Origin of the sequence: Bradyrhizobium sp. BRP19, from assembly GCF_020194195.1 — a bacterium.
Classification (GTDB): Bacteria; Pseudomonadota; Alphaproteobacteria; order Rhizobiales; family Xanthobacteraceae; genus Bradyrhizobium; species Bradyrhizobium yuanmingense.
The window spans coordinates 736,746-792,834 of record NZ_JADYVZ010000001.1 but is presented as its reverse complement, the minus strand read 5'-3'; the positions used below and the strand labels follow the sequence as shown (position 1 = coordinate 792,834).

Annotated in this window: 59 protein-coding genes (2 of these 59 only partly in view); 47 read left to right on the top strand and 12 right to left on the bottom strand. The window is 63.8% G+C overall.

All coding sequences use genetic code 11. The features are described from left to right. The 9 genes from I6F36_RS03825 to I6F36_RS03785 form a co-directional block, all read right to left on the bottom strand. Positions 1-868 carry the 5' portion of a DegT/DnrJ/EryC1/StrS aminotransferase family protein gene (locus I6F36_RS03825; protein WP_225132604.1) on the bottom strand. 251 nt of this gene lie to the left of the window's left edge, so 868 of the gene's 1,119 nt are visible here — the first part of the coding sequence; the start codon lies at positions 866-868; its stop codon lies off the left edge, out of view. Further along, entirely contained in the window at positions 858-1,964 is a 1,107-nt protein-coding gene (locus I6F36_RS03820) for a DegT/DnrJ/EryC1/StrS aminotransferase family protein (RefSeq protein WP_036041517.1), read from the bottom strand. The genes I6F36_RS03825 and I6F36_RS03820 overlap by 11 nt, the downstream gene beginning before the upstream one ends. Before the next feature lie 8 nt (positions 1,965-1,972). Continuing rightward, positions 1,973-2,932: a transketolase family protein gene (locus tag I6F36_RS03815; protein ID WP_036010951.1), complete on the bottom strand. Its 960-nt coding sequence runs from the start codon at positions 2,930-2,932 to the stop codon at positions 1,973-1,975. A 10-nt stretch (positions 2,933-2,942) separates the two neighbouring features. Continuing rightward, a complete protein-coding gene (locus I6F36_RS03810) occupies positions 2,943-3,791 on the bottom strand; it encodes a transketolase (RefSeq protein ID WP_081493800.1) in 849 nt (282 codons plus the stop codon). Continuing rightward, entirely contained in the window at positions 3,766-4,803 is a 1,038-nt protein-coding gene (locus I6F36_RS03805) for an aminoglycoside phosphotransferase family protein (protein ID WP_225171036.1), read from the bottom strand. Before I6F36_RS03805 ends, I6F36_RS03810 begins: the two co-directional genes overlap by 26 nt. Continuing rightward, positions 4,800-5,411 carry a hypothetical protein gene (locus I6F36_RS03800; protein ID WP_225113233.1) on the bottom strand — a complete coding sequence of 204 codons (612 nt, stop codon included), beginning with the start codon at positions 5,409-5,411 and terminating at the stop codon, positions 4,800-4,802. The genes I6F36_RS03805 and I6F36_RS03800 overlap by 4 nt, the downstream gene beginning before the upstream one ends. A 5-nt stretch (positions 5,412-5,416) precedes the next feature. After that, positions 5,417-6,418, bottom strand: coding sequence for an NAD(P)-dependent oxidoreductase (locus I6F36_RS03795; RefSeq protein ID WP_036010979.1), 1,002 nt, complete (start codon positions 6,416-6,418; stop codon positions 5,417-5,419). Between the two features lie 27 nt (positions 6,419-6,445). After that, positions 6,446-8,011 (bottom strand): PfkB family carbohydrate kinase, encoded by a 1,566-nt coding sequence (locus I6F36_RS03790; protein WP_225171035.1) that lies wholly within the window; start codon positions 8,009-8,011, stop codon positions 6,446-6,448. 87 nt (positions 8,012-8,098) lie between these two features. Beyond that, entirely contained in the window at positions 8,099-9,115 is a 1,017-nt protein-coding gene (locus I6F36_RS03785; protein ID WP_036041505.1) for an SDR family oxidoreductase, read from the bottom strand. Between the two features lie 166 nt (positions 9,116-9,281). Between I6F36_RS03785 and I6F36_RS03780 the strand changes: the two genes are divergently transcribed. From I6F36_RS03780 to I6F36_RS03550, 47 genes are all read left to right on the top strand, one after another. After that, the gene (locus I6F36_RS03780) at positions 9,282-9,869 is read left to right on the top strand and encodes an SIS domain-containing protein (protein ID WP_225113231.1); all 588 of its coding nucleotides are present in this window, start codon (positions 9,282-9,284) and stop codon (positions 9,867-9,869) included. A 12-nt stretch (positions 9,870-9,881) separates the two neighbouring features. Next, entirely contained in the window at positions 9,882-10,898 is a 1,017-nt protein-coding gene (locus tag I6F36_RS03775; RefSeq protein ID WP_057029628.1) for a lysylphosphatidylglycerol synthase transmembrane domain-containing protein, read from the top strand. Positions 10,899-10,980: 82 nt separating this feature from the next. Continuing rightward, complete coding sequence (locus tag I6F36_RS03770) at positions 10,981-12,249, top strand: class I SAM-dependent methyltransferase (protein ID WP_036010990.1); 1,269 nt, start codon at positions 10,981-10,983, stop codon at positions 12,247-12,249. A gap of 327 nt (positions 12,250-12,576) precedes the next feature. After that, a complete protein-coding gene (gene secE, locus I6F36_RS03765; protein WP_036010992.1) occupies positions 12,577-12,768 on the top strand; it encodes a preprotein translocase subunit SecE in 192 nt (63 codons plus the stop codon). Next, positions 12,768-13,322 (top strand): transcription termination/antitermination protein NusG, encoded by a 555-nt coding sequence (nusG, locus tag I6F36_RS03760; protein WP_018647229.1) that lies wholly within the window; start codon positions 12,768-12,770, stop codon positions 13,320-13,322. Before secE ends, nusG begins: the two co-directional genes overlap by 1 nt. Positions 13,323-13,451: 129 nt before the next feature. Then, entirely contained in the window at positions 13,452-13,880 is a 429-nt protein-coding gene (gene rplK / locus I6F36_RS03755) for a 50S ribosomal protein L11 (protein WP_011088164.1), read from the top strand. A 6-nt stretch (positions 13,881-13,886) separates the two neighbouring features. After that, positions 13,887-14,579: a 50S ribosomal protein L1 gene (gene rplA, locus I6F36_RS03750; protein ID WP_025037003.1), complete on the top strand. Its 693-nt coding sequence runs from the start codon at positions 13,887-13,889 to the stop codon at positions 14,577-14,579. A 90-nt stretch (positions 14,580-14,669) separates the two neighbouring features. Continuing rightward, a complete protein-coding gene (locus I6F36_RS03745) occupies positions 14,670-15,623 on the top strand; it encodes a 2-hydroxyacid dehydrogenase (RefSeq protein WP_225171034.1) in 954 nt (317 codons plus the stop codon). 582 nt (positions 15,624-16,205) lie between these two features. Continuing rightward, positions 16,206-16,724, top strand: coding sequence for a 50S ribosomal protein L10 (gene rplJ, locus I6F36_RS03740; RefSeq protein WP_036010998.1), 519 nt, complete (start codon positions 16,206-16,208; stop codon positions 16,722-16,724). A 54-nt stretch (positions 16,725-16,778) separates the two neighbouring features. After that, positions 16,779-17,159, top strand: coding sequence for a 50S ribosomal protein L7/L12 (rplL, locus tag I6F36_RS03735; RefSeq protein ID WP_036027614.1), 381 nt, complete (start codon positions 16,779-16,781; stop codon positions 17,157-17,159). A gap of 483 nt (positions 17,160-17,642) precedes the next feature. Next, a complete protein-coding gene (rpoB, locus tag I6F36_RS03730) occupies positions 17,643-21,767 on the top strand; it encodes a DNA-directed RNA polymerase subunit beta (protein WP_036027612.1) in 4,125 nt (1,374 codons plus the stop codon). Between the two features lie 129 nt (positions 21,768-21,896). After that, positions 21,897-26,093 carry a DNA-directed RNA polymerase subunit beta' gene (rpoC, locus tag I6F36_RS03725; RefSeq protein WP_036011015.1) on the top strand — a complete coding sequence of 1,399 codons (4,197 nt, stop codon included), beginning with the start codon at positions 21,897-21,899 and terminating at the stop codon, positions 26,091-26,093. Between the two features lie 185 nt (positions 26,094-26,278). Next, positions 26,279-28,333, top strand: a complete 2,055-nt coding sequence (locus tag I6F36_RS03720) for an FAD-dependent oxidoreductase (protein ID WP_225171033.1) — start codon at positions 26,279-26,281, stop codon at positions 28,331-28,333. A gap of 134 nt (positions 28,334-28,467) precedes the next feature. After that, a complete protein-coding gene (locus I6F36_RS03715; RefSeq protein WP_225171032.1) occupies positions 28,468-30,513 on the top strand; it encodes an ABC transporter ATP-binding protein in 2,046 nt (681 codons plus the stop codon). 898 nt (positions 30,514-31,411) lie between these two features. Further along, entirely contained in the window at positions 31,412-31,783 is a 372-nt protein-coding gene (gene rpsL / locus I6F36_RS03710; protein WP_007603006.1) for a 30S ribosomal protein S12, read from the top strand. A 15-nt stretch (positions 31,784-31,798) separates the two neighbouring features. Then, the gene (gene rpsG / locus I6F36_RS03705; RefSeq protein ID WP_018647239.1) at positions 31,799-32,269 is read left to right on the top strand and encodes a 30S ribosomal protein S7; all 471 of its coding nucleotides are present in this window, start codon (positions 31,799-31,801) and stop codon (positions 32,267-32,269) included. 33 nt (positions 32,270-32,302) lie between these two features. Next, on the top strand, positions 32,303-34,375 hold the full coding sequence (gene fusA / locus I6F36_RS03700; RefSeq protein ID WP_036027596.1) for an elongation factor G: 2,073 nt from the start codon (positions 32,303-32,305) through the stop codon (positions 34,373-34,375). A gap of 40 nt (positions 34,376-34,415) precedes the next feature. After that, the gene (tuf, locus tag I6F36_RS03695; RefSeq protein WP_025036994.1) at positions 34,416-35,606 is read left to right on the top strand and encodes an elongation factor Tu; all 1,191 of its coding nucleotides are present in this window, start codon (positions 34,416-34,418) and stop codon (positions 35,604-35,606) included. Between the two features lie 81 nt (positions 35,607-35,687). Beyond that, entirely contained in the window at positions 35,688-35,996 is a 309-nt protein-coding gene (gene rpsJ / locus I6F36_RS03690) for a 30S ribosomal protein S10 (protein WP_002712302.1), read from the top strand. 52 nt (positions 35,997-36,048) lie between these two features. Then, complete coding sequence (rplC, locus tag I6F36_RS03685) at positions 36,049-36,762, top strand: 50S ribosomal protein L3 (RefSeq protein ID WP_025036993.1); 714 nt, start codon at positions 36,049-36,051, stop codon at positions 36,760-36,762. 1 nt (position 36,763) lies between these two features. After that, entirely contained in the window at positions 36,764-37,384 is a 621-nt protein-coding gene (gene rplD / locus I6F36_RS03680; RefSeq protein WP_018647243.1) for a 50S ribosomal protein L4, read from the top strand. Further along, positions 37,381-37,683 (top strand): 50S ribosomal protein L23, encoded by a 303-nt coding sequence (locus I6F36_RS03675; RefSeq protein WP_025036992.1) that lies wholly within the window; start codon positions 37,381-37,383, stop codon positions 37,681-37,683. The genes rplD and I6F36_RS03675 overlap by 4 nt, the downstream gene beginning before the upstream one ends. A 12-nt stretch (positions 37,684-37,695) precedes the next feature. After that, on the top strand, positions 37,696-38,529 hold the full coding sequence (gene rplB / locus I6F36_RS03670; RefSeq protein ID WP_024342450.1) for a 50S ribosomal protein L2: 834 nt from the start codon (positions 37,696-37,698) through the stop codon (positions 38,527-38,529). Positions 38,530-38,541: 12 nt separating this feature from the next. Then, complete coding sequence (gene rpsS / locus I6F36_RS03665) at positions 38,542-38,820, top strand: 30S ribosomal protein S19 (protein WP_008136357.1); 279 nt, start codon at positions 38,542-38,544, stop codon at positions 38,818-38,820. A gap of 10 nt (positions 38,821-38,830) precedes the next feature. Continuing rightward, positions 38,831-39,217 carry a 50S ribosomal protein L22 gene (rplV, locus tag I6F36_RS03660; RefSeq protein ID WP_008549264.1) on the top strand — a complete coding sequence of 129 codons (387 nt, stop codon included), beginning with the start codon at positions 38,831-38,833 and terminating at the stop codon, positions 39,215-39,217. Between the two features lie 17 nt (positions 39,218-39,234). Continuing rightward, complete coding sequence (gene rpsC, locus I6F36_RS03655) at positions 39,235-39,960, top strand: 30S ribosomal protein S3 (protein WP_036011029.1); 726 nt, start codon at positions 39,235-39,237, stop codon at positions 39,958-39,960. 30 nt (positions 39,961-39,990) lie between these two features. Beyond that, complete coding sequence (gene rplP, locus I6F36_RS03650) at positions 39,991-40,404, top strand: 50S ribosomal protein L16 (RefSeq protein ID WP_008136349.1); 414 nt, start codon at positions 39,991-39,993, stop codon at positions 40,402-40,404. Positions 40,405-40,409: 5 nt separating this feature from the next. Next, entirely contained in the window at positions 40,410-40,616 is a 207-nt protein-coding gene (gene rpmC, locus I6F36_RS03645) for a 50S ribosomal protein L29 (protein WP_025036989.1), read from the top strand. A 13-nt stretch (positions 40,617-40,629) separates the two neighbouring features. After that, positions 40,630-40,878 carry a 30S ribosomal protein S17 gene (rpsQ, locus tag I6F36_RS03640; protein ID WP_024342452.1) on the top strand — a complete coding sequence of 83 codons (249 nt, stop codon included), beginning with the start codon at positions 40,630-40,632 and terminating at the stop codon, positions 40,876-40,878. An 84-nt stretch (positions 40,879-40,962) separates the two neighbouring features. Next, on the top strand, positions 40,963-41,331 hold the full coding sequence (rplN, locus tag I6F36_RS03635) for a 50S ribosomal protein L14 (RefSeq protein WP_007603030.1): 369 nt from the start codon (positions 40,963-40,965) through the stop codon (positions 41,329-41,331). Next, positions 41,331-41,645 carry a 50S ribosomal protein L24 gene (gene rplX / locus I6F36_RS03630; protein WP_011088142.1) on the top strand — a complete coding sequence of 105 codons (315 nt, stop codon included), beginning with the start codon at positions 41,331-41,333 and terminating at the stop codon, positions 41,643-41,645. Before rplN ends, rplX begins: the two co-directional genes overlap by 1 nt. Then, on the top strand, positions 41,638-42,195 hold the full coding sequence (rplE, locus tag I6F36_RS03625; protein WP_025036988.1) for a 50S ribosomal protein L5: 558 nt from the start codon (positions 41,638-41,640) through the stop codon (positions 42,193-42,195). Before rplX ends, rplE begins: the two co-directional genes overlap by 8 nt. 46 nt (positions 42,196-42,241) lie before the next feature. Next, positions 42,242-42,547, top strand: a complete 306-nt coding sequence (rpsN, locus tag I6F36_RS03620; RefSeq protein ID WP_028137018.1) for a 30S ribosomal protein S14 — start codon at positions 42,242-42,244, stop codon at positions 42,545-42,547. Between the two features lie 14 nt (positions 42,548-42,561). Beyond that, on the top strand, positions 42,562-42,960 hold the full coding sequence (gene rpsH, locus I6F36_RS03615; protein WP_024342456.1) for a 30S ribosomal protein S8: 399 nt from the start codon (positions 42,562-42,564) through the stop codon (positions 42,958-42,960). Positions 42,961-42,976: 16 nt separating this feature from the next. Continuing rightward, on the top strand, positions 42,977-43,510 hold the full coding sequence (rplF, locus tag I6F36_RS03610) for a 50S ribosomal protein L6 (protein WP_036011036.1): 534 nt from the start codon (positions 42,977-42,979) through the stop codon (positions 43,508-43,510). An 11-nt stretch (positions 43,511-43,521) separates the two neighbouring features. Then, positions 43,522-43,884 carry a 50S ribosomal protein L18 gene (gene rplR / locus I6F36_RS03605; protein WP_024342458.1) on the top strand — a complete coding sequence of 121 codons (363 nt, stop codon included), beginning with the start codon at positions 43,522-43,524 and terminating at the stop codon, positions 43,882-43,884. Between the two features lie 44 nt (positions 43,885-43,928). Next, positions 43,929-44,522, top strand: a complete 594-nt coding sequence (rpsE, locus tag I6F36_RS03600) for a 30S ribosomal protein S5 (RefSeq protein ID WP_025036985.1) — start codon at positions 43,929-43,931, stop codon at positions 44,520-44,522. Between the two features lie 25 nt (positions 44,523-44,547). Further along, entirely contained in the window at positions 44,548-44,742 is a 195-nt protein-coding gene (gene rpmD, locus I6F36_RS03595; RefSeq protein WP_025036984.1) for a 50S ribosomal protein L30, read from the top strand. A gap of 75 nt (positions 44,743-44,817) precedes the next feature. Then, complete coding sequence (gene rplO / locus I6F36_RS03590) at positions 44,818-45,303, top strand: 50S ribosomal protein L15 (RefSeq protein ID WP_036011044.1); 486 nt, start codon at positions 44,818-44,820, stop codon at positions 45,301-45,303. A gap of 149 nt (positions 45,304-45,452) precedes the next feature. Further along, a complete protein-coding gene (secY, locus tag I6F36_RS03585) occupies positions 45,453-46,784 on the top strand; it encodes a preprotein translocase subunit SecY (RefSeq protein WP_036011045.1) in 1,332 nt (443 codons plus the stop codon). Next, positions 46,781-47,992 (top strand): preprotein translocase subunit SecY, encoded by a 1,212-nt coding sequence (locus I6F36_RS03580; protein ID WP_225171031.1) that lies wholly within the window; start codon positions 46,781-46,783, stop codon positions 47,990-47,992. The genes secY and I6F36_RS03580 overlap by 4 nt, the downstream gene beginning before the upstream one ends. After that, a complete protein-coding gene (locus tag I6F36_RS03575; protein ID WP_225132595.1) occupies positions 47,989-48,858 on the top strand; it encodes an adenylate kinase in 870 nt (289 codons plus the stop codon). Before I6F36_RS03580 ends, I6F36_RS03575 begins: the two co-directional genes overlap by 4 nt. A 186-nt stretch (positions 48,859-49,044) precedes the next feature. Continuing rightward, positions 49,045-49,413 carry a 30S ribosomal protein S13 gene (gene rpsM / locus I6F36_RS03570; RefSeq protein WP_008549231.1) on the top strand — a complete coding sequence of 123 codons (369 nt, stop codon included), beginning with the start codon at positions 49,045-49,047 and terminating at the stop codon, positions 49,411-49,413. A gap of 131 nt (positions 49,414-49,544) precedes the next feature. Continuing rightward, positions 49,545-49,934, top strand: coding sequence for a 30S ribosomal protein S11 (gene rpsK / locus I6F36_RS03565; protein ID WP_007603045.1), 390 nt, complete (start codon positions 49,545-49,547; stop codon positions 49,932-49,934). Between the two features lie 114 nt (positions 49,935-50,048). Beyond that, a complete protein-coding gene (locus I6F36_RS03560) occupies positions 50,049-51,080 on the top strand; it encodes a DNA-directed RNA polymerase subunit alpha (protein WP_036011050.1) in 1,032 nt (343 codons plus the stop codon). Positions 51,081-51,228: 148 nt separating this feature from the next. Further along, positions 51,229-51,645, top strand: coding sequence for a 50S ribosomal protein L17 (rplQ, locus tag I6F36_RS03555; RefSeq protein ID WP_025036979.1), 417 nt, complete (start codon positions 51,229-51,231; stop codon positions 51,643-51,645). A 189-nt stretch (positions 51,646-51,834) separates the two neighbouring features. Then, positions 51,835-52,623: an SDR family NAD(P)-dependent oxidoreductase gene (locus I6F36_RS03550; RefSeq protein ID WP_225132594.1), complete on the top strand. Its 789-nt coding sequence runs from the start codon at positions 51,835-51,837 to the stop codon at positions 52,621-52,623. 14 nt (positions 52,624-52,637) lie between these two features. Here I6F36_RS03550 and I6F36_RS03545 read toward each other — a convergent pair whose 3' ends face one another. The 3 genes from I6F36_RS03545 to I6F36_RS03535 form a co-directional block, all read right to left on the bottom strand. Continuing rightward, a complete protein-coding gene (locus tag I6F36_RS03545; RefSeq protein ID WP_225132593.1) occupies positions 52,638-53,615 on the bottom strand; it encodes a tripartite tricarboxylate transporter substrate binding protein in 978 nt (325 codons plus the stop codon). Between the two features lie 26 nt (positions 53,616-53,641). After that, positions 53,642-55,135, bottom strand: coding sequence for an amidase (locus tag I6F36_RS03540; RefSeq protein ID WP_225132791.1), 1,494 nt, complete (start codon positions 55,133-55,135; stop codon positions 53,642-53,644). Positions 55,136-55,225: 90 nt separating this feature from the next. Further along, on the bottom strand, positions 55,226-56,089 hold the 3' portion of the coding sequence (locus I6F36_RS03535; RefSeq protein ID WP_225132592.1) for a zinc-binding alcohol dehydrogenase family protein. It continues 150 nt past the right edge of the window; only the last 864 of its 1,014 coding nucleotides appear in the window; its start codon lies off the right edge, out of view; the stop codon is at positions 55,226-55,228.

Below are 56,089 nucleotides of genomic sequence, written 5' to 3'. Positions count from 1 at the left end.
TGTGGAAGGTGTTGAACTCGATGTTCCGGCAGGGCGGAATGAACAACGGCAGGCCGGCGAGCTCGGCGCGGTATTGCGCGGCGTTGCTCCGCCGGCGTTCGATCACGGAAGGAAGGTGGCGCAGGCGGATGCGCAGCACCTCGGCCTGGAGCGTGTCGAGCCGCGACACGATCCCCCATTCCTGTACGTCGCTGCGGTTGATCAGGCCGTGATTGCGCAGCCGTCGGATTCTTGCGGCAAGCTCGGCGTCGGCAGTGACGAGGAAGCCGGCATCTCCGGCGGCATTGAGATTCTTCAAGGGGTGGGCGGAGAAGCAGCCGAAGGTGCCGATCGTGCCGCTCATCCGGCCGTCATAGGTCGAGCCGACCGCCTGGGCGCTGTCCTCGATCACGGCGAGCGCGTGCTTCGCAGCGATCGCCATCAGCGGAGCCATGTCGGCCATGCGTCCGGTCAGATGCACCGGCATGATCGCCTTGGTCCGCGGCGTGACGGCGGCCTCGACCGCGGCCGGATCGATGTTCTGGTCCGGCAGCACGTCCGCAAACACCGGCGTGGCGCCGACCGCGATGATCGCGGCGGTCGATGCTACGAACGAATTCGGCGGCGTGATCACCTCGTCGCCGGGACCGATGTCGAGCGCCCGCATGGCGAGGATCAGCGCGTCGGTGCCCGAATTCAGCGTCACCACATGCGGCGAGCCGAGATAGGCGGACAATTCCTCCTCGAGCCTTCCGACCGCCGCCCCGCCGATGAAGTCGCCGCGCTGGAACACGCCCTCGACCGCCTGCATGATCTCGGCGCGCTCTTCCTCGAACTGCGCAGGAAGATTGACGTAGCCGATGCGCCGGCGGCCGGTGTCAGCGTCCATGGCAGAACTTCCTGACGGTCTCGATGACGCGGTCCTGCTGGGCGCGCGTCAGGTGCTGGTCGACCGGGAAGCTGATGACTTCCTTGGCATGGCGGTCGGTGACCGGGAACGTGCCCGGCGCGTAGCCGAGATGCTTCAGGCCTTCCTGCTGGTACAGCGGGATCGGATAGTGGATCTTGGCCTCGATGCCGTTGTCCAGGCAATATTTGTAGAGCTCGTCGCGACGTTCGGCGAACACCATGTAGAGATGGTAGACGTGCTTCACGTTGGGACGGCGCGGCGGGACGCGCAGGCCGGGCAGGCCGGCGAGACCCGCATCGTAGTAGGCCGCATTTTCGATTCTGCGGCGCGTGATCTCGCTGGTCTGGCCGATCAGCCAGTTGCCGACCACGGCCTGCAAGGAATCGAGCCGCGAGTTGCAGCCGAGGATCGCGATCTCGTCGCGGTTCTTCATGCCGTGGTTGCGGATCAGGCGGAGCTTTTCGTTCATGCCGTCGTCATTGGTGACGACGACGCCGGCATCGCCCCAGACGTTGAGGTTCTTGAGCGGATGCAGCGAGAAGCCGGCCGCGATGCCGTGGGTGCCGGAGCGTTTTCCCGCGAACTCCGACAGGATGCCCTGGCAGGCGTCCTCGACCACAGGCAGGTTGTGGCGCTGCGCGATCGGCATCAGCTTGCCCATGTCGGTGACCTCGCCGGTCAACTGGACCGGCATGATCGCCTTGGTCTTCCCGGTGATGGCAGCTTCGACCTGGTCCACGTTCATGCAGAAGGAATCGTCGCAATCGACAAGAACCGGCGTCGCGCCGGTTTCCGCGATCGCGCCGACCGTGGCGATGAAGGTGTTCGCGGCGGTGATGACCTCGTCGCCATGACCGATGCCGAGCGCCTTGAGCGGCAGCTTGAGCGCGTCGGTGCCGGATCCGACGCCGATGGCGTGCCGGACGCCGATCAATTCGGCGAAGCGCTTCTCGAACTCGGCGACGGGCTTGCCAAGGGTGAAGTCACCGGTCGCAACCAGCCGGCCGATCTCGGCGAGGATCGGTGCGGGATCCGCGAATTGCTCGAGCAGATAGGAATATCGAACGTCGTACATGTGACCCGTCAGGTGGAATGAAGTTGAGGTGAGGGGGTGTGCGACGCCGCGAGCGCATGCTCGATCGAGGTCGCAATGGCGCCGGCGGAGAGTCCGTGCTTCTTCAGCAGCGAGTCCTGAGAGCCGTAATTGTGCATGAAGCGGTCGGGCAGCGACAGCCGCAGCATCGCAGGGAAACCGGAGCCGAGCTTGTCGATCAGCGCCTCCGCGACCGCGCTGCCGAGGCCGCCGGAGGGCACGTGCTCCTCCAGCGTGGCCACGAGCCTGGTGCCGCGGATCGCCTGCAGCAGCGCTGCGGTATCGAGCGGCTTCACGGTATGCATGTGCAGGATGCCGGCGCGAATGCCTTGCGCGGCCAGCAGGTCGGCTGCGGCGAGGGCGCGCTGGAGCATGATGCCGGTGGTCACCATGAGGACGTCGCCGGGCGGCCGCATCAGGATGGCTTTGCCGATCTCGAAGCCGTGCTCGGCCTTGGACACGATGGCATCGCCGCCCTTGCCGAGCCGGATGTAGATCGGGCCCTTCCAATCCAGCGTCTGCTCCATCATGCGCGCAGCCTCGTCGGCGTCGCACGGGCAGATCACCGTCATGTTGGGCAGCGCCCGCATGATGGCGATGTCCTCGATCGCCTGGTGCGTGGGACCGAGCGGCGCATAGACGAGGCCGCCGCCATTGGCGATCAGCCGTACCGGCAGATTGTGCAGGCAGAGATCGACCGCGACCTGCTCGTAGCAGCGGCGGGTGAGGAAGGTCGCGATGGTGTTGACGTAAGGCACGAAGCCCTCCATCGCGAGACCGGCCGACATGCCGATGATATGCGCTTCCGAGATGCCCTCGATCAGGTGGCGCTTGGGAAACTCCTTGCTCATCGCGCGCAGCGTGCCGGCACCCGGATCGGAGCCGATGTAAAGCACACGCTCGTCGCGCGCGGCGAGCTTGTGGACCATGTTCATCGCGGTGTTGCGCATGGGGAGCCGATCAAAAATCGCCGACGGCGACGCGAATGGCGTCGAGCTCGCTGTCGGTCAGCTTGTTCTTGTGATGCCAATCGGCATTGGATTCCGCAGCCGGAAGACCCTTGCCCTTGACGGTATGGCAGATGATGGCGGTGGGCTTGCCGGCAACGGCCGGGAGCTGCTTCAAGACCGTGCGCAGTGCGCCGACGTCGTGGCCGTTGACCTCCTGCACGGCGAAGCCGAAGCTGCGCCATTTGTCCGCGAGCGGCTCCAGCGGCAGCACGTAGTCGGTTGGGCCGTAGCTCTGCAGCTTGTTGTAATCGATCAGCGCGACGAGGTTGTCGAGGCCGTGCTTGGTTGCGCCCATCGCCGCTTCCCACACGGATCCCTCGTTGATCTCGCCGTCGCCGAGCAGCACGAAGGTGCGGTAGCTGCGCTCGCGCATGCGGGCGGCGAGCGCAAGGCCGACGCCGATCGAGAGGCCATGTCCGAGCGCGCCGGTCGAGGCCTCGACGCCGGGCACCATGCCGTATTCGGGATGTCCGCCCAGAATGCTGTCGGGACCGCAAAAGCCGTCCAGCTCCGACAGCGGGAAGAAGCCGCGGTCGGCCAATAGCGCATAGAGCGCCAGACATCCGTGTCCCTTGCTGAGGATGGCGCGGTCGCGATCGGGATCGCCCGGGTTCTTCGGGTCGATCCGCAGTACGTCGTCGTAGAGCACGCGGACCATCTCGATCAGCGACAGGGCAGGCCCGACATGGCCGCGTCCCGCGGAGCGGACAGAACCGAGGACCAGGCGGCGCAAATAGAGGCTCCGCTCGTCCAGCGTGCAGGTGAGAGCAGCTTCAGCGTGGGGTGAGATCTGGATCACGTTGGCAAATCGTTTGGTGGAGCCGACGGGCTTTGTCGAGCTGGCGGGCAAGGCGGACCGTCAGATCGCCACCTTGCGCAGCCAGGGCACGCCGGGAGCGGCTTTCCGGCAAATAGGCATTCAGGACAATCAGGCACCAAATCGCCCCGAACACAGGATACAGTACGTCAAGGCGGACCGCAAACGCGTCATCCCCAGCCGCGAAAGCGCGCGAGAGCCGCTCGATCAATCGGTTCGCATCGGCCACGGGCAGACCGCTGCCGGGGTGAATCGCGGTGTCGGACACGAGCTTGACCGGGTCGTCCCAGCCGAAATACTCGAAGTCGATGAAGCGCAATTTGCCGTCGTCGGTGCGCAGTGCGTTGTGTAGTCCGCAATCCGACGGGCTCAATGCACGTTGGGCGGGCGCAAGGTCCGCGGCGGGATCCAGGCCCCGTTCCGCATAGCGCCGACGGAGTTGCCGGATCGCGACGGCAGCGGTGGGAACCAGGCTGCCGTCCATGAACGCGCGCAGATCCGGATGATCATCCGAAGTCCGCCTCAGGTCGTCGAGGCGTTGCTCGTACTGGGCGATGGCCGCCTCGGCCGAGAAGATGCTGGCCGACGCATTCCGCAGAGTCTGCGCGCCTTCAGCGTCGTGCAGCTTTTGCAGCTCGATCAGGAAATCGGCCAACTGGTCGGCGTCGTCGGGCTGCGGATGCAGGACCGCGGGTTCACCGTCTAACCATTGATACAGCGCACAGAACGCGGCCGGATCCTTCGCGATCGGCCGCGGCGTCGCATTGATACCGTGGCGCGAGAGAAACGAGAGCGCGTCATATTCCTGTCCCAGCCGATCGCGCCCGTCGGACGGATAGTGCTTAAGGGCGATCGGCGGGCCTTCCGCCATCTCCAGCCGAAACACCCGGTTGTTGCCGCCGGCCCGCGCCGGTTGCGCCGCCGCGACCCGCGCCCCGGAGAGGCGGCTGCCGATCGAGACCGCATCCTGTGCGCTGAGGTCCGACTGGCTCATGCTCCGAACACTCCGCGGTGGATATCGGCCCAGGTCGCGAGCGGCTCGCAATGCGCGGGATGCGGCGGCCGCGACTGCGTGAACAGGATCGATCGCGTCGCCTTCGGAAAATGCGGCTGCTCGAAGACGTCGACGAGATCGTCAATGAAGATGTCGAGCTGCAGGCTTGCCAACCGCTCGACCTTGGCCGCCAGCGTGTCCTCGAAATAGACATTGCCCGCCGAGATCGCCGCGTCGGCGGTGTCGATGAGGCCCGCGCTCTTCAGCCAGCCACGCGCAGCCTCGCGCAAGTCGACCCGATCGGGATCCTGATGGCCGAACTGCGTCTTGTGGCTGACGATATGGACGCTCGCGCCGGCCTTGCGGCACGCGGCAAGGAACTCGCGGACGCCAGGGTTGATCTCGGCGCCGCCGATTCCCTTGCCGTAGACGAAGCCCTGCAGCCCCTGCCAGGCAAGCTCGCCGCCGGCGCGGGATCGCAAGAAATCCCGCACGTCGGTCTTCAGCCCGTCCCAGCCCTCCGGCACCAGCCCGCGCTGGCGCGCGGCCGCGGCAAAGACCTTGTCGTAGCAGATGATCGTGTTGTCGAAATCGATGCCGATCCGCACGCCGCTCACTTCAGGCTGATGTTCTGCATCATCTTGATGTTGAAATACCTGGGATCGTTGAGTGAGTTCGGCAGGCGGCCCGCCCTGAAGGCGTCCACGAGCCCTGACACGGCCTGCTCGATCGTGTGCGTCGGCGCAAAGCCGAGCTCGCGGCGGATCTTCTCCGACGAGACGTGGTAGGAGCGGAGATCGTCGGTCGGCTCGACGGCCACGTCGACATTGTTGCCGACCACCGATTTGACGATGTCGGCGATCTTCATCAGCGAGTGGTTTTCGTAGCCGATGTTGTAGGTCTTGCCGTCGATCTTCGCATCATCCTGCTGCAGCAGGAACAGATAGGCCGCCGTCATGTCCTGGATGTGCAGATTGGGCCGCTTCTGCGTTCCGCCGAACACGCGGATGCGGCCGGTGTTGACGGCCAGATTGGTCAGGATGTTGACGACGACGTCGAGCCGCTGCCGCGGAGCGTAGCCGCAGACGGTGGCGGGGCGAACCGTGCAGGTGACGAAGCCGGACGCGGCCTCGTCGGCAAGATCGGTCTCGCACATCGCCTTGAACTTGGAGTAGTCGGTGAGCGGCTCGCAGGACAGCTCCTCGGTCACCTCGGCCTCATCCTTGATGCCGTAGACGCTCGAGGAGGAGGCGTAGATGAAGCGCTTGATACCCGCCTTCTTCGCGGCGCGTACCATCGGACGGAAGCAGTCGTAGTTGATGGACTTGCCGAGTGCCGGGTCCAGCTCGAACGAGGGATCGTTGGAGATGCAGGCGAGGTGGATCACCGCGTTGTTGCCGCGCAGGGCCTCGTTGACCGCGGCCTCATCGCGGATGTCGCCCTTGATCAGGCGGAGGTTCGGATTGTCACGAACGGCGTCGAAGACGTCCTCGCCATACATGAACAAGTCGAGCACGGTGACCTTGTGGCCCGCGGCAAGCAATTGCGGAACCAGCACGCTGCCGACATAGCCGGCGCCACCGGTGACCATCACATTCCATTTCCGATCAATCACTGTCGTTCTCCGGATTCTTCGATCGCGCTACTTCAACAACGCGGTGACGAACTTGACCAACGGCGCTTTCTCGACCGAGTTGCGGTGGCCAACGATGCCGACCTTGATCGCGCCCGCCGCATTGCCGATGAAGGCGACGTCCTCGATGTTGCCGCCGGCCGCCACCAGCGGCGCCGTGATTGTCAGGAAGGCATCGCCCGCACCGACGGTGTCGACGACGGTCTTGGTGAAAGCAGGGACGCGCGCAACGCCGGTCTTCGACGAGAAGGGGTAGCAGCCGAAGGAGCCGTGCGTGATGATCATGTTGTCGCAATCGATCTTGCGATGCAGGCCGCCCTCGATCACCGATGCGATGTCGTTGAACTTGTCGGTGGCGGCCAGGCGCGCTTCCGGTGCGTCGATGCAGATGTAATCGGCCCGCGGATACTTCGTGATCAGGTTGTAGCCGTGGTTGCCGCTGTTGCTCTGGGCGTTGACGGCCAGGAACTTGGAATTCGCGATCAAGGCGTCGATCGTGCTGGATGCGATCATGCCGTGTCCGAAATCGGTGACGATGACGACGTCGGCCCCGCGGACGCGCTCGGCGGTGACGCGATCGATCTCCGTGCGCGCGGCCTCGTCGAGCGGCGTGTCGTCCATCGTATAGACTTCGAACAGCTTGTGCAGATAGCCCATCTCGACGTACCGCAGCTTGCGGGTGGTCGGACGGCCCTGAACGCGGATCGGCGTGAGCTTTACGTTCGGGCGGGCATGCGCCCGAATGAACTCTTCGGGGTAGTCGTTGCCACCGAGCGTCGTGACGATCTCGACCGACTTGCAGAAGCTCGCGACGTGATTTGCCGCGGCAATGACGCCGCCGGCAAACTGCTCGCCGTTCTTGAGCAGGGTCGCGACGATGTTCTCCTTGGAGGCCTTCCCGAGCGCCGTGACGTATTGGTATTCGTCGATGATGGTGTCGCCGACCAGCACGACGTGCATGTCCTGGATCTTGTCGATCAGCTTCAGCAGGCGTTCGGCGCCGCCGCCATCGCGCACCTTCTGGAGGTAGTCGCGCAGCGGCGGATCGTAGATGTCGAAATAACGGTTCAGCAGCGACGACGAGCTGAACGTCACGTCCCGCGTGAAGACGATGCGCCCGCCGTGACGCTCGACCGCCTCGCGCTCCACTGCGATCTTGCCGGTCACGTCATCCTCGGGATTCTCGTAGTCCGAGCCCTTCACGTAGATGTCAGGGCGCACGGTATCGAGGACCGGCTCGGCGCTGGAGGTCTGATTGATGCCGACCCAGTCGACCGTGCCGAGCGCGGCCAGCATCTCGGCGCGCATGTTCTCCGGAAAGATCGGCCGTCCCGGGCCCTTGTTGACGTAACGGTCCGCGGTGATGGTCACCACGACGACGTCGGCCTCGTTGCGGGCTGCCAGGATGTGCCGGACGTGACCGAGATGCACCAGATCGAACACGCCGTGGCAGAGCGCAACGGTCAGGCCCTCAGCCTGCGCGGCGCGCGCAATCTCGCCGAGCTCCTCGATCGTCTTGATCTTCTCGTGCGGTGCCGGATGGCCGGCCGGCCTGTCTGTCGCAGCATTACCCATGTGAATGACCCAAGGCGCCGGTCGGTCTCAGTTGGCCGGCCCGGACGTGATCGGCTGGCGGCAAAATTGGGGGGTGAACGAATCTGCTCAACGGCTTGCCTTCTGCGGGGTGACCTTGTCGTCACCGAGATATTTGAACCAGTCCTTGGTGGCGTCGGCGATCTTGTCCACCGTCCAGAGCGGAGCGTCCTTGTACTGGTCCATCGACCTCAACATCGTCGCAACGCCGTCCTCGAACTTCACCTTCGGCGCCCATTTCAGGACCCGCTTGATCTTGCTGATGTCGGCGTAGGTGCAATCGGGCTCGCCCGGGCGCTTGGGAATGTGGACCTTGTCGCCGCCGAGGAGCTCGACCAGGCGGTTCACGCTGTAGGTGTTGTCCGAGCCGACATTGAAGATCTCGTGCGAGACGTCGGAGCGCGCGGCGGTCACGAAGGCATCGGCGACGTCGCTGACGAAGGTGAAGTCGCGCGTCTGCTCGCCGTCGCCGACCACCGTGAAGGGCTTGCCCGCCAGCTTCTGTGCCATGAACACGCCGAACACGGCGCCGTAGGTGCCGGTGGTGCGATGGCGCGGTCCGAACACGTTGAACAGGCGCAGCGCCACGGCGGGCAGCTTGTAGACCTGGCACCAGTGCATGACGCATTGCTCACCGAGATTCTTGGTGAGCGCGTAAGGATACATCGGCCGGATCTCGGAACTCTCCGGCGTGGGATAGACATCCGGAATGCCGTAGCAGGAGGAGGAAGCCGCATAGATGAAGCGGCTGGCGCCCGCGTGCCGCGCCGCTTCGAGAACGTTGACCGTGCCGTCGACATTGGCGCGATGATAGGGGATCGGCGATTCGATCGAGGGTACGATGTCCGCCAGCGCGGCGAGATGGAAGACCCAATCCACCCCGTGGAAATACGGTTTGATCGCGTCCAGATCAGTGACGTCCGCCCGCACGACCTTCAACTGGCTCGAACCGGCGCGTGCGGCGAGGTTTTCAGCGCGTCCGATCACGAAATTATCGAGCGCAATGACCTCATGGCCGTCATCGAGCAGGCGATCGACGAGGTGACTTCCAATGAACCCGGCGCCGCCAGTAACAATGCATTTCATAGGGAACATCCGTGACGCGAATGCCCAGCGAAATAGGCTCGCCAATGTTGAGTGAAACCCGAAAAGCCGACTATCAGCCGCCCGCAAACTTTGCAAGTATTATACCTTTGCAATCCTTGGTAATAGCCGGTATCACCCGGTAATGTTGCAATCGAGCCGTCAGCCCATGCCTGCCGAATCCGTCGATCCCGACCACAAGGCTTTCCTCGACGATTACGTGGGGCGCCTGCATCGCGCGACGGCGGTCGACGACGGTATTTTTGCGAGGATCTCCGCGACGCGCGCGTCCTGGTTACGCACGCGCGAGCAGGGCGGTCGCGTCATCTTCATCGGCAACGGCGGGTCAGCCGGCATCGCTTCGCATTTGGCGATCGATCTGGCGAAGAATGCGTCGGTGCCCGCTCTCTGCTTCAGCGATGCGAGCATGATGTCGTGCCTTGCCAACGATTACGGGTTCGAGGACTGGATCGCGCACGCCGTGCGGCTGAATGCGCGCGCCGGCGATTGCCTCGTCGCGATCAGCTCGTCGGGGCGTTCGAAGAACATCCTCAACGCGGTCACGCAGGCGCGCAAGATGAAGCTCGACGTGATCACGTTGTCGGGCATGAACGCGGACAATCCGCTGCGCAATCTCGGCGACGTCAATTTCTGGGTCGACAGCCGCAGCTACAACATTGTCGAGACCACGCACCAGTTCTGGATGATGGCCGCAATCGACCTCGTCATCGGTCGTGCGGAATATCCGGCGTCCTGAGGCGGGCATCCGATGCAGTCGCGATTCAAGCATGCGGCCCTGTTTTCGGTGAAGCTGCTGCTGTCGATCGCCGTGCTGGTCTACATCGCGCGCGGTCTCGACCTGCGCCAGCTGCGCGACCATCTCGTCTCGGTCGATCCGGTCCTGTTCGTCGTCGCGCTTGCGCTGATCTTCGTCCAGACCTTCGTGCTCAACGGCCGGTGGGAGCTGATCATGCGCGCGCTCGGCGTGTCGCTGGATTGGCTCGCCGGCTGGCGGATACTGATGACCAGCCTCTGGTTCAATCAGGTGTTGCCGTCATCGGTCGGCGGTGACGCGGTGCGGATCTGGCTGCTGCGTCAACGCAGCGTGCAGTGGCCGGAGGCGGTCAAGGGCGTTGCAGCCGACCGCTTCACGGCATTGATCGGACTGGTCGTGCTGATGGTGGCCGGATTGCCGTTTCTGTTGTCGCGCGTGTCGAATCACGCTGCGATCCTGGCGATCGGCGGACTGACGGTGGCCGGCGTCGCCGGCACGCTGGTCCTGTTGACGCTCGACCGTCTGCCGAAACGCTTCATTGCGCTTCCCGCGATCGCGAGCTTCGTGCGGTTCGGAACGCTGGTCAGGTTTTTGCTCCTGCAGTCCGAGCGCCGTGCGCTGCTGTTCGGATCGGCGCTCCTCATCCATCTCGTCACCGCCGCGGCCTGCTACACCTTGGCGCGCGGCGTCGGAGCGCAGCTCTCTGTCCTCGACGCCGGCATTCTGATTCCGCCGGTGGTGCTGTTGACGGCGGTCCCCATCTCGATCAGCGGCTGGGGCGTTCGCGAGGGAGCGATGGTCGCCTGCCTGGGTCTGGCGGGTGTGTCGTCCGAGCAGGCGCTGTCGGTATCGCTCCTGCTGGGCGCCATTAGCGTGATCATCGGGCTCGTCGGTGGCGTAATCTGGCTGGCAAGTCCGGAGCGCGGCTCGTATTCGGCCGACAAGGTGGCCAAGGCAGCGGAGGACGCGCCCGGCTACGGGCTGGGCAACGAGGCCTCTAGCCACCCATGACCCGCTTGAGCCCGTTGCCGATCTGGTCTTCACAGGGTGGGATTATCCCACTCGCGCGCGTATCTCATTCTTCGGTTGCACGATGAAAAACCTGTTCTACGTCCGCAATACTTGCCGCCTCTGTCATTCCGACAAGCAAGAGCTGGTCGTTCCGATGGCAGGCATGCCGATCGGCACGCCGAACTTCCAGGTGCCAAACGCCAGCGTCGACGATCCCGTGTTCCGCGCTGCGGTGCCGATGGCGCTGCATCTGTGCCGGGACTGCGGCCACCTCCAGATCCTCCATGTCGGCAATCCGGAGATCCAGTACCGAAACTATGTCTATACCACCTCGCTCTCGCTCGGCCTGCGCGAGCATTTCGCTACCTATGCCGACGACGTCGTCAGCCGTTTCGGCATTGCGCCGGGTTCGCTGGTGGTCGAGCTCGGCAGCAATGACGGATCGCTGCTCGGCTTCTTCAAGGAGCGGGGGATGCGGGTGCTGGGTGTTGATCCCGCCGTCGACATCGCGCGGCGCGCCACGGAGGCGGGCATCGAGACCATCGGCGATTTCTTCACCGATGCCGTCGGTCGCCGCATCCTGCAGAGCCATGGCGCGGCGAGCGTCGTGATCGCCAACAACATGATCGCCAATGTCGACAATCTGGATCCGCTGGTGATCGGGGTTCGCGACGTGCTCGCACCGGACGGATTGTTCGTCTTCGAAACGCAATACGGCGTCGACGTCACCGAGAAGAACCTGCTCGATACCGTCTATCACGAGCATCTGTCGTATTTTAACATCAAGCCGCTGATCCGTTTCTTCGCCCGGCTGGGCATGGAGCTGATCGACGTCCAGCACATCTGGACCAAGGGCGGTTCGATCCGCGTGACCGTGCAGCGCGCCGGCGGCGCCAAGAAACCGTCGGCCGAGGTCGCGCGTTTCGTTGCCGAGGAAGACCGGCTCGGCGTCGATCAGCCGGCCTATTATGTGCCGTACGTGAAGAGGATCGCCGCCATCCGTGACGAATTGGTCGCGATGGCAGATGCCGCCCATGCGCGCGGTGAGCTGGTCGCCGGCTATGGCGTCTCGGTGGGCACCACGACGCTGCTGCCGCAGTTCGGCCTGGAGAACAAGATCGACTTCCTGGTGGACGACGATCCCAACAAGGGGAAGGTGATGGCGGGCCCCGGCTATGACATCCCGATCCTGCCGCCTGCCGCTCTCTACGAGCGCAAACCCGCGTTCGTCGTGGTCTTCGCCTGGCGCTATGTCGACCCGATCCGGGCCAAGCACGCCCGCTATTTCGCCGAAGGCGGGAAGTTCGTGGTGCCGCTGCCGGGGATTTCCATGGTCGACCGGGCCGACTGACGGCTCCCGATAGCCTTGCCGGGGATGGGATGGCGCGTTCCGGGCGGTCGACAAGTCCTTGATCCACATGGCCTCTGCACGACCCTCGGGGGGAGGGCGGCCTGCCCGGGCGAACTCTCTCTACCTTGACCTTTGGCCGCATCCGCAGTAGATACCCGGCACTCGCAGCCGGCCCGTTAGACGCGGATTTCCGGCGCGGCCTTGAAATCCCCGAACAATCGAGCCCGGTTTCCGGCTCATCCTTCGAGACAGAGGGCTGGGCCAACGGCGGCTGTTCGGATCCCTGAAATTCATTTGCGTCTGTCGACGGACGCTGGACCTCAAGCGATGGCAGTCAGCCCGTTCAAGTTCTTGCAGGAAGTGCGCTCGGAGACTGCCAAGGTCACCTGGCCGACCCGCCGTGAGACCACGATCACCACCATCATGGTGTTCGTCATGGTCGCGGTGGCTTCGATCTTCTTCTTCGCCGCCGACCTGATCATTCGCTACCTCGTCACCTTCCTCCTGGGCATTCAATGATGGCAACAGCAACCGCTCAAGTGTCCGACAAGCGCTGGTACATCGTCCACGCCTATTCGAACTTCGAGAAGAAGGTCGCCGAATCGATCCGCGAGCAGGCCAAGCAGCGCGGGCTCGAGGAGCTGTTCGAGCTGGTGCTGGTTCCAACCGAGAAGGTCACGGAAGTGCGCCGCGGCCGCAAGATCGACGCCGAGCGCAAGTTCTTCCCCGGCTACGTGCTGGTGAAGATGAAGCTGACCGACGAGGCGTTCCATCTGATCAAGAACACGCCGAAGGTCACGGGCTTCCTCGGCGCCGAGAACAAGCCGATGCCGATCTCGGAAGCCGAGGCCATGCGCATCCTGCACCAGGTGCAGGAGGGCGTGGAACGGCCGAAGGCGTCGGTGTCGTTCGAGATCGGCGAGAACGTGCGCGTGGCCGACGGCCCGTTCGCCTCGTTCTCGGGTGTGGTCGAGGAGATCGATGAGGCGCGCTCGCGCGTGAAGGTCGCCGTGTCGATCTTCGGCCGTGCGACGCCGGTCGAGCTGGAATTCGGTCAGGTCGAGAAGGTCTGATCGGGTAACGCGGGAGGCTTCGGTCTCGCGCAACAAGAGGCCGTGGGAGGGAGGGGCGGTTGCCAGCCGCATCCGACCCAGACCACGAACCTGAAACCGCCGGTCCTGCCGGCACAACAGGAGTGATACATGGCAAAGAAAGTGACCGGATACCTGAAGCTTCAGGTCCCGGCCGGCGCGGCGAATCCCTCGCCCCCGATCGGTCCCGCGCTCGGTCAGCGCGGTCTCAACATCATGGAGTTCTGCAAGGCGTTCAACGCCCAGACCCAGAAGGAAGAGAAGAACACCCCGATCCCGGTGATCATCACCATCTATGCGGACCGTTCCTTCACCTTCGAGATGAAGACGCCGCCGATGTCCTACTTCCTCAAGCAGGCTGCAAAAATCCAGTCCGGCTCGAAGGCGCCGGGCCGCGACAAGGCCGGCAAGGTGACCAAGGCGCAGGTGCGCGAGATCGCCGAGAAGAAGATGAAGGACTTGAATTGCGACACCATCGAATCGGCCATGAAGATGGTCGAGGGCTCGGCCCGTTCGATGGGTCTGGAAGTTGCGGGGTAAGCGGCCATGGCAATCGGAAAGCGTTTGAACAAAGCCCGCGAAGGCATTGACCGCGAAAAGCTTTACCCGCTCGCGGACGCCATCAAGATGGTCAAGGAACGCGCGAAAGCGAAGTTCGACGAGACCATCGAGGTCGCGATCAATCTCGGCGTCGATCCGCGCCACGCCGACCAGATGGTCCGCGGTGTCGTGACCCTGCCAAACGGCACCGGCCGTACGCTCCGCGTCGGCGTGTTCGCCCGCGGCGCCAAGGCCGATGAAGCCAAGGCCGCCGGTGCCGACGTGGTCGGCGCCGAGGACCTGGTCGAGAAGGTGCAGAACGGCACGATCGATTTCGACCGCTGTATCGCCACCCCCGACATGATGCCGCTGGTCGGCCGCCTCGGTAAGGTGCTCGGCCCGCGCGGCCTGATGCCGAACCCGAAGATCGGTACCGTGACCATGGACGTCACCGGTGCGGTGAAGGGCGCCAAGGGCGGCTCGGTCGAGTTCCGCGTCGAGAAGGCCGGCATCCTGCAGGCCGGCGTCGGCAAGGCCTCGTTCTCCGAGGAGAAGCTGGTCGAGAACATCAAGGCTCTGGCTGACGCGGTCTCCAAGGCGAAGCCGGCCGGTTCCAAGGGCACCTACATCCAGCGCGTTGCGGTGTCCTCGACGATGGGCCCCGGCGTGAAGGTCGAGCCGGGCACCATTCTCGGCTGAGGTTTGGAAATTGCATGAGGCGAGGGGCGGGATCGGGCGACCGATTCCGCCCCTCGTCGTTTGTGGCGGCGCTCTTCGGAAACAACAACAATGGCTGACAAGGTCCTGATCTACTCGCGCTTTCCCAAGTCGATGATGGCGCGCTTCGCCGAGCGGTTCGAGCTGCTCGACACCGGCGGCAAGCCCGTGCGGGAGGTGTTTCCGGCGGAGGAGCTGGGCGGCATCCGCGCACTGCTGACTGCTGGCGGCTCGCCACTCGGTGCGGAGGCGATGGACCTGTTTCCGAAGCTCCGCGCCATCGTCTGCTATGGGACTGGCTATGATGGCGTCGACTTGAAGGCGGCGGCCAGCCGGAACATCGCGGTCGGTCACAGCCCAGGTGCCAATGCGGCTTCTGTCGCCGACATCGCGATGACCTTGATGCTGGCGACGACGCGGCGGATTTTGGTGGCCGACCAATATGTCCGCAGCGGCGATTGGGCGGCCTCGAAACAGTCGCCGATGATGCGTCCCCAGGCCGGCATGCCCGGCCGCCGCATCGGCATCTACGGCATGGGTGAGATCGGCCGCAAAATCGCCGCGCGCTGTGCTGCTTTCGAGAGCGAGGTCGGCTATTTCAGCCGCACCCGGTATGATCTGCCCTATCAGTACTTTCAGACCCTGGAGGCGCTCGCCGATTGGTGCAGCGTCCTGATGATCGCGGTGCGGGCAGGGGCCGAGACCCAACATGCCGTCAACGCCGATATCCTCAGGCGCCTCGGGGCGGAGGGCTACGTCGTCAACATCTCCCGCGGCTCCGTCATCGACGAGAAGGCGCTGGTCGCGGCGCTCACCGACAAGACGATCGCGGGGGCGGGCCTCGACGTCTTCGAGAAGGAACCGCACGCGCCTGACGCCCTGACCGAACTCCCCAACGTGGTGTTCGCCCCGCATATCGGCGGCCACACCCTGGATTCGCACGTCGCGATGCAGAACTGCGTGCTGGCCAACCTGACCGCGCTCTTCGAGGGCAAACCGCTGCCGTATCGGGTCAAATCGGCCTGAATCGGCCCTTGTTGGGCCATCTCAAGCCCAACCGCCAATCGATTGGAACTGGTGTGAATTTTGCTCTTGGCAAGCAGGCTCCGAGCGGTTAAGAACCGCCTCCGGACGTGCCGGCCTCTGCTGGCGCGTTCGTGCACGCATTCCGAAAACCCGACACGACAGGAGATCATTCCTTTTCAGGACGTCCGTGAGGATTTGCCCGAAAAGGAAGGAAGATCCGTCTTTTGGCAGGGATGCGGGCAGAGGTCGGGCGGTTCGCCGGCTGACCTCGTCCTGTCCAAGACTGCAGGCGCCCGCGGGGAATCTCGATTCCTCAACGGCTTAATCGCATGGCCTGCATAGACGGGTGAAGACCGGATTTCACTTCGCATCCAGCTTTAAGGGCTGGTTTTGCGAAACGGGTCTGGTTCGGACCTCGACACGCCGTGGGCCCTTGGGCTCCCGGAGGGCAGGCTTTGAATTGTCGTCTTGCCCGGCGTGTCCGATGGGTTTTTGACCCGGAGGTTCAGGTTTGGGCGGGACGATGGGTGCAACCCGGCGGTCCCGCTTCTCGCGATGACCGCCAACCGGAGAGAGCTTGCTGTGGAACGAGCGGCAAAAAAAGAAGCGGTCGAACAGCTCAACGAGGTCTTCAAGACCACGAGCGTCGCGATCGTTGCTCAATATTCCGGCCTCACCGTCGCCCAGATGCAGAAGCTGCGCCAGCAGATGAAGCAGGCGGGTGCCGCGGTGAAGGTCTCGAAGAACCGTCTCGCCAAAATTGCTCTTGAAGGCACTGACGTCGTTGCCATCGGCCCCATGCTGAAGGGGCCGACCGTGATCGCGACTTCGAACGATCCGGTAGCGGCGCCAAAGGTCGCCATCGAATTCGCCAAGGCGAACGAAAAGTTCGTCATCGTCGGCGGATCGATGGGGAAGACCGTCCTGAATGTCGACGGCGTGAAGGCGCTTGCCTCGCTGCCGTCGCTTGACGAACTGCGCGGCAAGATCGTCGGCCTCATCGTGGCCCCGGCGACCAAGCTGGCCCAGCTCGCCAACGCGCCCGCGGGCAAGCTCGCGCGCGTCATCCAGGCTCATGCCTCAAAGGGCGAAGCGGCCTGACGCCCTTCGCAAAACTCAAACCCGAACCAGACTTACAGTTAAGGAAACTGAACAATGGCTGACCTGCAGAAGATCGTTGACGACCTCTCGAGCCTGACCGTGCTCGAAGCTGCCGAACTCGCGAAGCTCCTCGAAGAGAAGTGGGGCGTTTCGGCTGCCGCGGCTGTCGCCGTGGCCGGCCCGGCCGCTGGCGGCGGCGGTGCTGCCGCTCCGGCGGAAGAGAAGACCGAGTTCACGGTCGTTCTCGCCAGCGCCGGCGACAAGAAGATCGAGGTCATCAAGGAAGTCCGCGCCATCACCGGTCTCGGCCTGAAGGAAGCAAAGGACCTCGTCGAGGGTGCTCCGAAGCCGCTGAAGGAAGGCGTGAACAAGGACGAAGCCGACAAGATCAAGGCCCAGCTCGAGAAGGCTGGCGCCAAGGTCGAGCTCAAGTAAGCACTGCTTACTGGCGGGATCCCGGGCGGGCAACGGCTCTGCCCGGGATCCTGGTCCCCCTTCGAGAGGGTGGACCGGAATGCAAAAGGCGTGCGACGGAACGATCCGACGCAGGCCAAACACGAAAAAGTGTGGGGATTTGAGGGTTTGACCCTCGAATCTGCACTATTGTCGCCCCATATCGGGTCGGCAGCACGAAAGCGCGGTGGGCAGGGATGCCGGATTTCCCTGTAAGCCGTTGGGAGAGCAGGCTATTTCGGGCTTTTGCAGTCCGTGAAGATGATCGTTGTGACGGGCGGGCGCGCATCTGCGCCCCGCGCGTCGTTTTGCGTTTTGAAGGTCTGAAGAACAGATTCAGGACATCGGCGCCTGAAACTGCGTCTCCGGCCCCCCAAGACGGGTTCGAAAATTCAACCCGGAAAGCGGTGGCAGCCGCGGTCCGGACGGTGCGCCCAGGGCGGGCGACGAAAATGAGAGGCCACCATGGCGCAGCAGACATTCACCGGTCGCAAACGCGTTCGCAAGTTCTTCGGACACATCAAGGAAGTCGCCGAGATGCCGAACCTCATCGAGGTTCAGAAGGCGTCCTATGACCAGTTCCTGATGGTGGACGAACCCCAGGGCGGACGTCTCGACGAGGGTCTGCAGGCGGTGTTCCGCTCGGTGTTTCCGATCTCCGACTTCTCCGGCACCTCGATGCTGGAATTCGTCCGCTACGAGTTCGAGCAGCCGAAATACGACGTCGACGAGTGCCGCCAGCGCGGCATGACCTTCGCTGCGCCCCTCAAGGTGACGCTGCGCCTCATCGTGTTCGATATCGACGAGGAAACCGGCGCGAAGTCGGTGAAGGACATCAAGGAGCAGGACGTCTACATGGGCGACATCCCGCTCATGACGATGAACGGCACCTTCATCGTCAACGGCACCGAGCGCGTCATCGTCTCGCAGATGCACCGTTCGCCCGGCGTGTTCTTCGACCACGACAAGGGCAAGACCCATTCCTCGGGCAAGCTGCTGTTCGCCGCCCGCGTCATCCCCTATCGCGGTTCCTGGCTCGACATCGAGTTCGACGCCAAGGACATCGTCTATGCGCGTATCGACCGTCGCCGCAAGATTCCGGTGACGTCGCTGATGTTCGCCCTCGGCCTCGACGGCGAGGCGATCCTGTCCACGTTCTACAAGAAGATTCTCTACAAGCGGACCAAGGAAGGCTGGCGCGTTCCGTTCGACGCCAACCGCTTCCGCGGCTACTCCACGGTCAACGACCTGATCGATGCCGACACCGGCAAGGTCGTGCTCGAGGCCGGCAAGAAGCTCACCGTCCGCGCCGCCCGCCAGCTCCAGGAGAAGGGGCTGAAGGCGCTGCGCATGGCCGACGAGGAGCTGGTCGGCAACTACGTCGCCGAGGATCTCGTCAACCCCAAGACCGGTGAGATCCACGCCGAGGCCGGTGAGGAGATCACCGACAAGCTGATGAAGGCGCTCAACGAGCAGGGCTACAAAGAGCTGCCGCTGCTCGACATCGACCACGTCAATGTCGGCCCCTACATCCGCAACACGCTCTCGGCCGACAAGAACATGACGCGCGAGGACGCGCTGTTCGACATCTACCGCGTGATGCGTCCGGGCGAGCCGCCGACGCTGGAATCGGCGCAGGCCATGTTCCAGTCGCTGTTCTTCGACGCCGAGCGCTACGACCTCTCCGCGGTCGGCCGCGTCAAGATGAACATGCGCCTCGACCTCGATGCGCCCGACACCCAGCGCACGCTGCGCAAGGAGGACATCCTCTCCGTCATCAAGACGCTGGTGGATCTGCGCGACGGCAAGGGCGAGATCGACGACATCGACCATCTCGGCAACCGCCGCGTGCGTTCGGTCGGCGAGCTCATGGAGAACCAGTACCGCATCGGCCTGTTGCGCATGGAGCGCGCGATCAAGGAGCGCATGTCCTCGGTCGACATCGACACGGTCATGCCGCAGGACCTGATCAACGCCAAGCCGGCCGCCGCCGCGGTGCGCGAGTTCTTCGGCTCCTCGCAGCTCTCGCAGTTCATGGACCAGACCAACCCGCTCAGCGAGATCACCCACAAGCGCCGCCTCTCGGCGCTCGGACCGGGCGGTCTCACCCGCGAGCGCGCTGGCTTCGAGGTGCGCGACGTGCACCCGACGCATTACGGCCGCATCTGCCCGATCGAGACGCCGGAAGGTCCGAACATCGGCCTGATCAACTCGCTCGCGACCTTCGCGCGCGTGAACAAGTACGGCTTCGTCGAGACGCCGTATCGCAAGGTCAAGGATGGCCGTGTCACCGACGAGGTCGTGTACCTGTCGGCGATGGAGGAAGGGCGCTATTCCGTGGCCCAGGCTAACGTGCCGGTCGACGCCAAGGGCCGCTTCACCGAAGACCTCGTGGTCTGCCGTTCGAGCGGCACCCGCGACGTCGTGCCGATGACGCCCGACAAGGTCGACTACATGGACGTGTCGCCGAAGCAGCTCGTTTCGGTCGCCGCGGCGCTGATCCCGTTCCTCGAGAATGACGACGCCAACCGCGCGCTGATGGGCTCGAACATGCAGCGCCAGGCGGTGCCGCTGGTTCGCGCCGAGGCGCCGTTTGTCGGCACCGGCATGGAGGGCGTGGTTGCCCGTGACTCGGGCGCTGCGATCGCGGCGCGCCGTTCGGGCGTGATCGACCAGATCGATGCGACCCGCGTCGTCATCCGCGCCACGGAAGATCTCGATCCGACCAAGTCGGGCGTCGATATCTACCGCCTCATGAAGTACCAGCGCTCGAACCAGTCGACCTGCATCAACCAGCGTCCGCTGGTGAAGGTCGGCGACGTCGTCAGGAAGGGCGACATCATCGCCGACGGTCCTTCGACCGATCTCGGCGAGCTCGCGCTCGGCCGCAACGTGCTGGTCGCGTTCATGCCGTGGAACGGCTACAACTTCGAAGACTCGATCCTGCTCTCCGAGCGGATTGTGAAGGAGGACGTCTTCACCTCGATCCACATCGAGGAGTTCGAGGTGATGGCCCGCGACACCAAGCTCGGACCTGAGGAAATCACCCGCGACATTCCGAACGTCTCGGAAGAAGCGCTGAAGAACCTCGACGAAGCCGGTATCGTCTACATCGGCGCGGAAGTGCGCGCCGGCGACATCCTGGTCGGCAAGATCACGCCGAAGGGCGAAAGCCCGATGACGCCGGAAGAGAAGCTGCTGCGCGCCATCTTCGGCGAGAAGGCCTCCGACGTCCGCGACACCTCGCTGCGCGTTCCCCCGGGCGTGCAGGGCACCATCGTCGAAGTGCGCGTGTTCAACCGCCACGGCGTCGACAAGGACGAGCGTGCGCTGGCGATCGAGCGGGAGGAGATCGAGCGTCTCGCCAAGGACCGCGATGACGAGCAGGCGATCCTGGACCGCAACGTCTACAACCGTCTTGCCGAGCTGCTCGAGGGACGGCAGGGCATTGCAGGTCCCAAGGGCTTCAAGAAGGACACCAAGATCACCCGTGCGGTGCTCGAGGAGTATCCGAAGTCGCAATGGTGGCTGTTCGCTTCGCCGAACGACAAGCTGATGGCCGAGATCGAGGCCATGCGGAAGCAGTACGACGAGTCGAAGAAGGGACTGGAACAGCGCTTCCTCGACAAGGTCGAGAAGCTTCAGCGCGGTGACGAATTGCCGCCCGGCGTGATGAAGATGGTCAAGGTCTTCGTCGCGGTGAAGCGCAAGATCCAGCCCGGCGACAAGATGGCCGGCCGCCACGGCAACAAGGGCGTGGTGTCGAAGATCGTGCCGATCGAGGACATGCCGTTCCTCGAAGACGGCACGCATGCCGACATCGTGCTCAATCCGCTCGGCGTGCCTTCGCGCATGAACGTCGGACAGATCCTCGAGACCCATCTCGGCTGGGCCTGCGCCGGCCTCGGCAAGCGTATCGGCCAGACCGTCGATGCGTACCTGTCGAAGCAGGACATCAAGCCGCTGAAGGAGACCTTGAAGAAGGTCTACGGCGAGGACGAGACGATCAAGTCGCTCAACGACAACGAGCTGCTCGAACTCGGCCATAACCTCAGCCGCGGCGTGCCGATCGCAACCCCGGTGTTCGACGGCGCCAAGGAAGCCGATATCGAGGAGATGCTGAAGCTTGCTGGTCTCGACGCTTCGGGTCAGTCGACCGTCTATGACGGCCGCACCGGCGATCCGTTCGATCGCAAGGTGACGGTGGGCTACATCTACATGCTCAAGCTGCACCATCTGGTCGACGACAAGATCCATGCGCGTTCGATCGGTCCGTACTCGCTCGTCACCCAGCAGCCGCTGGGCGGCAAGGCGCAGTTCGGCGGCCAGCGCTTCGGCGAAATGGAGGTGTGGGCGCTCGAGGCTTACGGCGCGGCGTACACGCTCCAGGAGATGCTGACGGTGAAGTCGGACGACGTCGCCGGCCGTACCAAGGTGTACGAGGCGATCGTGCGCGGCGACGACACGTTCGAGGCCGGTATTCCGGAATCGTTCAACGTGCTGGTCAAGGAAATGCGCTCGCTCGGCCTCAACGTCGACCTGCACAACTCCAAGATGGGACCGGCGCCGACGTCGGAAGCGGCCGAGTAATTCGACCTGTCATGCCCGGCCTTCGCGGCCGGGCATCGGCGCCCCGCCCGAGGCCTTGAGGGCAGGGCGCCATGCAGAAGTGATTTTCGAATTTGCGGCCGGAGGCGACCGGCACGCGAGGAGAAGACGATGAACCAAGAAATTATGAATCTCTTCAACCCGACGACGCCGGCTCAGGTCTTCGACCAGATCCGGATCTCGATCGCGTCTCCAGAGAAGATTCTGTCCTGGTCCTACGGCGAGATCAAGAAGCCGGAGACCATCAACTATCGTACCTTCAAGCCCGAGCGCGACGGCCTGTTCTGCGCCCGCATCTTCGGGCCGATCAAGGACTACGAGTGCTTGTGCGGCAAGTACAAGCGCATGAAGTACAAGGGCATCATCTGCGAGAAGTGCTCGGTCGAGGTCACGCTGTCGCGCGTCCGGCGCGAGCGCATGGGTCATATCGAACTCGCAGCCCCCGTCGCGCATATCTGGTTCCTGAAGTCGCTGCCCTCGCGCATCGGCCTCCTGCTCGACATGACGCTGAAGGATCTCGAGCGGATCCTCTACTTCGAATATTACGTCGTGCTCGAGCCGGGCCTCACCGCGCTGAAGGACCGTCAGCTGCTGTCGGAAGACGAGTATCTGAAGGCGCAGGACGAGTACGGCCAGGACAGCTTCACCGCCATGATCGGCGCCGAGGCGATCCGCGAGCTGCTCAAGGGCATGGACCTCGAGAAGCTCGAGGCCTCGCTGCGTGCCGAGATGCAGGAGACCGACTCCGACATCAAGCACAAGAAGCTCGCCAAGCGTCTGAAGATCGTGGAAGCGTTCCGCCATTCCGGCAACAAGCCGGAATGGATGATCATGACCGTGATCCCGGTGATTCCGCCGGACCTGCGTCCGCTGGTGCCGCTGGACGGCGGCCGTTTCGCGACCTCTGATCTCAACGACCTCTATCGCCGCGTCATCAACCGCAACAACCGCTTGAAGCGGCTGATGGAGCTGCGCGCGCCCGACATCATCATCCGCAACGAGAAGCGCATGCTTCAGGAAGCGGTCGATGCGCTGTTCGACAACGGCCGCCGCGGCCGCGTCATCACCGGCGCCAACAAGCGTCCGCTGAAGTCGCTCGCCGACATGCTCAAGGGCAAGCAGGGCCGCTTCCGCCAGAACCTGCTCGGCAAGCGCGTCGACTATTCGGGCCGTTCGGTGATCGTGGTCGGTCCCGAGCTGCGCCTGCATCAGTGCGGCCTGCCGAAGAAGATGGCGCTCGAGCTGTTCAAGCCGTTCATCTATTCGCGGCTCGACGCCAAGGGCCTGTCCACCACCGTGAAGCAGGCCAAGAAGCTGGTCGAGAAGGAACGGCCCGAGGTCTGGGACATCCTGGACGAGGTGATCCGCGAGCATCCGGTGCTGCTCAACCGCGCCCCGACGCTGCACCGCCTCGGCATTCAGGCATTCGAGCCCGTGCTGATCGAGGGCAAGGCGATCCAGCTTCACCCGCTGGTCTGCTCCGCGTTCAACGCCGACTTCGACGGCGACCAGATGGCCGTGCACGTTCCGCTGTCGCTCGAAGCGCAGCTGGAAGCGCGCGTCCTGATGATGTCGACCAACAACATCCTGCATCCCGCGAACGGCCAGCCGATCATCGTGCCGTCGCAGGACATCGTGCTCGGTCTGTACTACGTCTCGATCATGCGCGAAGGCCTGCCCGGCGAGGGCAAGGTGTTCGGCGACATGGCCGAGCTCGAGCATGCGCTGCACGCGAAGGTCATCCACCTCCACACCAAGATCAAGTACCGGTGGGAAGGCATGGACGAGACCGGCAAGGTCTCCAAGCGCTGGATCGAGACCACCGCCGGCCGCGTCATGCTCGGCAATCTGCTGCCGAAGAACCCGCGCATCTCCTACGAGATCATCAACAAGCTGATGACCAAGCGCGAGATCTCCGGCGTCATCGACCAGGTCTACCGCCACTGCGGCCAGAAGGAGACGGTGATCTTCTGCGACCGCATCATGGCGCTCGGCTTCTACAACGCGTTCAAGGCCGGCATCTCGTTCGGCAAGGACGACATGGTCGTGCCGCACGGCAAGTGGAAGATCGTCGACACCACCCGTACGCTGGCGAAGGATTTCGAGCAGCAGTACAACGACGGCCTGATCACCCACGGCGAGAAGTACAACAAGGTGGTCGACGCCTGGTCGAAGGCGACGGAAGAAATCGCCAAGGCGATGATGAAGGAGATCTCCGCCACCAAGAAGACGGCGAGCGGGGCCGATGCCGACATCAACTCGATCTATATGATGGCTCACTCCGGTGCCCGCGGTTCGCCGGCCCAGATGCGCCAGCTCGCCGGCATGCGCGGCCTGATGGCCAAGCCGTCGGGCGAGATCATCGAGACGCCGATCATCTCGAACTTCAAGGAAGGCCTCTCGGTGCTCGAGTACTTCAACTCGACCCACGGCGCCCGCAAGGGCCTCGCGGACACCGCGTTGAAGACCGCGAACTCCGGCTACCTGACCCGTCGTCTCGTCGACGTGGCGCAGGACTGCATCATCACGCAGAGCGACTGCGGCACCAAGCTCGGCATCAAGATGCGCGCCATCGTCGACGCCGGTACCGTGGTCGCCTCGCTCGGCTCGCGCATCCTCGGACGCACGGCCTGCGAAGACGTGCGTGACAGCTCGGGCCAGGTGATCGTCAAGCGCGATACGCTGATGGAAGAGAGCCACGTGGATGCCATCCATCAGGCCGGCATCCAGGAGGTGAAGATCCGCTCGGCGCTGACCTGCGAGCTCGTCAACGGCATCTGCGGCAAGTGCTACGGCCGCGACCTCGCCCGCGGCACGCCGGTCAACCATGGCGAAGCGGTTGGCGTCATCGCGGCGCAGTCGATCGGCGAGCCGGGCACCCAGCTCACCATGCGCACCTTCCACATCGGCGGTGCGGCGCAGCTCAACGAGCAGTCCTTCGTCGAAGCCAACTTCGACGGCAAGATCGTGATCAGGAACAAGGCCATCGCCCGCAACAGCGAAGGTCACCTTATCGCGATGGTGCGCAACATGGTTGTCGCGATCGTCGATGCCGACGGCACCGAGCGTGCGACGCACCGTATCCAGTACGGTTCGCGTCTGCACGTCGACGAGGGCGACATGGTCAAGCGCGGCCAGCGCATCGTCGAATGGGATCCCTACACCCGTCCGCTGCTCACCGAGGTCGAAGGAACCATCGGCTTCGAGGATCTGGTCGAGGGGCAGTCGATCTCGGAAACGCTCGACGAGGCCACCGGTATCGCCAAGCGCGTGGTCATCGACTGGCGTTCGACGCGCGGCGGCTCGGACCTGCGTCCGGCCATCGTGGTGAAGGGCAAGGACGGCAAGGTGCTCAAGCTCGCCCGTGGCGGCGATGCCCGCTACATGCTGTCGGTCGACGCCATTCTCTCGGTCGACATCGGAGCCAAGGTCCAGCCGGGCGACATCCTCGCCCGTGTCTCGACCGAAAGCGCCAAGACGCGTGACATCACCGGCGGTCTGCCGCGGGTGGCGGAACTGTTCGAGGCTCGGCGCCCGAAGGATGCGGCGATCATCGCCGAAATCGCGGGCACCATCCGGTTCGGGCGCGACTACAAGAACAAGCGTCGCATCTCGATCGAGCCCATGGACAAGACCGACGAGCCGCGCGAGTACCTGATCCCGAAGGGCAAGCACATCCACCTTCAGGACGGCGACGTCGTCGAAAAGGGCGACTTCATCGTGGAAGGCAACCCGGCGCCGCACGACATCCTCGCGGTCAAGGGCATCGAGGAGCTCGCTGCCTATCTGGTCAACGAGATCCAGGAGGTCTACCGGCTGCAGGGCGTGCTCATCAACGACAAGCACATCGAGGTGATTGTCCGTCAGATGCTCCAGAAGGTGGAAATCACCGACCAGGGCGACACGGACATGATCTCCGGCGAGCAGGTCGACAAGATCGAGTTCGACGCGCTGAACGTGAAGGCCAAGGAAGAGGGCAAGAAGCCCGCCACGGGAACGCCGGTTCTGCTCGGCATCACCAAGGCGAGCCTCCAGACCCGCTCCTTCTTCTCGGCGGCATCGTTCCAGGAGACCACCCGCGTCCTCACCGAGGCGGCGGTCAACGGCAAGATCGATCCGCTCGAAGGCCTCAAGGAGAACGTCATCGTCGGCCGGCTGATCCCGGCGGGCACCGGCGCCTCCATGGCCAAGATCCGCGAAGTCGCCATGAAGCGCGACAAGCTGATCCTGGACGAGCGCGAGAAGCAGGCCGCCGTCGTGTCGCCGGCGCCGGAAGCCGAGCTTCCTGCGCTGCCGCCCGCGGAATGATCGTTCATCCGTAGGAATACCGAGGACAATGAAAAGGCCGGCTTTTGCCGGCCTTTTTGCTGCTTTGTTGCGATGCGGGATCAACCTTTGTTCATCTTTCCTTCAGCCGCAAAAGCGCTTGTGCTATGGCGCCTTAGACCGGTGGTCCCGCCAAGGGGGCAGGGCCGGAAGACCACGGAACTCTCATGCTTGATCTCGCAATCGTAGGCGGCGGCCCCGGCGGGCTGATGAGCGCCTGGTACCTGAAGCGCAAGCTCGGCGACCTCTGCCGCGTCACCATCTACGAGGCCTCCGACAGGCTTGGCGGAAAGATCGCCACCCGCAAGTTCGATTCGGCGCCCGCGATGTACGAGGCCGGCGTTGCCGAGATCTACGACTACTCGATGACGGGCCCGGACCCGCTGCGCGAGCTGATCCAGCATTTCGGCCTTCAGACCATTCCGATGGATGCCGAGCAGGTGCAGTTCGGCGGTGAGCTGCTCAACGACGTTCCCGGCATGCGCCGCAAATACGGCGCCAGGACTGCCGCCGCGATCGAAGCCTTCCGCAAGCGCTGCGCCGAGGTGATGTCGCCGGTGGAATATTACGAGGGCGTCGGCGCGCACGACAACGAACATCCCTGGGCCTACAAGACCGCCGAGCAGGTGCTCGACGAGGAGGTCGAGGACGTCACCGCAAAGCGCTTCTTCAAGGTGATGGCGCGTTCCGACATCGCGACCGAGAGCCACAACACCAACGGGCTCAACGCGCTCAAGAACTATCTGATGGACGTCGACGGCTATATCGGCCTCTATTCCATCCAGAACGGCAACGAGCAGCTGATCGAATGCCTGCAGTCGGAGGTCAATGCCGACATCCAGCTCAATCACCGCGTGCTCACCGTCGGCAAGGCGCCGACCGGCCGGTATCAGCTCAAGATGATGAACGGCAAGGGGCCGGAGACCCGTGACTTCGATCTCGTGCTGGTCTGCCTGCCGCATTCCTGGCTCGCCACTCTCGGCTGGGAGGGCGAGCAGCTGCGCAGGTCGATGGTCAAGCACGTCGCCTATTTCGACCGGCCCGCGCACTATCTGCGCGTCTCGATCCTGTTCGACGAGCCGTTCTGGGGCGACAAGATTCCGGGCGCCTGGTTCATGTCGGAAGCCTTCGGCGGCTGCTGCGTCTACAACGAGGGCGCACGTCACGACGTCGGCAAGCATGGTGTTCTGAACTGGCTCATTCCCGGCTCCGATGCGCTGGCTTTTGCCAATCTGTCGGACCAGGAGCTGATCGAGGCCGCCCTGAAATCGCTCCCAGCTTCTCTCGGCGATGCGCGTCTGCACTTCATGGAAGGCAAGATCCACCGCTGGCTGTCCTCGGTGAACGCGCTGCCTGGTGGTTTGCCCGCGCGCGACGTCATGACCAATCACCGGCCCGAGCCGAAGGAGCACCCCGGCATCGTGGTGGTTGGCGACTATCTGTTCGATTCGACGCTCAACGGCCTGCTCGATTCCTCGGACGCGGCGACCGACATCATCCTGACCGAGATGATGCGCCTGCGCCGCCAGCGCGCGCAGGACGACAAGCCGCTCTCGGACAAGATCGATCGCAAATATTTCGAGAATTATCGCGGTCTCGGCCCCTATCATCAGGCGTGGCGGCACTTCACCGATCCCGACTACCTGACGAAGCTGATCGGCATCGTCTGGGGCAGGGCGGCGGGCGCCAAGCTGCTGGTCGCGGGCTCAGCCAGCGGCGAACTGGTCGGCGCGCTGCGCGATCGCGGCATCGATGCATGGGGGATCGAGAACAACCGCGCGATCCACGACAGGACGCCGAAATCGCTGAAGAAGTACAACAAGCTCGGCACGATCACCGACATGCCGTTCAAGGACGGCACGTTCGACTTCGTGTTCGAGACCAGCCTCTGCCACGTTTCCCCGAAGCAAGTGGTCCGCGCGATCCGCGAGCTCAACCGCGTGGTCAAGACCGGCCTCGTGTTCGGCTCCATCACCTCGGACATGGCGCCGGCATTGATCGACCGCTACGACCTCTTGCGCGGAGTCAAGAAGCTCGGCACCTGGTGGGAATGGTCCGAACTGTTCTTCGGCAACGGCTTCGACCTGTCGATGCACCGCAAGGATTGCACCGATGCGCTGTGGGAGGCGACGCTCGCCGCCAACAAGGGGCCGGGGCAGTGGTACGCCGACGCGGACAGCTTGCGCTATTCCTTCTTCGACAAGGTCGAGGACGAGGACTAGCCCGGGGGACGCCAACCGAATTCGCCAATTGTTTTGCCGAATTCATCTTGATCGCATAGAATCGGTGCAATAGCGGTTGCCGCTATTTCCTGCGTTCTCTGCGGTCATGCCGGCCGTCAGCATCGGTTGGTTTCATGGCATCCAAGCCTTTCTTGCCTGGCGACAAGCCTCTATCTCCCGATCAACAGAAGCTCGCCGCGGAGGAGGCGGCCGGGCTCGATGGCAAGCTCGCCGACGCTGCCAAGCCGGATCTCGAGGACGACGAGGACGCCGAAGACGAGGGGGATGACGAGCTGGAGCTCGACGAGGACGATGAGGACGAGGACCTCGTCGTCTTTACCGCGCGCGAAGCCGCCGGGGCCCTTGCGACCATTGTCGGGTTCGTCAAGCCCTATCTCTCCAACTACAAGCGGATGCTGTCATTCGTGGCATTCGGCGTCGTGGTCGAGACGTTGTTCAACGTCATCATGCCGCTCAGCCTCAAGTTCCTGATCGACGATGCACTCGGCGAGGAGGATTTTCAGGCGCTCTACAAGATCCTCGGCGTGCTCGCCGTCGCCGGCATTTTCACCTCGATCGTTGCAGTCTGGTACGAACGCTGGGACGCCCGACTTGCCGCTTGCATCATCTCCGATGTCCGCAAACGCCTGTTCGAGCACGTCCAGGACCTGCCCGCCGCCTATTTCGGCCGCACCAGGCGCGGCGAGATCCTATCGCGCTTCTCGGTCGATCTCTCGGCCTTCGAAGGCTCGGTCAAGACGTTCGCCAACAGTGCCGCGCTGCCGTTCCTGGAGCTGATCGCCGGCATCATCCTGATGCTGTTCCTCAACTGGCAGCTCGCCGTCGTCGCGCTGCTGGTGTTCCCGATCACGCTGATCGGCCCGAGGATCCTGACGCCGAAGGCGGTGCAGGCCAATTACGAACAGAAGCTCAATGAATCGGCGTTGCTGGGCCAAGTCCAGGAGAACGTGGCCGCCCAGGCGGTCATCAAGGCGTTCAGCCTGCAACGCAAGATGTTCGGCTTCTTCCGGTTGCGCAACGACGAGACCCGCAACAAGATGGCCTCGGCCACATTCCTCTCGACCATGGTGGAGCGGACAGTCACCATCTCGGTGCTCCTCCTGCACCTTGTGGTGCTCGCGATCGGCGCGTATCTGGCGACCAAGGGCCATATCACCATCGGCACCTTCGTCACTTTCGAGAGCGCGTTCTGGGAGGTCTCCTACAACATCGCCCATGTGATGCATTTCATCCCGGTGTCGATCTCCTCGGCCGCCGCGATCCGCCACATTCAGGAATTGCTCGACGAGCCGACCCGCAGCGCCGATCGCCCGGGCGCACCCGATCTGCCGCGCATCACCCACGACATTACATTCGATCACGTCACCTTCCAGTACGAGGGTGGTCAGACGCCGGTGCTGGACAATCTCAGCCTCAAGCTCGACGCCGGCAAGCGCATCGCGATCGTCGGTCCGAGCGGCTCCGGCAAGAGCACGCTGCTCAATCTGATCCTGCGGCTCTACGTGCCCGACGAAGGCCGCGTCACCATCGACGGCGTCGACGTCCGCAAGGTGACGCTGGACTCGCTGCGCCGGAGCATGGCGGTGGTGTTCCAGGAGAACATGCTGTTCAACATGTCGATCCGCGAGAACATCCGGCTCGGCAAGGAGGGCGCAACCGACGAGGAGGTGGAGGAGGCGGCCAAGAAGGCCGAGATCCACCGCTACATCATGAGCCTGCCGCAGCGCTACGACACGCCGGTCGGCGAGCGCGGCGACACGCTGTCGGGCGGCCAACGCCAGCGCATTGCGATCGCGCGCGCGATCATCCGCAACCCCTCCGTGCTGCTGCTGGACGAAGCCACCTCAGCGCTGGACCAGACCACCGAGGCCGCGATCAACCGCACGCTGCTCAGGGTCGCCAAGGGCCGCACCATGATCTGGTCGACCCACCGCCTGACCTCGGTGGTCGAGATGGACGAGATCATCGTGATTTCAGGGGGCAGGGCGATCGAGCGCGGTTCCCATGCCGAGTTGCTCGCCAAGAATGGCACCTATCGCAAGCTGTGGAACGACCAGATCCACCAGCCCCATGGCGCGGCAGCTCACGCCAACGCCGACCGCGATGATGACGACGAGGGCCAAGACCTCGAGGACGATGAGGACGACGAGGAGGAGTAACCGCGGGCGGTGAGCTTCGAGCGGCCGCGTCTGATCGTCTCGTCTCACGGCAACGCGCGGTTCAGCGCCGACTCGTCGATTCTCTGATGCAAGGCGTTCGGCCACCGCGCGCCGCGTTTTTTTCGCACGCATGGTTTGGGGCAAGAGCCATTCGCGGATCGACCAGTCCGGGCTGAAGCCGCGTCACACCGGGCATCGCGGCGGGCCGGGAAAAGCTGGTAGACCGGCCACCAGCCAGCAAACTGAGCGCAGGCAGGAAAAAAGCCCCTCAGTTTGGTAATAAAACTACATTAAGCCCGGGTAAAATTGTTCTCAGATCTGGCAGGTCAGTCGCCTCGGTCCTATATCAGGCAGGCGCCGGGAGGCGGCGAAGAGGCGATTTTTTGCAGGCGCATGAAGCGCTTTGTGACTGTCGTTTCACCTTGACTTGACCGATTCCCACTTATAGAAAGCGCCTCACTTAACGACAGGCGGTGAGCATCGCCAGCGTCGGAACGGGCCACCCGTTGATCCCCAAAGACTAGATCTGCCAGGGGTCGCAAAGACGGGCACCAACCTCGACGAATGCCGCTCAAACGCTGTCGATCATAGCTAGGCAATGCCAGTGCGACTTTAGTTCTCTCGAGCACGTTCTCTTGAGATCGAATTCGGATGCATGACCTCAGTGCGCGGGCCGCGGCGTTACGCTGAACGGCTTCGAGACTGCGGTCCTCTGTGGCGTCGAAGCGCTTTCCGCTCGTTGATGGAGCGGTTGGCGCAATTTCGCTTTGCGCGGGTCTTTCGCGCCAGGCGGCCCGTTCGGGCGGGTAGCTCGAGCAGAATTTGCGGACCCGGTGACGGGCCGCGGCAAGACAGCGGACCCGAGAGGGGCCGCGGCAGAAAAAGGGTGAAGGCCAGTATGCCGACGATCAACCAGCTGATCGCTCAACCGCGGGAAGTGCAGAAGTCGCGCAAGAAGGTGCCGGCGCTGCAGCAGTCGCCGCAGAAGCGTGGTGTTTGCACGCGCGTCTACACCACGACCCCGAAGAAGCCGAACTCGGCGCTTCGTAAGGTTGCCAAGGTGCGCCTGACCAACGGCTTCGAGGTGATCGGCTACATCCCCGGCGAGGGCCATAACCTCCAGGAGCACTCGGTGGTCATGATCCGCGGCGGCCGCGTCAAGGACTTGCCGGGCGTGCGCTATCACATCCTCCGCGGCGTTCTGGACACCCAGGGCGTCAAGAACCGTAAGCAGCGTCGTTCGAAGTACGGCGCCAAGCGTCCGAAGTAAGCGGGAACCAAGCCTATGTCTCGTCGCCACTCTGCGGAAAAGCGCGAAGTTCTTCCGGATCCGAAGTTCGGGAACATCATCGTCACGAAGTTCATGAACTCGGTGATGTACGCCGGCAAGAAGTCGGTTGCGGAAGGCATCGTCTATGGTGCGTTCGGCATCATCGAATCTAAGACCAAGCAGAACCCGCTCGGCGTGTTCGAGCAGGCGCTCGAGAACGTCATGCCGACCATCGAGGTCCGCTCCCGCCGCGTCGGCGGCGCGACCTACCAGGTTCCGGTCGAGGTCCGCTCGACCCGACGGCAGGCGCTCGGCATTCGCTGGCTGATCGCGGCTGCGCGCGAGCGCAACGAGAAGACCATGACCGAGCGGCTCTCGGCGGAGCTCTTGGACGCATCGAACAACCGGGGGAACGCCGTCAAGAAGCGCGAAGACGTGCACCGCATGGCGGAAGCCAACCGCGCCTTCTCGCACTACCGCTGGTAACGGCGACACACTCGGACTCGCAAGGAACGACCCATGCCCCGCCAACATGCCATCGAGGACTACCGTAACTTCGGTATCATGGCGCATATCGACGCCGGCAAGACCACGACGACCGAGCGCATCCTCTATTACACCGGCAAGAGCCACAAGATCGGCGAAGTGCACGAAGGTGCCGCGACGATGGACTGGATGGAGCAGGAGCAGGAGCGTGGCATCACGATCACCTCGGCTGCGACCACCGCGTTCTGGAACGGCAAGCGCCTGAACATCATCGACACGCCCGGTCACGTCGACTTCACCATCGAAGTCGAGCGTTCGCTCCGCGTGCTCGACGGCGCCGTCTGCGTGCTCGACTCCAATCAGGGCGTCGAGCCTCAGACCGAGACCGTCTGGCGCCAGGGCGACAAGTACAAGGTTCCGCGCATCGTCTTCGCCAACAAGATGGACAAGATCGGTGCCGACTTCTTCAAGTGTCTGGCGGACATCGTCGACCGTCTGGGCGCCAAGCCCGTCGCGATCCAGCTTCCGATCGGTGCCGAGAACAACTTCAAGGGTCTTGTCGACCTCGTGAAGATGAAGGGCGTCGTCTGGAACGATGAATCGCTCGGCGCCAAGTTCGATTATGTCGATATTCCGGAAGACCTTGCCGACCAGGCCAAGGAATACCGCGAGAAGATGGTGGAAGCCGCCGTCGAGCTCGACGACGATGCCATGGCCGCCTATCTCGATGGCAAGGAGCCGGACGAGGCGACCCTGAAGCGCCTGATCCGCAAGGCGGTGCTGACCGGCGCGTTTTATCCCGTGCTGTGCGGCTCGGCCTTCAAGAACAAGGGCGTGCAGCCGCTGCTCGACGCCGTGGTCGACTATCTGCCGTCGCCGCTCGACGTGCCCGCGATCAAGGGCACCGACGACAAGGGCAACGAGGTCGTGCGCAAGGCGGACGACAAGGAGCCGCTGGCGCTGCTCGCGTTCAAGATCATGGACGACCCGTTCGTCGGCACCATCACCTTCTGCCGCATCTATTCCGGCATCCTGCAGAGCGGCACCGGCGTCGTGAACTCGACCCGCGAGAAGAAGGAGCGGATCGGGCGCATGCTGTTGATGCATGCGAACAACCGCGAGGACATCAAGGAAGCCTATGCCGGCGACATCGTCGCGCTGGCCGGTCTGAAGGAAGCGCGCACCGGTGACACGCTGTGCGATCCCGACAAGCAGGTGATCCTGGAGAAGATGGAGTTCCCCGAGCCGGTCATCGAGATCGCGATCGAGCCGAAGTCCAAGGCCGACCAGGAGAAGCTGGGCGTGGCGCTGGCCAAGCTCGCCGCGGAGGATCCGTCCTTCCGCGTGTCGACCGACCACGAGTCCGGCCAGACCATCCTCAAGGGGATGGGCGAACTCCACCTCGACATCAAGGTCGACATCCTCAAGCGCACCTACAAGGTCGACGCCAACATCGGCGCGCCGCAGGTGGCGTTCCGTGAGCGCATCACCAAGCGGGTGGAGCACAGCTATACCCACAAGAAGCAGACCGGCGGTACCGGCCAGTTCGCGGCCGTGTCGTTCATCGTCGAGCCGAACGAAGCCGGCAAGGGCTTCGAGTTCGAATCGAAGATCGTCGGTGGCGCGGTGCCGAAGGAATACATCCCGGGCGTCGAGAAGGGCCTGGAGAGCGTGCTGTCGTCCGGCGTGGTCGCGGGCTTCCCCGTGGTCGACGTCAAGGTGCAGCTCGTCGACGGCAAGTATCACGACGTCGACTCGTCGGCGCTCGCCTTCGAAATCGCCTCGCGCGCCTGCTTCCGCGAAGCGCTGCAGATGGGCAAGTCGGTCCTGCTCGAGCCGATCATGAAGGTCGAGGTGGTGACCCCGGAAGACTACACCGGCTCGGTCATCGGCGACCTGAATTCCCGGCGCGGTCAGATCCAGGGGCAGGACATGCGCGGCAACGCCAACGTCATCAACGCGATGGTGCCGCTCATGAACATGTTCGGTTACGTGAACAATCTGCGCTCGATGAGCCAGGGTCGCGCGACCTTCACCATGCAGTTCGATCACTACGCAGAAGCGCCGGCCAACGTGTCGGCAGAAGTCCAGAAGAAGTTTGCCTGATTGTCGTCGGTTGAAAGCTGACGATTGAACGGAGAGTCAAATGGCCAAAGCAAAGTTTGAACGTACCAAGCCGCACTGCAACATCGGCACCATCGGTCACGTCGACCATGGCAAGACGTCGCTGACCGCGGCGATCACCAAGGTTCTCGCCGAAGCCGGCGGTGCGACGTTCACCGCGTACGACCAGATCGACAAGGCGCCGGAAGAGAAGGCCCGCGGCATCACCATCTCGACCGCGCACGTCGAGTACGAGACGCCGAACCGCCACTACGCCCACGTCGACTGCCCCGGCCACGCCGACTACGTCAAGAACATGATCACCGGCGCTGCCCAGATGGACGGCGCGATCCTGGTTGTGTCGGCCGCTGACGGCCCGATGCCGCAGACCCGCGAGCACATCCTGCTCGCCCGCCAGGTCGGTGTGCCCGCGCTCGTCGTGTTCCTCAACAAGTGCGACATGGTCGACGATCCGGAGCTGCTCGAGCTCGTCGAGCTCGAAGTCCGCGAGCTGCTTTCCAAGTACGAATTCCCCGGCGACAAGATTCCGATCATCAAGGGTTCGGCGCTCGCCGCTCTCGAAGACTCCGACAAGAAGCTCGGCCACGACGCCATCCTCGAGCTGATGAAGAACGTCGACGAGTACATCCCGCAGCCGGAGCGTCCGATCGACCAGCCGTTCCTGATGCCGGTTGAAGACGTGTTCTCGATCTCGGGCCGCGGCACCGTCGTGACCGGCCGTGTCGAGCGCGGCGTCGTCAAGGTCGGCGAGGAAATCGAGATCGTCGGTCTCCGCGCCACCCAGAAGACCACCGTCACCGGCGTCGAAATGTTCCGCAAGCTGCTCGATCAGGGCCAGGCCGGCGACAACATCGGCGCACTGCTCCGCGGCACCAAGCGCGAAGACGTCGAGCGCGGCCAGGTTCTGGCCAAGCCGGGTTCGGTCAAGCCGCACACCAAGTTCAAGGCCGAGGCCTACATCCTCACCAAGGAAGAGGGCGGTCGCCACACCCCGTTCTTCACCAACTACCGTCCGCAGTTCTACTTCCGCACCACCGACGTGACCGGTGTCGTGCACCTGCCGGAAGGCACCGAGATGGTGATGCCGGGCGACAACATCGCGATGGAAGTGCACCTGATCGTGCCGATCGCGATGGAAGAGAAGCTCCGCTTCGCGATCCGCGAAGGCGGCCGCACCGTCGGCGCCGGCGTCGTCGCCTCGATCATCGAGTAACAACGCGAATAGGGAATGGCGAGTGGCGAATAGTTTCTATTCGCTATTCGCTACTCGCCACTCACTAAGAAAGATTCGGCAATGAACGGCCAAAACATTCGTATCCGTCTCAAGGCGTTCGACCATCGTATCCTCGATACGTCGACCCGTGAGATCGTGAACACGGCGAAGCGCACCGGCGCGCAGGTCCGCGGACCCATTCCGCTGCCCACCCGCATCGAGAAGTTCACCGTCAACCGTTCGCCCCACGTCGACAAGAAGAGCCGCGAACAGTTCGAGATGCGCACTCACAAGCGCCTGCTCGACATCGTCGATCCGACCCCGCAGACCGTCGATGCTTTGATGAAGCTCGACCTGGCCGCCGGTGTCGACGTCGAGATCAAGCTCTAAGATTTTGGATCCCGTTCGCCAAAAGCGGACAAAGAGAACAGGAAGCAAGCCGATGCGCTCCGGAGTGATCGCACAAAAGGTCGGGATGACGCGGGTCTTCACGGAGGCCGGCGAACATATCCCCGTGACCGTGCTGAAGCTCGGCAATTGCCAGGTCGTAGGCCACCGCACCGAAGAGAAGAACGGTTACGTCGCGCTCCAGCTCGGTTCGGGCAGCCGCAAGACCGTTTACATGCCGAAGGCCGAGCGCGGCCAGTTCGCGGTCGCCAAGGTCGAGCCGAAGCGCCGGGTCGAGGAATTCCGCGTCACCGCGGACGCCATGATCCCGGTCGGCGCCGAGATCCAGGCCGACCACTTCGTCGTCGGCCAGTTCGTCGACGTCACCGGCACTTCGGTCGGTAAGGGCTTCGCCGGCGGCATGAAGCGCTGGAACTTCGGCGGTCTGCGCGCCACGCACGGTGTGTCGATCTCGCACCGCTCGATCGGTTCGACCGGTGGCCGTCAGGACCCCGGCAAGACCTGGAAGAACAAGAAGATGCCCGGCCACATGGGTGTCGATCGCATCACCACGCTCAACCTTCGCGTCGTCCAGACCGATGTCGAGCGCGGCCTGATCCTCGTCGAAGGCGCCGTTCCCGGCTCCAAGGGCGGCTGGATCCGCGTGCGCGACGCCGTCAAAAAGCCGCTGCCGAAGGAAGCCCCGAAGCCCGGCAAGTTCAAGGTTGCTGGCGACGCGGAAGCCGCTCCGGCTGCGCAGGAGGCGTGAGATGGAATTGAAGGTCACCACCCTCGAAGGTAAGGAAGCCGGCTCCGTCCAGCTGTCCGACGCCATTTTCGGCCTCGAGCCGCGCGAGGACATCATCGCGCGCTGCGTGCAGTGGCAGCTCAACAAGCGCCAGGCCGGCACGCACAAGGCCAAGGGCCGCGCCGAGATTTGGCGCACCGGCAAGAAGATGTACAAGCAGAAGGGCACCGGCGGTGCTCGTCACGGCTCGGCCCGCGTGCCGCAGTTCCGCGGCGGCGGTCGTGCCTTCGGTCCGGTGGTGCGTTCGCACGCCACCGACCTGCCGAAGAAGGTCCGTGCGCTCGCTCTGAAGCATGCGCTCTCGGCCAAGGCCAAGGACGGCGATCTCGTCGTGATCGAGAAGGCCGCGCTGGAAGCCGCCAAGACCAAGGCGCTGCTCGGCCACTTCTCGGGCCTCGGCCTCACCAACGCGCTGATCATCGACGGTGCCGAGCTCAACAACGGCTTCGCCGCTGCGGCTCGCAACATCCCGAACATGGACGTACTGCCGATCCAGGGCATCAACGTCTATGACATCCTGCGCCGTCAGAAGCTCGTTCTGACCAAGGCCGCCATCGATGCGCTGGAGGCGCGCTTCAAATGAGCAAGAACATCGAGCCTCGCCACTACGACGTGATCCTGTCGCCGGTCGTGACCGAAAAGGCGACGATCGCCTCGGAGCACAACAAGGTGCTGTTCAAGGTGGCCGCCAAGGCGACCAAGCCGCAGATCAAGGAAGCGATCGAGAAGCTGTTCGACGTCAAGGTCAAGAGCGTCAACACGCTGGTCCGCAAGGGCAAGGTCAAGGCCTTCCGCGGAACCATCGGCTCGCAGTCGAACAGCAAACGCGCGATCGTGACCCTCGAAGAGGGTCACCGGATCGACGTCACCACCGGTCTGTAAGGTCGTACGACGATGGCACTGAAGACATTCAATCCCACGACGCCGGGCCAGCGCCAGCTGGTCATGGTCGATCGTTCGGCCCTCTACAAGGGCAAGCCGGTCAAGGCGCTCACCGAAGGCAAGAAGTCCTCGGGCGGCCGCAACAACACCGGCCGCATCACCGTGCGCTTCCGCGGCGGTGGTCACAAGCAGACGCTGCGTACGGTCGACTTCAAGCGTGAGAAGATCGACGTGCCCGCGACCGTCGAGCGTCTCGAGTATGATCCCAATCGCACCGGTTTCATCGCCCTGATCAAGTATCAGGACGGCGAGCAGGCCTACATCCTGGCGCCGCAGCGCCTGGCGGTGGGTGACACGATCATCGCCGGCAATTACGTCGACGTGAAGCCGGGCAACGTCATGCCGCTCGGCAACATGCCGGTCGGCACGATCATCCACAACATCGAAGTCAAGATCGGCAAGGGCGGCCAGCTGGCGCGTTCCGCCGGCACCTACGCCCAGCTCGTCGGCCGCGACCAGGACTACGTCATCATCCGCCTGAATTCGGGCGAGCAGCGCCTGGTGCACGGTCGTTGCCGCGGCACGATCGGCGCGGTGTCAAACCCGGATCACATGAACACCTCGATCGGCAAGGCCGGTCGCAAGCGTTGGATGGGCCGCAGGCCGCACAACCGCGGTGTCGCGATGAACCCGATCGACCATCCGCACGGCGGTGGTGAAGGTCGTACCTCGGGCGGCCGCCACCCGGTCACCCCGTGGGGCAAGCCGACCAAGGGCAAGAAGACCCGCACCAACAAGTCGACCAACAAATTCATTCTCTTAAGCCGCCACAAGCGGAAGAAGTAAGGAACGCCGGACATGGTTCGTTCAGTCTGGAAAGGCCCGTTCGTCGAGGGTTCTCTGCTCAAGAAGGCAGATGCCGCGCGCGCGTCCGGCCGTCACGACGTCATCAAGATCTGGAGCCGTCGCTCGACGATCCTGCCGCAATTCGTCGGTCTGACCTTCGGCGTCTACAACGGTCAGAAGCACGTGCCGGTGGCCGTGAACGAGGAAATGGTCGGTCACAAGTTCGGCGAGTTCTCGCCGACCCGGACCTTCCATGGCCACTCCGGCGACAAGAAAGCCAAGAAGGCTTGAGGATTAAACGATGAGCAAACCTAAGCGCGAACGGAGCCTCGCCGACAACGAGGCCAAGGCGGTCGCCCGGATGCTGCGGGTGAGCCCGCAGAAGCTCAACCTGGTCGCCCAGCTCATTCGCGGCCGGAAGGCGTCTGCCGCGCTCGCCGACCTGCAGTTTTCGCGCAAGCGGATCGCGGTCGACGTGAAGAAGTGCCTGGAATCGGCGATCGCCAACGCCGAGAACAACCACGACCTCGACGTCGACGATCTCGTCGTGGCGCAGGCCTTCGTCGGCAATGGCCTCGTGATGAAGCGCTTCGCCGCCCGCGGCCGCGGCCGCTCGGGCCGTGTCTACAAACCGTTTTCGCAGCTGACGATCATCGTTCGTCAGGTCGAAGCTGAAGCCGCCGCTTAAGGGCGCAGGAGAACACGATGGGTCAAAAGATCAATCCGATCGGTCTGCGTCTCGGCATCAACCGGACCTGGGATTCCCGCTGGTTCGCCGGCAAGCAGGAATACGGCAAGCTGCTGCACGAGGACGTCAAGATCCGCGAGATCCTGCACAAGGAGCTCAAGCAGGCGGCCGTCGCCCGCATCGTGATCGAGCGCCCGCACAAGAAGTGCCGCGTCACCATCCACTCGGCCCGTCCGGGCGTGGTGATCGGCAAGAAGGGCGCCGACATCGACAAGCTGCGCAAGAGGGTCGCGGACATCACCTCGTCCGACGTCGTCATCAACATCGTCGAGATCCGCAAGCCGGAGCTCGATGCGACGCTGGTGGCCGAATCGATCGCGCAGCAGCTCGAGCGCCGCGTGGCGTTCCGCCGTGCCATGAAGCGCGCCGTGCAGTCGGCAATGCGTCTCGGCGCGGAGGGCATCCGCATCAACTGCTCGGGACGTCTGGGCGGTGCGGAAATCGCGCGCATGGAGTGGTACCGCGAAGGCCGCGTGCCGCTGCACACGCTGCGTGCCGACATCGACTACGGCGTTGCGACCGCGTTCACGACCTTCGGCACCTGCGGCGTCAAGGTCTGGATCTTCAAGGGCGAGATCCTCGAGCACGATCCGATGGCCCAGGACAAGAGAATGGCCGAAGGCGAGACCGGCGGCAGTGGCGATCGCGGTGGCCGTCAGCGCCGCGAGACGGCCGCTGCCTAAGGCCAGACAGGAATTTGAGGGCTTAAAGCCATGATGCAACCTAAGAAAACGAAGTTCCGGAAGGCGCATAAGGGCCGCATCCACGGCGTTGCGTCTTCGGGCGCGACGTTGGCGTTCGGCCAGTTCGGCCTGAAGGCGACCGAGCCTGAGCGCGTCACCGCGCGCCAGATCGAAGCCGCCCGCCGCGCGCTGACCCGCCACATGAAGCGCGCCGGCCGCGTCTGGATCCGCGTGTTCCCCGACGTTCCGGTGTCGAAGAAGCCGGCCGAAGTCCGCATGGGCTCCGGCAAGGGTTCGCCGGAATTGTGGGTCGCGCGCGTCAAGCCGGGCCGGGTGCTGTTCGAGATCGATGGCGTCAACACCCAGACGGCGCGTGAGGCGCTGACGCTGGCGGCCGCCAAGCTGCCGATCAAGACGCGCTTCGTCGAGCGCATTGCGGAGTAATGGCCATGGCACAGATGAAGATCGAAGACATCCGCGCGATGAGCCCCGACCAGCAGGATGAGGCCATCCTGAACCTGAAGAAGGAGCGCTTCAACCTGCGCTTCCAGCGCGCCACCGGGCAGCTCGAGAACACCTCGCGCCTGCGCGAGGCCCGCCGCGACATCGCCCGGATCAAGACCATCGCCGCGCAGACGCGCGCGAAGAAGAAGTAAGAGGCTTACGAAGATGCCGAAACGTACTTTGCAGGGCGTGGTCGTCAGCGACAAGCAAGCCAAGACCATCGTGGTGCGCGTCGACCGCCGCTTCACGCACCCGATCTACAAGAAGACGATCCGCCGTTCGAAGAACTACCACGCGCACGACGAGAGCAACCAGTTCAAGCCGGGCGACATGGTGTGGATCGAGGAAACGAAGCCGATTTCGAAGTTGAAGCGCTGGGTCGTGATCCGGGGCGAACACAAGAAAAGCGCCTGATCTGTTGGCTTTAGCCGACTGACTTCAGGGAAATGTTGAGCGCCGGCTGGGCTGGCGCAAAGAGAAAGAGGACGAGGTGCATCAATGATTCAGATGCAGACCAACCTCGACGTGGCCGACAATTCTGGCGCACGCCGTGTCATGTGTATCAAGGTGCTCGGAGGCTCCAAGCGCCGCTACGCCACGATCGGCGACATCATCGTCGTGTCGATCAAGGAAGCCATTCCGCGTGGCAAGGTGAAGAAGGGCGACGTGATGAAGGCCGTCGTGGTGCGCGTCCGCAAGGACATCCGCCGCGCCGACGGCTCGGTCATCCGTTTCGACCGCAACGCCGCCGTGCTGATCAACAACCAGTCCGAGCCGGTCGGCACCCGTATCTTCGGGCCCGTGCCGCGCGAGCTGCGCGCCAAGAACCACATGAAGATCATCTCGCTCGCGCCGGAGGTGCTGTGATGGCTGCGAAGATCCGCAAGGGCGACAAGGTCGTCGTGCTGACCGGCCGCGACAAGGGCCGCACCGGCGAAGTGTTCGAGGTTCGCCCCGACGCCGGCACCGCGCTGGTGCGCGGCATCAACATGGTCAAGCGTCACCAGAAGCAGACGCAGGCCCAGGAGGGCGGCATCATCTCGAAAGAGGCGCCGATCCAACTGTCCAACATCGCGTATGTCGGCAAGGACGGAAAGCCGACCCGCGTCGGATTCAAGATTCTGGCGGACGGCAAGAAGGTCCGCATCGCCAAGAGCTCGGGAGCTGAGATCGATGGCTGAGGCCGCTTACACGCCGCGCCTGCGCGCGGAATATGACGCGAAGATCCGCACGGCTCTGACCGAGAAGTTCGGTTACGAGAACGTCATGCAGGTTCCGCGCCTGGACAAGGTTGTGCTGAACATGGGCGTTGGCGATTCCGTCAACGACCGCAAGAAGGCCGAGACCGCCGCTGCCGAATTGACCCAGATCGCCGGCCAGAAGGCGATCGTCACCTATTCGCGCATCGCGATCGCGACCTTCAAGCTGCGTGAGAACCAGCCGATCGGCTGCAAGGTTACGCTGCGCAAGGCCCGCATGTACGAGTTCATCGATCGCCTGGTGAACGTCGCGCTGCCGCGCGTGCGCGACTTCCGCGGCCTGAACCCGAAGAGCTTCGACGGCCGCGGCAACTACTCGCTCGGCATCAAGGAGCACATCATTTTCCCCGAGATCGACTTCGACAAGGTCACGGAAGCCCGCGGTATGGACATCACCGTCTGCACCACGGCCAAGACCGACGAAGAGGCGAGGGCCTTGTTGACCGCTTTCAATTTCCCGTTCCGGCAGTGAGACGCTGACTTAGAGCCTCTCAAACGCGGATACCCAGGAGCCAAGCATGGCAAAGAAGAGTTCAGTCGAGAAGAACAACCGGCGCAAGCGGATGGTGAAGAACGCCGCCGCCAAGCGCGAGCGGTTGAAGGCGATCATCGCCGACAAGACGCTGCCGATGGAGGAGCGGTTCGCCGCGACCCTGAAGCTGGCGGAAATGCCGCGCAACTCGTCGGCGACCCGCATCCGCCTGCGTTGCGAGCTGTCGGGCCGTCCGCGCTCGAACTATCGCAAGAACAAGCTGTCCCGTATCGCGCTGCGCGAACTTGGCTCCAAGGGCATGGTCCCGGGCCTCGTGAAGTCCAGCTGGTAAGGAGGGTCGTTTAGATGTCTACGCACGATCCAATCAGCGATCTGATCACCCGTATCCGCAACGCGCAGATGCGTTCGAAGACCAAGGTCTCCACGCCCGGCTCGAAGATGCGCGAGAACGTGCTCGAGGTTCTGAAGGCTGAGGGCTACATCCGCGGTTACGCCACGCTCGAGCACTCCTCGGGCCGCAGCGAGATCGAGATCGAGCTGAAGTATTTCGACGGCGAGCCCGTCATTCGCGAGATTGAGCGCGTTTCCAAGCCCGGGCGCAGAGTCTACGCCTCGGTGAAGAACCTGCCGCGGGTGAACAACGGTCTCGGCATTTCGGTGTTGTCGACGCCGAAGGGGATCATGGCCGACCACAGCGCGCGCGACGCGAATGTGGGCGGTGAAGTCCTCTTCACGGTGTTCTGAGAAGGATTTTTCATCCATGTCACGAGTTGGCAAAAGGCCTGTGGCGGTTCCGTCGGGTGTGACCGCGACCGTCGATGGGCAGACCGTCAAGATGAAGGGGCCGAAGGGCCAGCTTCAGTTCGTCGTCCACGACGACGTCGAGGTGAAGCTCGAGAACGGCCAGGTCAAGGTCAAGCCGCGGACCGAGACCAACCGCGCGCGGGCCCTCTACGGCACCGCTCGCGCCCAGGTCGCGAATCTGGTCGAAGGCGTCACCAAGGGTTTCGAGAAGAAGCTCGAGATCACCGGCGTCGGCTATCGCGCCGCGATGCAGGGCAAGAACCTGCAGCTCGCGCTCGGCTACAGCCATGACGTGATCTACCCGATCCCCGAGGGGATCACGATCACCGTGCCGAAGCCGACCGAGATCACGGTGGCGGGCAGCGACGTCCAGCGCGTCGGCCAGGTCGCCGCCGAGATCCGCTCCTATCGTCCGCCGGAGCCCTACAAGGGCAAGGGCGTGAAGTATGTGGGCGAATTCATCTTCCGCAAGGAAGGCAAGAAGAAGTAACGGAGCCGGTCATGTCGAAAGCCAAGGTTACGAATGCCCGGCGCAAGCGGAGTGTGCGGCTGAAGCTGCGCCGTTCCGCCGGCGGCCGTCCGCGCCTGTCGGTGTTCCGCTCGTCCAAGCACATCTACGCCCAGGTCATCGACGACCTGAAGGGCGAGACGCTGGCCTCTGCTTCGTCGCTCGAGAAGTCGATGCGCGACGGCGGCAAGACCGGCGCCGACATCGATGCGGCGAAGGCGGTCGGCAAGCTGCTGGCCGAGCGCGCTGCAGAGAAGGGTGTCAAGGAAGTCGTGTTCGATCGCGGCAGCTATCTCTATCACGGGCGCGTCAAGGCTCTTGCCGATGCAGCGCGTGAGAGTGGGCTGAGCTTCTAACAGAATTTGAGGATTGAGGCGTAAGTCTCTGAAGGATTAGAAAAATGGCAGAACGCGAACAACGTGGTGGACGCGATCAACGCGGCGGCGGACGTGAACGCAGGGAGCGCGAGGAGCGCGACAGCGAGTTCGTTGACAAGCTCGTCCACATCAACCGCGTGGCCAAGGTCGTCAAGGGCGGCAAGCGCTTCGGTTTCGCAGCGCTGGTCGTGATCGGCGACCAGAAGGGCCGCGCCGGCTTCGGTCACGGCAAGGCGCGCGAAGTGCCCGAGGCGATCCGCAAGGCGACCGAGTCCGCCAAGCGCAACCTGACGCGGGTGTCGCTGCGCGAGGGCCGCACGCTCCATCACGACATCGCCGGCCGTCATGGCGCGGGCCGTGTCTATCTGCGTGCAGCTCCGGCCGGTACCGGCATCATCGCCGGTGGCCCGATGCGCGCCGTGTTCGAGACGCTCGGCGTCCAGGACGTGGTGGCGAAGTCGATCGGCTCGTCGAACCCGTACAACATGGTGCGCGCGACCTTCGACGCGCTGAAGCACCAGGATTCGCCGCGTTCGGTCGCAGCCCGCCGCAACATCAAGGTGTCCACCCTCCAGTCCCGTCGTATCGGCGGCGATGCCGAGGCGGCCGCCGACTAACGGAAGCTTTTCGGAGTAGACTCCCATGGCCAAGGCCGCAAAGACGATCAAGGTCGAGCAGACCGGCAGCGCGATCCGCCGCCATCACTCGCAGCGTTCGACCCTGATCGGGCTCAAGCTCAACAAGATCGGCCGCACCAGCGAACTGCCGGATACCCCGGCGGTCCGCGGCATGATCGAGAAGGTTCACCATCTCGTCCGCATCATCGACGAGAAGTAAGCAAAGGCGCACGGTCCCGGAGAGCGGGAAGCGGTTTTCGGTGAAGATCGTGCGCAAGACACAAGGAGAAGGGCGATGAAGCTCAGCGATATCGCCGACAACGCCGGCTCGCGCAAGAAGCGTATGCGCGTCGGCCGCGGCATCGGTTCCGGCAAGGGCAAGCAGTCCGGCCGCGGCGGCAAGGGCCAGACCGCGCGTTCGGGCGTGCGCATCAAGGGTTTCGAAGGCGGCCAGATGCCGATGCATCGCCGTCTGCCCAAGCGCGGCTTCAACAACATCTTCCGCGTCGAGTTCGCCGAGATCAATCTCGACCGGCTCCAGGAAGCGGTCGACGCCAAGAAGATCGACGCCGGCAGCGTCGTCAATGTCGAGGCCCTGGTGAAAGGCGGCGTGCTGCGCCGCGCCAAGGGCGGCCTGCGGCTGCTCGGCCGAGGCGAGCTCAAGTCCAAGCTCAACATCGAAGTGCACGGCGCCAGCAAGACCGCGATCGCCGCGGTCGAGAAGGCCGGCGGTTCGGTGAAGATCCTCGCCCAGCCCAAGGAAGAAGGCGAGGCGGCGTAACAACTGCGTCATTGGCCCGCGGCGCGCGGGCCTTTACGCATGCGGGACGTGGACTTATCGAAGCCGAGCCCCAGATAATGTCCGGCGTCCGCTAATTCAGCCCGGCCGCGGGCATCAACGGCGCAACAGGCGGCGGGAGAAAGTCCAAGATGGTCTCTGCAGCGGAACAACTGGCAGCCAATCTCAATTTCGGTGCGTTTGCCAAGGCCGACGAACTGAAGAAGCGCATCTGGTTCACCCTGGGTGCGCTGCTCGTTTATCGGCTCGGGACCTACATTCCGCTGCCCGGCATTGACCCGAGCGCCTGGGAACAGGTGTTCCGCTCGCAGGCCGGCGGCATCCTCGGCATGTTCAACATGTTCGCCGGCGGCGGCATCAACCGCATGGCGATCTTCGCGCTGAACATCATGCCGTATATCTCGGCCTCGATCATCATCCAGCTGTTGACCACAGTGTCGCCGCAGCTCGAAGCGCTGAAAAAGGAAGGCGAAGCCGGCCGCAAGACGCTGAATCAGTATACCCGCTATCTCACGGTGATCCTGGCCGCGTTCCAGTCCTACGGCATCGCGGTAGGACTTCAGGGCGCCGGCAATGTCGTCAGCGAACCTGGACTGTTTTTCCTGCTCTCGACCTCTATCACGCTGACCGGCGGCACCATGTTCCTGATGTGGCTCGGCGAGCAGATCACCTCGCGCGGCATCGGCAACGGCATTTCGCTGATCATTCTGGCCGGCATCGTCGCCGAGTTGCCCGCGGCACTCGCCGGCATGCTCGAGCTCGGCCGTCAGGGCGCGATGTCGACCGGCCTGATCCTGGTCGTCATCATCATGGCCGTCGTCGTGATCGCCTTCATCGTCTTCATGGAGCGCGCCCAGCGCCGCCTCTTGATCCAGTATCCGAAGCGCCAGGTCGGCAACAAGATGTTCGAGGGCCAGTCCTCGCATCTGCCGCTCAAGCTCAACACCTCCGGCGTGATCCCGCCGATCTTCGCATCCTCACTGCTCCTCTTGCCGACGACGGTTGCGAACTTCAACACGGGCAGCGGGCCGGAATGGTTCCAGTGGATCACCACACAGCTCGGCCATGGCCGTCCGCTGTTCCTGATCATGTATCTGGCGCTGATCGTGTTCTTCGCCTTCTTTTACACCGCGATCGTGTTCAACCCGACCGAGACCGCGGACAATCTGAAGAAGCACGGCGGTTTCATTCCCGGCATTCGCCCGGGCGAACGCACCGCGGAATACATCGACTATGTGCTGTCGCGCATCACCGTGCTGGGTGCGATTTATCTCGCCATCGTCTGCTTGATCCCGGAAATCCTGATCTCCTACGCTTCGGTGCCGTTCTATTTCGGCGGCACCTCGCTGCTGATCGTCGTCAGCGTCACCATGGACACGGTGGCGCAGGTCCAGGGCTATCTGCTGGCGCACCAGTATGAAGGTCTGATCCGCAAGTCCAAGCTGCGGGGCCGCCGTAGATGAGCAGGGAGCTCGCGCGCCGAATCGCTTTCACGATCGGCGCGCTGCTCCTTTTCAGGCTCGGCACGCAGATCCCGATTGCGGGACTGAATCTCTCCGACGTCTCGCCGGCGCTGGATCTCGTCTCCCGGCTTTCGATCTTTGCGCTCGGCCTCATTCCCTATCTGACTGCGTCAATCTTGATCCGGCTGCTGTCCATGGTCTGGCGCGGCCTGAGTTCGCTCGAACGATCCGGCGAGGGCGGACGGCGTAAGATCGCACGTGCCACGCTCGGGCTCACACTCGGAATTGCGGCCTTTCAGGCCTACGGCATCGCCTCGGCACTGACGTCGATCCCGGGCCTCGTCAAAAATCCCGACGGCTGGTTCGTGACGACGGCTACGGCCTCGATGGTCGGCGGCGTCGTCGTGCTGGTGTGGCTCAGCGAACAGATGACCCGCTACGGCATCGGCAATGGCTTGGCGCTGATCTTCAGTGCCGGCTTCATCGTTGCCGTTCCGCAAAACATTGCCGGTATCGGGGATCTCGTGCGGAGCGGGACGATCTCGGGCAATCTTGTGCTCGGCCATGTCGTGTTTTGGATCGCGATCGTCGTCGTGATCGTGCTTGTCGAAGGTGCGCGGCGAAATATCCGGGTCCAGTTCGCAGCACAAAGCGTCGGTACGCGGCAACTGCCTGTGCGCGATGCAGTACTGCCGATCAAGCTCAACAGCGCCGGGTTCGTGATTCCCGTCACCGTGGCGCCGTGGATATTCTATCTGCCGCTTGCCTTTGCGGGCTTCATCCTGGGAGGCGATCATCCCCTGGTTGCCGCAACCTACCGGCATCTCCAGCTGGGGCAGCCGGCGCACCTCATTCTCGTGTCGATCGCCGTGTTCGTGCTCGCCTTCGTCTACACTGCTTATGTGATCGATCCCGAATACACCGCCAAATCCCTGACCCGCCATGAGGGCGCAATTCCCGGTGTCGCTCCCGGCGAGGCCACCGCGGACTATCTCGATCGCGTCGTGTCATTGACGACAGTCGTCGGAGCCGTCTACCTGACGGCGTTGCAGTTGATTCCGGAGGTGTTCGAGCTTTACGGGATCGGGCTGCCTTATAGTATGGTCGTCAATGGTGGTGCAGTGCTGGTTGTGGTTTGCACCGTTCTTGATATCAAAACGCAGGTGCGCGAGGTGTCGCTCACCAATCCGGGGGGCGTACGCCGATGAGAATTATACTTCTGGGACCGCCGGGGTCGGGCAAGGGGACCCAGGCCCAGCTCCTGGTGCAGCGCTATGGCATCGTCCAGCTCTCGACTGGCGAGATGCTGCGTGCCGCGGTTGCGGCCGGCACCCCGGTCGGGTTGAAGGCCAAGGAGATCATGGCGAGCGGCGGCCTCGTGCCCGATGACGTCGTGGTGGGAATCATTTCCGACCGCATCGAGCAGCCGGACGCCAAGAGCGGTTTCATCCTCGACGGTTTCCCCCGCACCGTGCCGCAGGCCGAGGCGCTGGACGAGCTGCTCAAGCGCAAGCACCTCAAGCTGGACGCCGTGATCGAGCTCCGGGTCAATGAGAGTGCGCTTCTGAGCCGCGTCGAGACCCGCGTCGCCCAAATGCGGGAGCGCGGCGAGGAGGTCCGGCTCGACGATACCCCGGAGGTCCTGACCAAGCGGCTGGCCAGCTATCGCAGCCAGACGGAACCGCTGATTCACTACTATTCCGAGCGGCGGAAGCTCTCGACCATCGACGGCATGATGACCATCGACGAGGTCACCCGCGCCATCCATCGCCAGCTGCTGGCTCTGGGGGCGATCGAGCCCAAGACGCATGCCCGGAGCGCCGCCAAGGCGGCGCCGGCTAAAAAGGCCCAAGCGGGGAAGAAGGCGGCGGCAAGGCCGGCAAAAACGGCCAAAAAGGGCGTCAAATCGGCTAAAAAGGCCGCCAAATCGGCGGTGAAAGGCCCAAAGAAGGCGGCCAAGAAAGCCTCCAAGAAAGCCACCAAGAAAACCGTCAAGAAAGCAGCCAAGAAGTCGGTCAAAAAGGGTGCCAAAAAGGCCGCAAAAAAGGTCACGAAAAAGCGAGCCAAGCGCTAGCAGCGGTTGACGAAAGCCCCCGGAATCCCTTAATAAGCCCGCATCCAAGTCGGATAGTTTCAGACGATGCCGGGCCCCAGGAAGACCGGGGGTGGGCGTCGTGTTCGCGTTTGTGAACACCTGCCCGAGAAAGCAAGCACTTAAAGCCCGATCCCTGACGAGGGATCGGCAACAGGAGAGAAGGCCGTGGCCCGTATTGCCGGCGTGAACATTCCCACCAACAAGCGCGTGCTGATCGCGCTCCAGTACATCCATGGCATCGGCCAGAAGATCGCTGGTGAGATCCTCGAGAAGGTGAAGATCCCCGTGGATCGTCGCGTCAATCAGCTCAGCGACGCCGAAGTGCTCCAGATCCGCGAAGTGATCGACCGCGACTATCTCGTCGAGGGCGACCTGCGTCGTGAGGTCGGCATCAACATCAAGCGTCTGATGGACCTCGGCTGCTATCGCGGCCTGCGTCATCGTCGCGGTCTGCCGGTGCGCGGTCAGCGGACCCACACCAATGCGCGCACGCGCAAGGGCCCGGCCAAGGCCATCGCCGGCAAGAAGAAGTAAACTGGCGAATTGGACGTGGCGAGTGGCGAGTAGGGGGCTTCCCTATTCGCCACTCGCTACTCGCTATTCGCTTCCATAGGTGTAGCCGCTGGCATTACGGCGGCGTTTGAGATCTTCAGGAAAGGGACTCAATGGGCAAGGAAGCCACCCGCGTTCGTCGTCGTGAGCGCAAGAACATCGCCTCCGGCGTCGCGCATGTGAACTCGTCGTTCAACAACACGACCATCACCATCACCGACGCGCAGGGCAATACGATCGCCTGGTCCTCGGCCGGCACGATGGGCTTCAAGGGCTCGCGCAAGTCGACCCCGTATGCCGCGCAGGTTGCCGCCGAGGACGTGTCCAAGAAGGCGCAGGAGCACGGCATGCGCACGCTGGAAGTCGAGGTCGCCGGTCCCGGTTCGGGCCGCGAATCGGCGCTCCGCGCGCTCCAGGCTGCCGGCTTCACCGTCACCTCGATCCGCGACGTGACCACGATCCCGCACAACGGCTGCCGTCCCCGCAAGCGTCGGCGCGTTTGATTTTGACGAGCTGCGGGCGCGTCGGCGCCCGCGGCGACTTTGCAAGAAGCCGCGGGAATGATCTGCGGCCTTTCTCCAACGCCAGTATTTGCACCGTCAAATTGACTGGCCTGTATGGGTGAAACAGTGACGATCCAGAAAAATTGGCAAGAACTGATTCGGCCGAACAAGCTCCAGGTCACGCCCGGCAGCGATTCCTCGCGTTTCGCGACCATCGTCGCCGAGCCGCTCGAGCGTGGCTTCGGCCAGACCCTCGGCAATGCGCTGCGCCGCATCCTGCTCTCCTCGCTCCAGGGCGCGGCGGTGCAGTCGGTGCACATCGACGGCGTGCTGCACGAGTTCTCCTCGATCGCGGGCGTCCGTGAGGACGTCACCGACATCGTGCTCAACATCAAGGACATCTCGATCAAGATGCAGGGCGAGGGCCCCAAGCGCATGGTCGTGAAGAAGCAGGGCCCGGGTGTCGTCACCGCGGGCGACATTCAGACGGTCGGCGATGTGGTCGTGCTCAACCCCGATCTGCAGATCTGCACGCTCGACGAGGGCGCCGAGATCCGCATGGAGTTCACGGTCTCGACCGGCAAGGGCTACGTGCCCGCCGAGCGCAACCGTCCCGAGGATGCGCCGATCGGCCTGATCCCGGTCGACAGCCTGTACTCGCCGGTCCGCAAGGTCTCCTACAAGGTCGAGAACACCCGCGAGGGCCAGATCCTCGACTACGACAAGCTGACCATGACGATCGAGACCAACGGCGCGATCACGCCGGATGACTCGGTGGCCTACGCCGCCCGCATCCTGCAGGATCAGCTCAACGTGTTCGTCAACTTCGAAGAGCCGCGCAAGGAAGTCGCCCAGGAGATCATCCCGGACCTCGCCTTCAACCCGGCCTTCCTCAAGAAGGTGGACGAGCTCGAGCTGTCGGTGCGTTCGGCCAACTGCCTGAAGAACGACAACATCGTCTACATCGGCGACCTCGTGCAGAAGAGCGAGGCGGAAATGCTCCGCACCCCGAACTTCGGCCGCAAGTCGCTGAACGAGATCAAGGAAGTGCTGGCCCAGATGGGTCTGCACCTCGGCATGGAAGTGCCGGGCTGGCCGCCGGAGAACATCGACGAGCTCGCCAAGCGCTTCGAGGATCATTACTGAGCGAATGGCGAGTAGGGAGTGGCGAGTAGGGGAAGAAGATCTATTCGCTACTCACCATTCGCCACTCGCGGCCTAGGGCGAACGCAGGAAGCCCACCTGAAAACCAGTCGCTGAACCACCGCGACACAATCGAAGAAGGACTACACACATGCGTCACGGCAAGGTTCATCGGAAGCTCAACCGCACGGCCGAGCACCGCAAGGCGATGTTCGCCAACATGGCGGCCGCGCTGATCAAGCACGAGCAGATCGTCACCACGCTGCCCAAGGCCAAGGAGCTTCGCCCGATCGTCGAGAAGCTCGTCACCCTCGGCAAGAAGGGCGGCCTGTCGCTGCGCCGTCAGGCCATCTCCGAGCTGCGCGACGTCGATATGGTCAAGAAGCTCTTCGATACGCTCGCGACCCGCTACAAGGACCGCCAGGGTGGCTACACCCGCATCATCAAGGCGGGCTTCCGCTACGGCGACAACGCCGCGATGGCCGTGATCGAGTTCGTCGATCGCGACGTCGACGCCAAGGGCCAGGATTCCGGCCCGGTGCAGGAGAAGGAAGCCGAGGCGGCGTAAAGCCCGACCGGCATGACGTTTCAAAAGCGGCGCCTTCGGCGCCGCTTTTTTGTTGGAACGGTCGGGTGGACAAAGGCGCGCTCTTGGCGCGCCGTGCCCACCATTCACGCTCCTCACGCGTCGGTGAGCCCCGATTGCAGCTGAGGGAGCCGCTTCCGATATCTCCATCCGCATCCATGGAGATATCGCATGAAGATCGACCTTTCCGGAAAAACCGCCCTCGTCACCGGCTCGACCGCCGGCATCGGCCACGCCATCGCCAGGGGCCTCGCCGGCTCCGGCGCCAGCGTCGTCATCAACGGCCGCGGACAGGACAAAGTCGATGCGGCGGTGCGCAGGTTGGAAGGGACGGGCGCCAAGGTCCGCGGCATCGCGGCCGACGTCTCGACCGCGGCAGGCTGCAAGGCGCTCGTTGCGGCGCTGCCCGAGGTCGACATCCTCATCAACAATGCCGGCATCTTCGAGCCCAAGGATTTCTTCGACATCTCCGACGAGGACTGGAGCCGATTCTTCGAGGTGAATGTGATGAGCGGCGTGCGCCTATCGCGCGCCTACATGAAGGGCATGCTCGCGCGCAATTGGGGCCGCATCGTCTTCATCTCCTCGGAATCTGGGCTCAACATTCCCGTCGAGATGATCCACTACGGCATGACCAAGACGGCCCAGCTTTCGGTCGCGCGCGGCCTGGCGCAGCTCACCAGCGGCACCGGCGTTACCGTCAATTCCGTGCTGCCGGGCCCGACCATGTCGGAGGGCGTCGAGACGTTCGTCAAGGATCTCGCCAGGCAGAACGGCCAGTCCGTGGACGAAGCCGCCGCCAACTTCGTCAAGCAGCACCGCCCGAGCTCGCTGCTGCAACGCTTCGCCAGCGTCGACGAGATCGCCAACATGGTGGTCTATGTCGCCTCGAAGGAGGCATCCGCCACCAACGGTGCAGCGCTGCGCGCCGAGGGTGGCATCGTCAACACGATCGCCTGAGGGGAAGCGATCGGCTACTCGTCTTTGATGCCGGCCTTCTGCGCGATGTCCTTCATCTCGACCGTCTCTTTGGTCACCGCACCGGCCCAGTCGTCAAAGCGCGCGAAGCGGGGCTCGAAGCCGACCTTGACGAAGCGCTCCACAACGGAGGGGCTGTTGATGACCTCCTCCAGCGTCGCCGTGAGCTTGTCGCGAACCGGTGGCGGCAGTCCCTTGGGCGCGACCACCGCGCCCCACGACGAGAAGTCGATAGCGGGATAGCCGAGCTCTGCCAATGTCGGTACGTCGGGCAGGAATGGTGTGCGCTGGCTGGAGAATACGGCCATCACCTTCACGGCGCCGGCCTCGATCTGCGGCTTCGCGGCGATCACCGTGTCGACATGATACTGGATGTGCTTGCCGATGAGATCGTTCATCGCCGGCGCGCTGCCCTTGTAGGGCAGGTGAACCATCTTGATTCCGGCATTCGACTTGAACAACTCGCCGGCGAAATGCGACACCGTCGCGACGCCGAAGGAGGCCAGCGACAGCTTGTCCGGATTAGCCTTTGCCTCCGCGACGAGCGCAGGCAGATCCTTGACCGGATTGTCCTTATAGGTGACCAGCGCCAGGGTGATCTTGCCGACCCGGCCGAGCGGCTCGAAATCCTTGGCCGCATCGTACGGAACGTTCTCCTTCACGGCGGCCGGCAAGGTGAAGCTCGAATTCGAGCTGAAGAACAGGGTGTACCCGTCGGGGGCCGCGCGCGCGACCTCCTTGGCCGCGATCGTGGTGCCCCCGCCGGGACGGTTCATGATGATGACGGGCTTGCCGAGCCGCGCTTCGAGCTCGCCGCCGATGATGCGGGCCACCACGTCCGAGGCTCCGCCCGGTGGGAACGGGACGATCAATTGCAGGGATTTCTCGGGATAGGCCGATTGCGCGGTTGCGAGCGAGTTGACGCTGATCGAGCCGATCGCGGCGAGCGCTAGCGTCAGGAGCGTTGTTTTCATCGTGTCGTTTTTCCGCGGTTGAGGTTTCAATCGAAGGCTAGAAATCCCGGCTTGTCCGCAATCGGCGGCTGCCCGGCAAGCCACGCAATGTCGGGAACGGGGCGGGCGGTATCCGAATTGGCGGCGAGCACCGCTTCGATTTCGCGCGCGACCGCGAGCGTTAAGAGATCGCCGCCGCGCGGGCCGATCACCTGGATGCCGAACGGCAGGCCGGCGCCGTCGCATCCGGCGGGGATTGCGACGGTGGGATGGCCGACATTGGTGACGGCATAGGCGAGCGCGAGCCAGTGGAAGTAGCTCTTGGTCGGGCGACCGTCGATCTCGGCTGGATAGAGCTCCGACCAGGGCCGTGGGCTGATGGTGACCGCAGGCGCGACGATGAAATCGTGATCCGCGTAGAAGGTCTGCCAGCGCCGGTAAAGGTCGGTCTGCATCGAGAGCGCACGCGCCACGTCGGCAGCGGAATAGCCAAGCCCCTCCGCAACATTGTCGCGAACGTTGGGCCCTACCTTGTCCGGAAACTTCTCCACGAGTTCGCGGTGGCGGCCGAGGAATGCGACCGCGCGGAGAATGCTGAACACTTCGTCAGCGCCGGTGCAATCAGGATGAGCCCATTCGACTTTGCGAAACACCGTTTCGAACGAGTTGAGCTTCTGTCTGAAGGCGCGGGCGACCGCCCCCTCGGTCGGCGCAAAGCCGAAATCGCTGGTTGCCGCAATGCGGAGCGCGGAGAGATCGACGCGCGGCGGATTGCGATAAAGCGCCGGCGAAGGCACACCGCCGGCATGAAGGATCGCCGACAATGGATCGCGGGCGTCACGATCCAACATGCAGGACAGCATCAGGCAAACGTCGGGCACGGTTCTCGCCATCGGCCCGAGCTGCGAGATCTGCAGCCAGGCCATGTTGCGGCTGTTGCTGGCGATCAGTCCGGGCGAGGGCCGGAAGCCGACCACGCCGCAAAAGGATGCCGGATTCCGCACCGAGCCGCCGGTATCGGATCCGGTCGCGAGCGGCACCATGCCAGTGGCGAGCGCGACGGCCGATCCCCCCGACGAACCGGCGGCGGATCGATTGGGATCGAAGGGATTGCCGGTCGCGCCATATACGGCGTTGCGCGTATTGCCGCCGGCGCCCCATTCCGGCACATTCGTCTTGCCGATGACGATCGCTCCCTCGCGCTTGAGCATCGCGACGATGGCCTCGTCCTGCCTGGCGACATTGTCCGCGAACAGCACGCTGCCGAAGCTGGTCGGCAACCCCTCCGCATCGATCAGGTCTTTGACACCGAGCGGCAGCCCATGCACGGCGCCGAGGGTCTCACCGCGCATCACGGCGGCCTCGCGCTCGCGCGCCGTCTTGCGCGCGGTTTCGAACGAGCGCGCAACGACGGCATTGACCGCTGGATCGACCGCTTCGATGCGGCGGATGCAGCTATCCGTGAGCTCGACGGGGGAAAGCTTGCGTTGGCCGATCAGCGTGCGTGCAGCGACCGCTGACAGGTCGCATGGTTCGGTCATCATCAATCTGCTTGTTGCTGGTCCCGGCGGGCGGGGGGTCGGCCCTCTTGTCCGGGACCGCAGACGCATGATGCATCAATCGTGCCAAGCCTACCATCCCTCCAGCACGATCTTGCCGCGCGACTTGCCGCTCTCCAGCAGCGCCTGCGCGCGCTTGAGGTTGGCTGCGTTGATTGTGCCGAAGGTCCGGTCGAGCGTGGTGCGCAACACGCCCTTGTCGATGAGGTCAGCGACATCATTGAGCAGATGATGCTGCGCGATCATGTCAGGGGTCTGGAACGAGGAGCGCGTGAACATCGATTCCCAGTGCACCGAGATTGCCTTGCCCTTGAATGCGGCAATCGTGAACTCCGGAGGATCATCGATCAGGCCGAACTTGCCCTGCGGTGCCATGAATTCCGCAATCGCCTTGTAGTGCTGGTCGGTAAAGGTGAGGCTGGCCACGAGTGCGACCGGCGGCAGGTTCAGTTTCTCGATCTGCTCCTTCATCGGCTTGCCATGGTCGATCACCGCATGCGCGCCGAGATCGAGGCACCATTTCTGCGACTCCGGCCGTGTCGCGGTGGCGAGCACCGTCAGCCCGGTGAGGCGGCGGGCGAGCTGGATCAGGATCGAGCCGACGCCGCCGGCGCCGCCCGTGATCAAGAGGGTACGCGGATCGACGCTCTTGCCCGGCACCGCACCGAGCCGGTCGAACAGTAGCTCCCAGGCGGTGATCGAGGTGAGGGGAAGAGCGGCGGCTTGGGCGAACGACAGGCTCTTCGGTTTGGCGCCGACGATGCGCTCGTCGACCAGATGGAATTCGGCGTTGGTGCCCTGGCGCAGGATCGAGCCCGCGTAGAACACCTCGTCCCCTGGCTTGAACAGCGTGACCTCAGACCCGACCGCATCGACCACGCCGGCCGCGTCATAGCCGAGGATCTTGGTCTCGCCCTCGGGCGGGGCGGCGCGCTT

Coding starts and splice junctions, on each gene's coding strand:
- I6F36_RS03715 (WP_225171032.1), top strand. CDS start 28,468: ATGGCATCCAAGCCTTTCTTGCCTGGCGACAAGCCTCTATCTCCCGAT.
- rplR (WP_024342458.1), top strand. CDS start 43,522: ATGTCGAAAGCCAAGGTTACGAATGCCCGGCGCAAGCGGAGTGTGCGG.
- rpmD (WP_025036984.1), top strand. CDS start 44,548: ATGGCCAAGGCCGCAAAGACGATCAAGGTCGAGCAGACCGGCAGCGCG.
- rpsE (WP_025036985.1), top strand. CDS start 43,929: ATGGCAGAACGCGAACAACGTGGTGGACGCGATCAACGCGGCGGCGGA.
- rplV (WP_008549264.1), top strand. CDS start 38,831: ATGAGCAAACCTAAGCGCGAACGGAGCCTCGCCGACAACGAGGCCAAG.
- I6F36_RS03780 (WP_225113231.1), top strand. CDS start 9,282: ATGCCTGCCGAATCCGTCGATCCCGACCACAAGGCTTTCCTCGACGAT.
- I6F36_RS03815 (WP_036010951.1), bottom strand. CDS start 2,932: ATGCGCAACACCGCGATGAACATGGTCCACAAGCTCGCCGCGCGCGAC.
- rpsG (WP_018647239.1), top strand. CDS start 31,799: ATGTCTCGTCGCCACTCTGCGGAAAAGCGCGAAGTTCTTCCGGATCCG.
- I6F36_RS03775 (WP_057029628.1), top strand. CDS start 9,882: ATGCAGTCGCGATTCAAGCATGCGGCCCTGTTTTCGGTGAAGCTGCTG.
- rplX (WP_011088142.1), top strand. CDS start 41,331: ATGGCTGCGAAGATCCGCAAGGGCGACAAGGTCGTCGTGCTGACCGGC.
- rpmC (WP_025036989.1), top strand. CDS start 40,410: ATGGCACAGATGAAGATCGAAGACATCCGCGCGATGAGCCCCGACCAG.
- rplO (WP_036011044.1), top strand. CDS start 44,818: ATGAAGCTCAGCGATATCGCCGACAACGCCGGCTCGCGCAAGAAGCGT.
- rplP (WP_008136349.1), top strand. CDS start 39,991: ATGATGCAACCTAAGAAAACGAAGTTCCGGAAGGCGCATAAGGGCCGC.
- I6F36_RS03785 (WP_036041505.1), bottom strand. CDS start 9,115: ATGAAATGCATTGTTACTGGCGGCGCCGGGTTCATTGGAAGTCACCTC.
- I6F36_RS03580 (WP_225171031.1), top strand. CDS start 46,781: ATGAGCAGGGAGCTCGCGCGCCGAATCGCTTTCACGATCGGCGCGCTG.
- rpsH (WP_024342456.1), top strand. CDS start 42,562: ATGTCTACGCACGATCCAATCAGCGATCTGATCACCCGTATCCGCAAC.
- rplN (WP_007603030.1), top strand. CDS start 40,963: ATGATTCAGATGCAGACCAACCTCGACGTGGCCGACAATTCTGGCGCA.
- rpsQ (WP_024342452.1), top strand. CDS start 40,630: ATGCCGAAACGTACTTTGCAGGGCGTGGTCGTCAGCGACAAGCAAGCC.
- I6F36_RS03560 (WP_036011050.1), top strand. CDS start 50,049: ATGGGTGAAACAGTGACGATCCAGAAAAATTGGCAAGAACTGATTCGG.
- rpsS (WP_008136357.1), top strand. CDS start 38,542: ATGGTTCGTTCAGTCTGGAAAGGCCCGTTCGTCGAGGGTTCTCTGCTC.
- fusA (WP_036027596.1), top strand. CDS start 32,303: ATGCCCCGCCAACATGCCATCGAGGACTACCGTAACTTCGGTATCATG.
- I6F36_RS03675 (WP_025036992.1), top strand. CDS start 37,381: ATGAGCAAGAACATCGAGCCTCGCCACTACGACGTGATCCTGTCGCCG.
- I6F36_RS03720 (WP_225171033.1), top strand. CDS start 26,279: ATGCTTGATCTCGCAATCGTAGGCGGCGGCCCCGGCGGGCTGATGAGC.
- I6F36_RS03820 (WP_036041517.1), bottom strand. CDS start 1,964: ATGTACGACGTTCGATATTCCTATCTGCTCGAGCAATTCGCGGATCCC.
- secE (WP_036010992.1), top strand. CDS start 12,577: ATGGCAGTCAGCCCGTTCAAGTTCTTGCAGGAAGTGCGCTCGGAGACT.
- secY (WP_036011045.1), top strand. CDS start 45,453: ATGGTCTCTGCAGCGGAACAACTGGCAGCCAATCTCAATTTCGGTGCG.
- rpsJ (WP_002712302.1), top strand. CDS start 35,688: ATGAACGGCCAAAACATTCGTATCCGTCTCAAGGCGTTCGACCATCGT.
- rplD (WP_018647243.1), top strand. CDS start 36,764: ATGGAATTGAAGGTCACCACCCTCGAAGGTAAGGAAGCCGGCTCCGTC.
- tuf (WP_025036994.1), top strand. CDS start 34,416: ATGGCCAAAGCAAAGTTTGAACGTACCAAGCCGCACTGCAACATCGGC.
- rpsK (WP_007603045.1), top strand. CDS start 49,545: ATGGGCAAGGAAGCCACCCGCGTTCGTCGTCGTGAGCGCAAGAACATC.
- rplB (WP_024342450.1), top strand. CDS start 37,696: ATGGCACTGAAGACATTCAATCCCACGACGCCGGGCCAGCGCCAGCTG.
- I6F36_RS03770 (WP_036010990.1), top strand. CDS start 10,981: ATGAAAAACCTGTTCTACGTCCGCAATACTTGCCGCCTCTGTCATTCC.
- I6F36_RS03545 (WP_225132593.1), bottom strand. CDS start 53,615: ATGAAAACAACGCTCCTGACGCTAGCGCTCGCCGCGATCGGCTCGATC.
- rplF (WP_036011036.1), top strand. CDS start 42,977: ATGTCACGAGTTGGCAAAAGGCCTGTGGCGGTTCCGTCGGGTGTGACC.
- I6F36_RS03745 (WP_225171034.1), top strand. CDS start 14,670: ATGGCTGACAAGGTCCTGATCTACTCGCGCTTTCCCAAGTCGATGATG.
- rpsL (WP_007603006.1), top strand. CDS start 31,412: ATGCCGACGATCAACCAGCTGATCGCTCAACCGCGGGAAGTGCAGAAG.
- rpsN (WP_028137018.1), top strand. CDS start 42,242: ATGGCAAAGAAGAGTTCAGTCGAGAAGAACAACCGGCGCAAGCGGATG.
- I6F36_RS03805 (WP_225171036.1), bottom strand. CDS start 4,803: ATGAGCCAGTCGGACCTCAGCGCACAGGATGCGGTCTCGATCGGCAGC.
- rplQ (WP_025036979.1), top strand. CDS start 51,229: ATGCGTCACGGCAAGGTTCATCGGAAGCTCAACCGCACGGCCGAGCAC.
- rplL (WP_036027614.1), top strand. CDS start 16,779: ATGGCTGACCTGCAGAAGATCGTTGACGACCTCTCGAGCCTGACCGTG.
- I6F36_RS03540 (WP_225132791.1), bottom strand. CDS start 55,135: ATGACCGAACCATGCGACCTGTCAGCGGTCGCTGCACGCACGCTGATC.
- I6F36_RS03790 (WP_225171035.1), bottom strand. CDS start 8,011: ATGGGTAATGCTGCGACAGACAGGCCGGCCGGCCATCCGGCACCGCAC.
- I6F36_RS03550 (WP_225132594.1), top strand. CDS start 51,835: ATGAAGATCGACCTTTCCGGAAAAACCGCCCTCGTCACCGGCTCGACC.
- rpoC (WP_036011015.1), top strand. CDS start 21,897: ATGAACCAAGAAATTATGAATCTCTTCAACCCGACGACGCCGGCTCAG.
- rpoB (WP_036027612.1), top strand. CDS start 17,643: ATGGCGCAGCAGACATTCACCGGTCGCAAACGCGTTCGCAAGTTCTTC.
- rpsC (WP_036011029.1), top strand. CDS start 39,235: ATGGGTCAAAAGATCAATCCGATCGGTCTGCGTCTCGGCATCAACCGG.
- I6F36_RS03575 (WP_225132595.1), top strand. CDS start 47,989: ATGAGAATTATACTTCTGGGACCGCCGGGGTCGGGCAAGGGGACCCAG.
- rplA (WP_025037003.1), top strand. CDS start 13,887: ATGGCAATCGGAAAGCGTTTGAACAAAGCCCGCGAAGGCATTGACCGC.
- rplE (WP_025036988.1), top strand. CDS start 41,638: ATGGCTGAGGCCGCTTACACGCCGCGCCTGCGCGCGGAATATGACGCG.
- rplK (WP_011088164.1), top strand. CDS start 13,452: ATGGCAAAGAAAGTGACCGGATACCTGAAGCTTCAGGTCCCGGCCGGC.
- nusG (WP_018647229.1), top strand. CDS start 12,768: ATGGCAACAGCAACCGCTCAAGTGTCCGACAAGCGCTGGTACATCGTC.
- rplC (WP_025036993.1), top strand. CDS start 36,049: ATGCGCTCCGGAGTGATCGCACAAAAGGTCGGGATGACGCGGGTCTTC.